This is a genomic window from Streptomyces iakyrus (genome assembly GCF_000717055.1).
Lineage (GTDB): Bacteria > Actinomycetota > Actinomycetes > Streptomycetales > Streptomycetaceae > Streptomyces > Streptomyces iakyrus.
On sequence record NZ_JNXI01000006.1, the window covers coordinates 230687 to 287939 of the forward strand.

51 protein-coding genes and 5 pseudogenes (2 of these 56 cut by a window edge) are annotated in these 57253 nt (G+C 70.7%); 20 read left to right on the forward strand and 36 right to left on the reverse strand.

Annotation, left to right across the window (positions count from 1 at the left end; all coding sequences use genetic code 11):
• On the forward strand, positions 1 to 297 hold the 3' portion of the coding sequence (locus tag OO68_RS12890; RefSeq protein WP_033308506.1) for an acyl-CoA dehydrogenase family protein. 885 nt of this gene lie to the left of the window's left edge; only the last 297 of its 1182 coding nucleotides appear in the window; its start codon lies beyond the left edge, outside the window; it ends in the stop codon at positions 295 to 297.
• Positions 294 to 692 carry a RidA family protein gene (locus tag OO68_RS12895; protein ID WP_033308432.1) on the forward strand — a complete coding sequence of 133 codons (399 nt, stop codon included), beginning with the start codon at positions 294 to 296 and terminating at the stop codon, positions 690 to 692. The genes OO68_RS12890 and OO68_RS12895 overlap by 4 nt, the downstream gene beginning before the upstream one ends.
• Before the next feature lie 34 nt (positions 693 to 726).
• Here the strand turns inward: OO68_RS12895 and OO68_RS12900 are convergent, their stop codons facing one another.
• Positions 727 to 927, reverse strand: coding sequence for a DUF5999 family protein (locus OO68_RS12900; protein WP_033308433.1), 201 nt, complete (start codon positions 925 to 927; stop codon positions 727 to 729).
• A 245-nt stretch (positions 928 to 1172) separates the two neighbouring features.
• Between OO68_RS12900 and OO68_RS12905 the strand changes: the two genes are divergently transcribed.
• From OO68_RS12905 to OO68_RS12930, 6 genes are all read left to right on the forward strand, one after another.
• Positions 1173 to 1622: a DUF6299 family protein gene (locus tag OO68_RS12905; RefSeq protein WP_033308434.1), complete on the forward strand. Its 450-nt coding sequence runs from the start codon at positions 1173 to 1175 to the stop codon at positions 1620 to 1622.
• A 100-nt stretch (positions 1623 to 1722) separates the two neighbouring features.
• Entirely contained in the window at positions 1723 to 3312 is a 1590-nt protein-coding gene (locus OO68_RS12910; RefSeq protein ID WP_033308435.1) for an ABC transporter substrate-binding protein, read from the forward strand.
• Positions 3313 to 3332: 20 nt separating this feature from the next.
• Complete coding sequence (locus OO68_RS12915) at positions 3333 to 4301, forward strand: ABC transporter permease (protein WP_033308436.1); 969 nt, start codon at positions 3333 to 3335, stop codon at positions 4299 to 4301.
• Positions 4291 to 5190 carry an ABC transporter permease gene (locus OO68_RS12920; RefSeq protein WP_033308437.1) on the forward strand — a complete coding sequence of 300 codons (900 nt, stop codon included), beginning with the start codon at positions 4291 to 4293 and terminating at the stop codon, positions 5188 to 5190. The genes OO68_RS12915 and OO68_RS12920 overlap by 11 nt, the downstream gene beginning before the upstream one ends.
• 8 nt (positions 5191 to 5198) lie before the next feature.
• Positions 5199 to 6176, forward strand: a complete 978-nt coding sequence (locus OO68_RS12925; RefSeq protein ID WP_033308438.1) for an ABC transporter ATP-binding protein — start codon at positions 5199 to 5201, stop codon at positions 6174 to 6176.
• A complete protein-coding gene (locus tag OO68_RS12930) occupies positions 6169 to 6822 on the forward strand; it encodes an ABC transporter ATP-binding protein (RefSeq protein WP_033308439.1) in 654 nt (217 codons plus the stop codon). Before OO68_RS12925 ends, OO68_RS12930 begins: the two co-directional genes overlap by 8 nt.
• Before the next feature lie 4 nt (positions 6823 to 6826).
• Here the strand turns inward: OO68_RS12930 and OO68_RS12935 are convergent, their stop codons facing one another.
• The 6 genes from OO68_RS12935 to OO68_RS12960 form a co-directional block, all read right to left on the reverse strand.
• Entirely contained in the window at positions 6827 to 7138 is a 312-nt protein-coding gene (locus OO68_RS12935) for an ArsR/SmtB family transcription factor (protein ID WP_033308440.1), read from the reverse strand.
• A 68-nt stretch (positions 7139 to 7206) separates the two neighbouring features.
• On the reverse strand, positions 7207 to 7506 hold the full coding sequence (locus OO68_RS12940; protein ID WP_033308441.1) for a hypothetical protein: 300 nt from the start codon (positions 7504 to 7506) through the stop codon (positions 7207 to 7209).
• A gap of 150 nt (positions 7507 to 7656) precedes the next feature.
• Positions 7657 to 8421 (reverse strand): class I SAM-dependent methyltransferase, encoded by a 765-nt coding sequence (locus tag OO68_RS12945; RefSeq protein ID WP_033308442.1) that lies wholly within the window; start codon positions 8419 to 8421, stop codon positions 7657 to 7659.
• Between the two features lie 90 nt (positions 8422 to 8511).
• Complete coding sequence (locus tag OO68_RS12950; protein ID WP_245236956.1) at positions 8512 to 9708, reverse strand: aminotransferase class V-fold PLP-dependent enzyme; 1197 nt, start codon at positions 9706 to 9708, stop codon at positions 8512 to 8514.
• A 5-nt stretch (positions 9709 to 9713) separates the two neighbouring features.
• The gene (locus tag OO68_RS12955; protein ID WP_033308444.1) at positions 9714 to 11033 is read right to left on the reverse strand and encodes a pyridoxal-phosphate dependent enzyme; all 1320 of its coding nucleotides are present in this window, start codon (positions 11031 to 11033) and stop codon (positions 9714 to 9716) included.
• Positions 11030 to 12496 (reverse strand): Y4yA family PLP-dependent enzyme, encoded by a 1467-nt coding sequence (locus OO68_RS12960; protein WP_033308445.1) that lies wholly within the window; start codon positions 12494 to 12496, stop codon positions 11030 to 11032. Before OO68_RS12960 ends, OO68_RS12955 begins: the two co-directional genes overlap by 4 nt.
• A 296-nt stretch (positions 12497 to 12792) precedes the next feature.
• On the opposite strand from OO68_RS12960, the gene OO68_RS12965 reads away from it, so the two are divergent.
• Both OO68_RS12965 and OO68_RS12970 read left to right on the forward strand, forming a co-directional pair.
• Positions 12793 to 13866 carry a type I phosphomannose isomerase catalytic subunit gene (locus tag OO68_RS12965; RefSeq protein ID WP_033308446.1) on the forward strand — a complete coding sequence of 358 codons (1074 nt, stop codon included), beginning with the start codon at positions 12793 to 12795 and terminating at the stop codon, positions 13864 to 13866.
• 126 nt (positions 13867 to 13992) lie between these two features.
• Entirely contained in the window at positions 13993 to 14643 is a 651-nt protein-coding gene (locus OO68_RS12970) for a hypothetical protein (protein WP_078625270.1), read from the forward strand.
• A gap of 4 nt (positions 14644 to 14647) precedes the next feature.
• Here the strand turns inward: OO68_RS12970 and OO68_RS12975 are convergent, their stop codons facing one another.
• From OO68_RS12975 to OO68_RS12985, 3 genes are all read right to left on the reverse strand, one after another.
• The gene (locus OO68_RS12975; protein WP_033308447.1) at positions 14648 to 15193 is read right to left on the reverse strand and encodes a DUF488 domain-containing protein; all 546 of its coding nucleotides are present in this window, start codon (positions 15191 to 15193) and stop codon (positions 14648 to 14650) included.
• Between the two features lie 52 nt (positions 15194 to 15245).
• Positions 15246 to 16775, reverse strand: coding sequence for a helix-turn-helix domain-containing protein (locus tag OO68_RS12980; RefSeq protein ID WP_033308448.1), 1530 nt, complete (start codon positions 16773 to 16775; stop codon positions 15246 to 15248).
• Between the two features lie 84 nt (positions 16776 to 16859).
• Complete coding sequence (locus tag OO68_RS12985) at positions 16860 to 17060, reverse strand: DUF4236 domain-containing protein (protein ID WP_033308449.1); 201 nt, start codon at positions 17058 to 17060, stop codon at positions 16860 to 16862.
• A gap of 288 nt (positions 17061 to 17348) precedes the next feature.
• On the opposite strand from OO68_RS12985, the gene acnA reads away from it, so the two are divergent.
• Entirely contained in the window at positions 17349 to 20066 is a 2718-nt protein-coding gene (gene acnA, locus OO68_RS12990) for an aconitate hydratase AcnA (protein WP_033308450.1), read from the forward strand.
• 176 nt (positions 20067 to 20242) lie between these two features.
• On the opposite strand, the pseudogene OO68_RS47565 reads toward acnA, so the two are convergent.
• Positions 20243 to 20366, reverse strand: a pseudogene (locus OO68_RS47565) (transposase); the annotation flags it as partial.
• A gap of 105 nt (positions 20367 to 20471) precedes the next feature.
• On the opposite strand from OO68_RS47565, the gene OO68_RS12995 reads away from it, so the two are divergent.
• Positions 20472 to 21452: a COX15/CtaA family protein gene (locus OO68_RS12995; RefSeq protein ID WP_245236957.1), complete on the forward strand. Its 981-nt coding sequence runs from the start codon at positions 20472 to 20474 to the stop codon at positions 21450 to 21452.
• A 254-nt stretch (positions 21453 to 21706) separates the two neighbouring features.
• Positions 21707 to 21829, forward strand: coding sequence for a lasso RiPP family leader peptide-containing protein (locus OO68_RS45405; RefSeq protein ID WP_106974329.1), 123 nt, complete (start codon positions 21707 to 21709; stop codon positions 21827 to 21829).
• 137 nt (positions 21830 to 21966) lie between these two features.
• On the opposite strand, the gene OO68_RS46250 is transcribed toward OO68_RS45405, so the two are convergent.
• Positions 21967 to 22134: a hypothetical protein gene (locus OO68_RS46250; RefSeq protein ID WP_157852707.1), complete on the reverse strand. Its 168-nt coding sequence runs from the start codon at positions 22132 to 22134 to the stop codon at positions 21967 to 21969.
• Here OO68_RS46250 and OO68_RS13000 point away from each other — a divergent pair.
• From OO68_RS13000 to OO68_RS13020, 5 genes are read left to right on the forward strand one after another with little or no spacing between them, the layout of a single operon-like run.
• Positions 22120 to 23805: an asparagine synthase-related protein gene (locus tag OO68_RS13000; protein WP_033308451.1), complete on the forward strand. Its 1686-nt coding sequence runs from the start codon at positions 22120 to 22122 to the stop codon at positions 23803 to 23805. The two genes, OO68_RS46250 and OO68_RS13000, sit on opposite strands and share 15 nt — an antisense overlap.
• On the forward strand, positions 23799 to 24050 hold the full coding sequence (locus tag OO68_RS13005; protein ID WP_078625271.1) for a lasso peptide biosynthesis PqqD family chaperone: 252 nt from the start codon (positions 23799 to 23801) through the stop codon (positions 24048 to 24050). Before OO68_RS13000 ends, OO68_RS13005 begins: the two co-directional genes overlap by 7 nt.
• Before the next feature lies 1 nt (position 24051).
• The gene (locus tag OO68_RS13010) at positions 24052 to 24510 is read left to right on the forward strand and encodes a lasso peptide biosynthesis B2 protein (RefSeq protein WP_033308453.1); all 459 of its coding nucleotides are present in this window, start codon (positions 24052 to 24054) and stop codon (positions 24508 to 24510) included.
• 2 nt (positions 24511 to 24512) lie between these two features.
• The gene (locus OO68_RS13015; protein ID WP_033308454.1) at positions 24513 to 25412 is read left to right on the forward strand and encodes a phytanoyl-CoA dioxygenase family protein; all 900 of its coding nucleotides are present in this window, start codon (positions 24513 to 24515) and stop codon (positions 25410 to 25412) included.
• Positions 25409 to 26542 carry a tryptophan dimethylallyltransferase family protein gene (locus OO68_RS13020; RefSeq protein WP_033308455.1) on the forward strand — a complete coding sequence of 378 codons (1134 nt, stop codon included), beginning with the start codon at positions 25409 to 25411 and terminating at the stop codon, positions 26540 to 26542. The genes OO68_RS13015 and OO68_RS13020 overlap by 4 nt, the downstream gene beginning before the upstream one ends.
• Positions 26543 to 26677: 135 nt before the next feature.
• Here the strand turns inward: OO68_RS13020 and OO68_RS13025 are convergent.
• The 21 genes and pseudogenes from OO68_RS13025 to OO68_RS47145 all read right to left on the reverse strand — a co-directional run.
• Positions 26678 to 26995 (reverse strand): annotated as a pseudogene (locus tag OO68_RS13025) (3-deoxy-7-phosphoheptulonate synthase); the annotation flags it as partial.
• A gap of 130 nt (positions 26996 to 27125) precedes the next feature.
• The gene (locus OO68_RS13030; protein WP_033308457.1) at positions 27126 to 28103 is read right to left on the reverse strand and encodes a 3-oxoacyl-ACP synthase III family protein; all 978 of its coding nucleotides are present in this window, start codon (positions 28101 to 28103) and stop codon (positions 27126 to 27128) included.
• A gap of 58 nt (positions 28104 to 28161) precedes the next feature.
• On the reverse strand, positions 28162 to 29337 hold the full coding sequence (locus OO68_RS13035) for a hydroxymethylglutaryl-CoA synthase (protein ID WP_033308458.1): 1176 nt from the start codon (positions 29335 to 29337) through the stop codon (positions 28162 to 28164).
• A 3-nt stretch (positions 29338 to 29340) separates the two neighbouring features.
• Entirely contained in the window at positions 29341 to 30360 is a 1020-nt protein-coding gene (locus OO68_RS13040) for a hydroxymethylglutaryl-coenzyme A reductase family protein (protein ID WP_403551838.1), read from the reverse strand.
• A 38-nt stretch (positions 30361 to 30398) separates the two neighbouring features.
• Entirely contained in the window at positions 30399 to 31490 is a 1092-nt protein-coding gene (fni, locus tag OO68_RS13045; protein ID WP_033308460.1) for a type 2 isopentenyl-diphosphate Delta-isomerase, read from the reverse strand.
• Complete coding sequence (locus OO68_RS13050; protein WP_033308461.1) at positions 31480 to 32604, reverse strand: phosphomevalonate kinase; 1125 nt, start codon at positions 32602 to 32604, stop codon at positions 31480 to 31482. Before OO68_RS13050 ends, fni begins: the two co-directional genes overlap by 11 nt.
• Complete coding sequence (gene mvaD, locus OO68_RS13055) at positions 32601 to 33644, reverse strand: diphosphomevalonate decarboxylase (RefSeq protein ID WP_033308462.1); 1044 nt, start codon at positions 33642 to 33644, stop codon at positions 32601 to 32603. The genes OO68_RS13050 and mvaD overlap by 4 nt, the downstream gene beginning before the upstream one ends.
• On the reverse strand, positions 33634 to 34800 hold the full coding sequence (mvk, locus tag OO68_RS13060) for a mevalonate kinase (protein WP_329503639.1): 1167 nt from the start codon (positions 34798 to 34800) through the stop codon (positions 33634 to 33636). The genes mvaD and mvk overlap by 11 nt, the downstream gene beginning before the upstream one ends.
• Before the next feature lie 30 nt (positions 34801 to 34830).
• Positions 34831 to 36753, reverse strand: a complete 1923-nt coding sequence (locus tag OO68_RS13065; RefSeq protein WP_078625274.1) for an anthranilate synthase family protein — start codon at positions 36751 to 36753, stop codon at positions 34831 to 34833.
• Complete coding sequence (locus tag OO68_RS13070) at positions 36750 to 37373, reverse strand: isochorismatase family protein (protein ID WP_033308464.1); 624 nt, start codon at positions 37371 to 37373, stop codon at positions 36750 to 36752. The genes OO68_RS13065 and OO68_RS13070 overlap by 4 nt, the downstream gene beginning before the upstream one ends.
• A gap of 112 nt (positions 37374 to 37485) precedes the next feature.
• The gene (locus OO68_RS13075; RefSeq protein ID WP_106974330.1) at positions 37486 to 38658 is read right to left on the reverse strand and encodes a 3-deoxy-7-phosphoheptulonate synthase; all 1173 of its coding nucleotides are present in this window, start codon (positions 38656 to 38658) and stop codon (positions 37486 to 37488) included.
• A gap of 44 nt (positions 38659 to 38702) precedes the next feature.
• On the reverse strand, positions 38703 to 39164 hold the full coding sequence (locus tag OO68_RS13080) for a PhzA/PhzB family protein (protein WP_033308465.1): 462 nt from the start codon (positions 39162 to 39164) through the stop codon (positions 38703 to 38705).
• A 369-nt stretch (positions 39165 to 39533) separates the two neighbouring features.
• The gene (locus OO68_RS13085; protein WP_033308466.1) at positions 39534 to 41645 is read right to left on the reverse strand and encodes an MMPL family transporter; all 2112 of its coding nucleotides are present in this window, start codon (positions 41643 to 41645) and stop codon (positions 39534 to 39536) included.
• 608 nt (positions 41646 to 42253) lie between these two features.
• The gene (locus OO68_RS13090; protein ID WP_033308467.1) at positions 42254 to 42763 is read right to left on the reverse strand and encodes a PhzA/PhzB family protein; all 510 of its coding nucleotides are present in this window, start codon (positions 42761 to 42763) and stop codon (positions 42254 to 42256) included.
• A gap of 182 nt (positions 42764 to 42945) precedes the next feature.
• The gene (phzG, locus tag OO68_RS13095; RefSeq protein WP_033308468.1) at positions 42946 to 43596 is read right to left on the reverse strand and encodes a phenazine biosynthesis FMN-dependent oxidase PhzG; all 651 of its coding nucleotides are present in this window, start codon (positions 43594 to 43596) and stop codon (positions 42946 to 42948) included.
• 27 nt (positions 43597 to 43623) lie between these two features.
• A complete protein-coding gene (locus tag OO68_RS13100; protein WP_033308469.1) occupies positions 43624 to 44460 on the reverse strand; it encodes a PhzF family phenazine biosynthesis protein in 837 nt (278 codons plus the stop codon).
• A gap of 211 nt (positions 44461 to 44671) precedes the next feature.
• Positions 44672 to 45895, reverse strand: a complete 1224-nt coding sequence (locus OO68_RS13105; protein ID WP_033308470.1) for an FAD-dependent monooxygenase — start codon at positions 45893 to 45895, stop codon at positions 44672 to 44674.
• A 196-nt stretch (positions 45896 to 46091) separates the two neighbouring features.
• The gene (locus OO68_RS13110; RefSeq protein WP_078625275.1) at positions 46092 to 46991 is read right to left on the reverse strand and encodes an aromatic prenyltransferase; all 900 of its coding nucleotides are present in this window, start codon (positions 46989 to 46991) and stop codon (positions 46092 to 46094) included.
• Between the two features lie 192 nt (positions 46992 to 47183).
• Positions 47184 to 49166 (reverse strand): 4-hydroxy-3-methylbut-2-enyl diphosphate reductase, encoded by a 1983-nt coding sequence (gene ispH, locus OO68_RS48290; protein ID WP_078625276.1) that lies wholly within the window; start codon positions 49164 to 49166, stop codon positions 47184 to 47186.
• A 9-nt stretch (positions 49167 to 49175) separates the two neighbouring features.
• Positions 49176 to 49697, reverse strand: a pseudogene (locus tag OO68_RS47140) (flavodoxin-dependent (E)-4-hydroxy-3-methylbut-2-enyl-diphosphate synthase); the annotation flags it as partial.
• A pseudogene (locus OO68_RS47145) lies at positions 49675 to 50034 on the reverse strand (1-deoxy-D-xylulose-5-phosphate synthase N-terminal domain-containing protein); the annotation flags it as partial. The pseudogenes OO68_RS47140 and OO68_RS47145, both read right to left, overlap by 23 nt.
• Positions 50035 to 51326: 1292 nt before the next feature.
• Between OO68_RS47145 and OO68_RS13135 the strand changes: the two are divergent.
• Positions 51327 to 52466 carry an AfsR/SARP family transcriptional regulator gene (locus OO68_RS13135; protein WP_245236958.1) on the forward strand — a complete coding sequence of 380 codons (1140 nt, stop codon included), beginning with the start codon at positions 51327 to 51329 and terminating at the stop codon, positions 52464 to 52466.
• A gap of 132 nt (positions 52467 to 52598) precedes the next feature.
• Here OO68_RS13135 and OO68_RS13140 read toward each other — a convergent pair whose 3' ends face one another.
• A complete protein-coding gene (locus tag OO68_RS13140; RefSeq protein WP_245236959.1) occupies positions 52599 to 54182 on the reverse strand; it encodes a prenyltransferase/squalene oxidase repeat-containing protein in 1584 nt (527 codons plus the stop codon).
• 838 nt (positions 54183 to 55020) lie between these two features.
• Here OO68_RS13140 and OO68_RS43965 point away from each other — a divergent pair.
• A pseudogene (locus tag OO68_RS43965) lies at positions 55021 to 55161 on the forward strand (hemerythrin domain-containing protein); the annotation flags it as partial.
• Positions 55162 to 55218: 57 nt separating this feature from the next.
• On the opposite strand, the gene OO68_RS13145 reads toward OO68_RS43965, so the two are convergent.
• Both OO68_RS13145 and OO68_RS13150 read right to left on the reverse strand, forming a co-directional pair.
• The gene (locus tag OO68_RS13145) at positions 55219 to 56574 is read right to left on the reverse strand and encodes an ABC transporter substrate-binding protein (RefSeq protein WP_033308473.1); all 1356 of its coding nucleotides are present in this window, start codon (positions 56572 to 56574) and stop codon (positions 55219 to 55221) included.
• A 94-nt stretch (positions 56575 to 56668) separates the two neighbouring features.
• Positions 56669 to 57253, reverse strand: the final stretch of a protein-coding gene (locus tag OO68_RS13150; RefSeq protein WP_033308474.1) for a sugar ABC transporter permease. The gene runs 708 nt beyond the window's last position; only the last 585 of its 1293 coding nucleotides appear in the window; the start codon falls outside the window, past its right edge; the stop codon is at positions 56669 to 56671.

Here is a 57253-nt window from a genome sequence, read left to right on the forward strand (position 1 = left end):
ATGGCCCTGCGCACCGAGGCGGCCCGGCTGATGGTCCACGCGGCGGCGTCGGCGTACGACGCGGACGACCCGGACGTGCCCCGGCGCTCCGCCATGGCGAAACTGCTCGCCACCGAAACCGCCCAGTACGTCGTCGACGCGGCCGTCCAGCTGCACGGCGCCCGGGCCCTGCAACGCGGCCATCTGCTCGAACACCTCTACCGCGAGGTGCGCGCCCCGCGCATCTACGAGGGGGCCAGCGAGGTGCAACGCGGCATCATCGCCAAGGAGTTGTACGCCCGTCGGGAGGCCCGGTGAGTACCGAGCGCGTCAACCCGCCCGAGCTGTCCCCGCCGGCCGGCTTCTCCCATGCCGTGGTGGCCTCCGGGTCGCGGGTGGTGTTCCTGGCCGGTCAGACCGCCCTCGACGCCGACGGCAAGGTGGTCGGCCGCACCGTGCCCGAGCAGTTCGAGAGGGCCCTCGCCAACCTGCTGGCCGCCCTCACCGCGGCCGGCGGCACACCGTCCGACCTGGCGCGCGTCACCGTCTACGCCACGGATGTCGAGGCGTACCGTACGCACGCCCCTGAACTCGGCCGACTGTGGCGTGCGGCGGCCGGTCGCGACTACCCCGCCATGGCGGTCGTCCAGGTCGTCCGGCTGTGGGACGCGGAGGCGATGGTGGAACTGGACGGCTTCGCGGTCCTGCCGTAGCGGGACCGTCGTGCCGCCGTGCAGCGGCCTCGGGTCAGGCCGCGACGGCCAGGCCCTGCGCCGTCACCCGGCGGGGCTGCACCACGCGCCCGTCGGGGAGCAGCTCACCGGTGTCGTCGAAGACGACCGTTCCGTCGCACAGCAGGCTCCAGCCCTGCTCGGGGCGGGCCGCCACGACGTGCGCGGCGGGGGAGGGGGAGTCGGTCGCGGGGCACTGGGGCTGGTGGGCACACATGGCGCACCTCCACGTCGGTAGGGCCATCCGAAGGGTTCGTCTGACTCGTACAGACAGACCATCCTCCCGCCTGGGACTCATCGGAACGGCCCGGCCGGAAGCGTGACACGCCCCGGACATTCCCGGGACGGTTCCACGACGGCCGGCGCGGTCGAGCCACCGAAGGGTGAGGATGACGGGCGCCGGGCCCGTGGGGCGGGTACGAGTGGAAGCCGCAATCCAACCCTTTTCGGGAGGCTTCCCTCATGCGTGTACGTCCCCTTCTCGGCACGGCGGCCGGTGCCGCGCTGCTCCTGCTCGCGGGCGCGGCGCCCGCCACCGCGTCGGCCCTCGCCCCCACCGGCTCCGTGACGGTCGACGCCGTGGGCCGGATCGCCGCCGACGGCACCGTCACCCTGTCGGGCACCTACCGCTGTGCCGGCTCCAGCGGCCCGGTCTTCGTCGGCTCCTCCGTAAGTCAGGGCGCCTCCACGATCCGTTACGGCATCGGCGGCACCCGGGCCGTGTGCGACGGCGCCGAGCACCGCTGGGTGAACTCGGGCCGTACCGGATCCAGCGCGCTGGTGGCCGGGGCTGCCCACGTCCAGGCCACCGTGGTGGAGCTGCGCAGCTTCGGCGGCCTTCCGCTGCCCGTCTTCCATGCGGTCCAGGACCAGGACGTCACGCTGACGCAGACGGCCCGAGCCCGGCGGTGAACCGTTCGGTGGGCGTTCGATTCCGGGACGCCCGCCGATCCTGTTTAATTGCGAAGTCTTTGCAACAACAGGATCAGGGCAACAAAGGGTGTGAGGTCACATGTCGACCCGTCGGATACGAGGGGCCGCCGTCACGGCGGCGCTGGCCGCGACGGTCACCGCCTGCTCGGCCCCCGGTGGCGGCGGCTCGGGCGACGGCAAGTCCGGGGGATCCGTCGTCCTCGGGGTGGCCTCCGAGCCGGACACCCTCAGCCCGCTGCTCGGCTACGGCAAGGACGGCAACTCCAAGATCTTCGACGGGCTCCTCGCCCGCGACGCCGGCCTGAAGCTGAAGCCCGCTCTGGCGGCCGCCCTGCCCGAGGTCACCGACGGCGGCCGCACGTACACCTACACCCTGCGCGACGGGGTCGAGTTCAGCGACGGCGAACCGCTGACGGCCGCCGACGTCGTCTACACGTACCGGACCGCCCTCGACCCGAAGACCAACAACACCTTCAAGAGCGAGCTGGACGCCGTCAAGGAGGTCGAGGCGCGCGGCGACGACAAGGTCGTCTTCACGCTCAAGTACCCCTACGCCCCCTTCGCCGCCCGCACCGTCCTGCCCATCGTCCCCGAGCACATCGCGGGGGAGCAGGACCCCAACACCGGCTCCTTCAACACGAAGCCGGTCGGCACCGGGCCGTACGTCCTCGCCAAGTGGAGCAAGGGCGAGAAGCTCACCTTCAAGGCCAACCCCCGCTACTGGGGCGGCGAGCCGAAGGTGAAGACCTTCACCATGGCCGTCATCGGCGACGACAACGTGCGCGCCACCCGCCTGCGCTCCGGCGACCTGGACGGCGCGGTCCTCCCGCCCAACCTCGCCGCCACGTTCAAGGGCGACGACGGCAGGCGCACCTACGAGGCCCGGTCCTACGACTTCCGGGCCGTCACCCTCCCCACCGCGAACAAGGTCACCGGCGACCGCGCGATCCGCCGGGCCCTCGACGCCGCCGTGGACCGCGAGGCCATGGTCGACAAGATCCTGGACGGCGCCGGCCGCCCGGCCTACGGACCGCTGCCCGTCGACGACCCCGCTTTCACCGAGGACATCGAGCGCACCCAGGACCTCGGCAAGGCCGGCAAGATCCTGGACGAGGCCGGCTGGAAGCCCGGCGAGAGCGGCGTCCGCACCCGGGACGGACAGCGGGCGGCCTTCACCCTGCTCTACCCCTCCGGCGACAAGGTCCGCCAGGACCACGCCCTCGCCTACGCCTCCGACGCCAAGAAGGCCGGCATCGAGGTGAAGGTGGAGAGCGCCACCTGGGAGGTCATCGAGCCCCGCATGAAGGACACCGCCGTCCTCGCGGGCTTCGGCAGCACGGGCGACCCCGACTTCGGCCTCTACACCCTGCTGCACTCCTCCCTCGCCGGCGACGGCTTCAACAACATGGCCCGCTACGACAACCCGGCCGTGGACCGCGCCCTCGACAACGGCCGCCGCAGCCAGGACCCGGCCGAGCGCACCTCCGCCTACGACAAGCTCCAGCGCGCCCTGGTGCAGGACCCCGGCTACACCTTCCTCACCCACATCGACCACCTCTACGTGCTGGCCGACCGCTGGGAGAAGCTGAACACCCAGCTGGAGCCGCACGAGCACGGCTTCGCCAGCGGACCCTGGTGGAACATCGAGGACTGGCAGCCGAAGAAGTGACCCGCCTCCCCTGGGGAGCGATGGCACGACTGGCGGGACGGCGGGCCCTGTTCGCCGTCCCCGTCCTGCTCGTCGTCACCTTCGGCGTGTTCGCCATCGCCGCCGCCTCCCCCTTCGACCCCGTCAAGGCCTACGCCGGCACCGCCGCGCTCGGCGCCGACCAGCAGACCCTGGACCGGCTGCGCGAGAACCTCGGCGTGGACCGGCCCTTCGCCGCCCGCTGGTGGCACTGGCTGACCTCCGCCCTCACCGGCGACCTCGGCCACTCCAGCGTCATGCGGCAGCCGGTCGCCCAGGTCATCGGCGAACGGCTCGTGTGGTCCGCGCTGCTCTGCGCGCTCGCCTTCGCCGCCGCCGTGCTGGTGGGCACGGTCCTCGGCGTGCTCGCCGCCCGCCGCCCCGGCTCGCTCGTCGACCGGACCGTCACCTCCCTCGCCTACACCCTGGAGGCGGCACCGGTCTTCTGGATCGCACTGCTCGCCATCTGGCTGTTCGCCCTCCAGTGGGACGTCCTCCCGGCGGGCGGCCTGACCGACACCGGCAGCGAACAGGTCACGCCGGGACAGGTCACGAGCCATGTCCTGCTCCCCGCCGGTGTCCTCGCCTTGTCCCAGCTGCCCTGGTTCACCCTGTACGTACGCCAGGGCGTCGGCGACGCCCTGGCGGAGGACCCCGTACGCGGCGCCCGCGCCCGCGGCCTGAGCGAAGGCACCGTCCTGCTCGGCCACGCCCTGCGCTCCGGGCTCCTCCCGGTGCTCACGCTCATCGGCTCCCGCGTGCCCGAACTCATCACCGGCGCGCTGCTGGTGGAGAGCGTCTTCAGCTGGCCGGGCATCGCCGCGGCCACCGTCGAGGCGGCCACCGCCGTCGACTTCCCGCTGCTCGCCGCCCTGACGACCCTGGCCACCGCGGCGGTGCTCGCCGGGAACCTGCTCGCCGACCTGCTCTACGGACTGTTCGACCCGAGGGTGAAGCTCAGTGACATGTGACGCACCCGCGCCCGCCGCCGCCCCGGAGCGGACCGAGTGGCGCTCGCACGGACCCCGGCGCCGCTCCACCCGCGCCCTGCGCGTGCGCACCTCCGCCGTGCTGGTGGCCGCGACCGTCCTCGCCGTGCTGCTCGTGCCGCCGCTGGTCCAGCTCGACCAGCAGGCCGTCGACCTCGCCGCCAAGCTGCGACCGCCCTCCTGGGCCCACCCGTTCGGCACCGACGACGTCGGCCGCGACCTGCTGCTGCGCTGCGTCTACGGACTGCGCGTCTCGCTGCTCGTCGGCGTGGCGGCGGCGCTGACCGCGACCGTCGTCGGCACGGCGGTGGGCGCCGCGGCCGGGGCGCTGGGCGGCTGGGCCGACCGGGCCCTGATGCGGGTGGTCGACACGTTCTCGTCGGTGCCGCATCTGCTGCTCGGCATCTTCATCGTCGCCATGTTCCGCCCCGGGGTGTGGCCCGTGGTCATCTCGGTCGCACTGACCCACTGGCTGTCCACGGCCCGGATCGTCCGTGCCGAGGTGCTGTCCCTGCGGTCCAGGCCCTACATCGACGCCGCCGTCTCCGGCGGGGCGTCCCGGTGGCGGGTGACCGTACGTCACCTGCTGCCCGCCGTCCTCCCGCAGGCCGCGCTCGCCGCCGTGCTGATGGTGCCGCACGCCATGTGGCACGAGTCGGCGCTGTCCTTCCTCGGGCTCGGGCTGCCCACACACACGGCGAGCCTCGGCACCCTCATCCAGACCGCCCGCGGCTCCCTCCTCGCCGGTCAGTGGTGGCCGACCCTCTTCCCGGGGCTCTTCCTCATCGTCCCCACCCTCGCCATCGCCGGACTCGCCGGAGCCTGGCGCGAGCGGATCAACCCCCGCCACCGATCGGAGCTGATGCTGTGAGCACCGGTATGGACTCCATGCCCCCCGTGCTGTCGGTGCGCGGCCTGTCCGTGCGGTTCCTCATGCCCGGTGGGCGCCGCGTCGCCGCCGTGACCGACGCGCGGTTCGACGTGGCACCCGGCGAGTGCCTGGCCCTGATCGGGGAGAGCGGCTGCGGCAAGTCCGTACTGGCCTCCGCCCTGCTCGGACTGCTCCCCGGCAACGCCCAGACCGCCGGTTCGGCCCTCCTCGGTGACCTCGACCTGCTCACGGCCGGCGAGCGGACCCTCGCCCGCACCGTACGAGGGCGGCTCATCGGCCTAGTACCGCAGAGCCCGGCCGCCCACCTCACCCCGGTCCGCACCGTCCGCTCCCAACTGGAGGAGACGGTCGCCACGTTGACCACGACCCGGGGACGAGCCGCCCTGCGGGCCGCCGCCGAGGCCGCCGCCGAACGGGCCGCGTTCCCCGCGGACCACCTCGACCGCCACCCCCACCAGCTCTCCGGCGGTCTCGCCCAGCGCGCCGCCACCGCCCTTGCCCTGGTGGGCGACGCGCCCCTGCTGCTCGCCGACGAACCCACCACCGGACTCGACCGCGACCTGGTGGACCGTACGGCCGACGAACTGCGCCGGCACGTCGATGACCCGGGCGAGGGCGGCAGGGGACGGGCCCTGCTGATGATCACCCATGATCTGGCGGCCGCCGAGCGCATCGCGGACCGGGTCGCGGTCATGTACGCCGGACGGATCGTCGAACTCGCCGACGCCGCCGCGTTCTTCGGCTCACCGGGACCCCGCCACCCCTACAGCCGCGGCCTCCTCCAGGCCCTGCCCGACCGCGCCTTCACTCCCATCCCCGGCATGCCGCCCGAACTCGGCGACCTCCCGGCCGGCTGCGCCTTCGCCGCCCGCTGCGACCGGGCCACCGACACCTGTGCCACCGAGCCGCCCCCCGGCACGGTCGCCTGCCACCACCCGCACGTGCCGGAGGACGTCCGTGCTTGAACTGCGCTCCATCACCGCCGGATACGCCAGGAACGCCCCGGTGGTCCGGGACGTGTCCCTGACCGTCGCGTCGGGCGAGTCCGTCGGCCTGCTCGGCCCGAGCGGCTGCGGCAAGTCCACCCTCGCGCGGGTCGCGGCCCTGCTGCACCGCCCCGACTCCGGCACCCTGCTCCTCGACGGCGAGCCCGTACGGCGCTGGCGCCACCGCGCCCCACGCGAGAAGCGCACCGCCTTCGGGGTCGTCTTCCAGCAGGCCAGACTCTCCGCGGACCCCCGGCTGGCGCTCACCGACCTGATCGCCGAGCCCCTGCGCGCCACCGGTCGCGGCGCGGAAGTACCGGGCAGGATCGCCGAGTTGGCCCCCACGGTCGGTCTCACCCCCGACCTGCTGACCCGGCGGCCGCACGAGGTCAGCGACGGGCAGCTGCAACGCGCCTGCCTGGCACGGGCGTTGGCGCTGCGCCCGCGCCTGCTGGTGTGCGACGAGATGACCGCCATGCTCGATGCCTCGACGGCCGCAGCCCTGGTCGCGGCCGTCGAGGACTACCGGGCCGCGACGGGCGCCGCCCTGCTGGCCGTCGGCCACGACCGCGCCCTGCTCGGGCGCTGGTGCGACCGCACCGTCCAGTGGGACAGCCTGGCCTGAGGCGCTACTCCTGTACGTGCCGGATGGCGTCCAGCACGATGTGCGCCACATGGTCGTCGGTGAGGGTGTACCGCGTCTCGCGGGCCTGACGCCGGGCGGTGACGATCCGGGAGGTGCGCAGCACCCTCAGGTGCTGGGAGACCAGCGGCTGGCTGACGCCCAGGGCGGTCACCAGTTCATGGACGTACTTTCCGCCGCCGGCCAGTTCCCGCACGATGCCCAGCCGGACGGGTGAGGCCAGGGCGCGCAGCAGCTCGCCGGCCGCCTGCAGGGTCGGATCCGGCTCGTCCGTCGGGGGAGAGGGCGTCGTTGTCATATGCATACATTAGCATATGACAACGATTCCCAGTTCGTTCTCCGCCTGGCTGGGGGCGGCTGCTGCCGTCAGTGGTCGTCCCAGTGTCCCTCGTGAGCGGCGTGCCGGTGGCCGTCGTGCACGTAGTCCGTGTGGTCGTCGTGCCGCACGGCCAGGTGGCCGCAGTCGTCGCCGTGCTCGTGGTCGTGGTTCCGGTGCACCGCGTGGCCGTCGGTCGCGCACTCGTCGGTGTGGCCGTCGTGCGTCCGGTGGATGTGGCCGTCGTGGGCGTAGTCGGTGTGGTCGCCGTGGGTGAACGCGAGGTGTCCGCAGTCCTCGCCGTGGGTGTGCGCGTGGTCCTCGTGGGTGATGTGCTGGGCGGTGGACATGGTTGAGCTCCTTGCGTGTGCTGGTGCCGGCCGTGACGGTTCGACCCGGGCCGGACATGGCGACATTAACATATAGCGATTCCTGCATGTATTGTGCGGGGACCTGCCGCGCCCCGCATCCGGGGCGGGGCGCACGGGTGAATCGCCGGTCTAGCGCACCGCCACCACCACGCAGCTGTCGCCGTACTGCCACACCGGGCCGGCCTTGGCGAAGCCGGCCTGCCGCAGGAGCTCCAGGTGGCCGGAGAGGGGGAGTTCGGCGGGGCGTGCGGTGCCGAGAGGGGCTTCGCGGCGCCGGCGCTCGGTGAGGAGGTCGGTCAGCTCCGGGTCGTCGCCGACCGCGGCCCACCAGGAGCCCCAGTCCTCGTGGGCGAACACGCGTTGCCGGTCGGCCCGGCACCGCCCGACATGGGCGGCGATCCCCGCCGGGCCCGCCTCGCCCTGGGGGAGGTGGTCGCCGTTGACGAGGACGCCGCCGGGCCGCAGCAGCCCGGCGAGCTGCCGGTAGGTGCCGAGCAGGGTGTCGCGGTCCAGGTAGTGCAGGGCCGTCGTGGACACCGCCGCGTCCAGGGGCCGGTCCAGATCCAGGGCCCGCACCCAGCCGGGCGCACCGATCTCCGCGTCGACGTAGCGAGCCGCGTCCGGGTGGTGGGTGCGGCCCAGCTCCAGCAGGACGGGATCCCGGTCCACGGCCACGATCTCGGCGTCCGGCAGCCGCCGGATCAGCCGGGCCGCCAGCGAGCCCGGCCCGCAGCCGAGGTCCACTACGAGAGGCGGGGCCGCGCGCCCCGCCGTGACGTGCTCGACGACATCGGCGATCACCGTGAACCGCTCCTCGCGGTCGACGGCGTACCGCTGCTGCTGGAGCTCCCAGCGCTCCACCCATCGCTCCGCCGTCGCCAGACTCAGCCCCATCCGGTCGATCCACCTCGTCGTCTCGCACCTGACTCGTTACGGCCCGAGCCTACAGGTGGAAACGGTTCCCATTATGCTTAGTTGCCGGTGTCACGCCAGTGAGGCGAGAACGGACAGCAGCCGGTCGACCTCCTCCACCGTGTTGTACACATGCAGGCTCACCCGCACCGAACCGGTCTTCTCGCCCGCGTCGCCCTGGCAGTGATGGTCGGAGCGGACCATGAACCCGTGGCTGAACAGGATGAACCCCAGGTCACCCGAGTCGATGGCGTGGTGCCGCAGCGTCACGATGCCCTGGCGGCGCTGCACGGCCGAGTCGGCGGCGAGACTGAGCGGGCAGCCGAGGATCTCGTAGGCGTCCAGCCGGCGCAGCCCCTCGGTCAGCCGGACCGCCAGGTCGCCCGTCCACCGCTCGATCCGGTCGACACCGGCCGCCTCCAGCCAGTCCAGGGCCGCTTCGAGCGAGGCGATGCCCACCGTGTTCGGGGTGCCGCTCCACCCGCCGGGCACGAACTCCGGCCCGCGTGCCTGCCGGGCCCAGACCGCCCCCGAACCGGGCAGAGCCAGTGCCTTGTGACCGGAGAACACCACGAAGTCGACGTCCAGCACCGCCACGGACACCGGCAGATGACCCACACTCTGGGCGGCGTCCAGGCAGATGACCGCGTCCGGGCCGATGGCCTCGCGGATGCGGTGCACGTTCATGTCGCCGCCGTAGACGTGGTGCACATGGGTGGTGGCCACGAACCGCGTGCGCGGCCCGGCCCGTTCCGCCAGCGCCCGGTGGTCGTAGTCCCCCGAGCCGCTCTGGTACGGCATCGGCACCACCCGCACGTGCACCCCCTCCCGTGCCAGCGACTGCTGCGCCTCCAGCCAGGGCACGATGTTCGCCTGGTGATCGGCGTCCGGCACGACGATCTCGTCACCGTCGTGCAGGAAGCCCGGCAGCCAGTCGCGGGCGATGGTGCGCAGCCCCTCGGTGGTGCCGCCGGTGAAGTGGACGGCGGAGCGCTCCGGCCGGTCGTCCCCGAGGAACCGGGCGACGCGCCCGCGGGTGCGCTCCACCAGCTCCGTGGTCCGGTTGGCCCAGGTGTAGGTGCCGCGCGCGGAATTGGCGTTGGAGGTGGTCAGATACGTCTGCACGGCGTCCAGGACGGCCTGCGGCTTCTGCGCCGTGGCCGCGCTGTCCAGGTACGCCAGCCCCGGATGCCCGGTGACGATGGGGAACTGGGCGCGCAGCGCCCGCTGCCACCGCTCCTGCTCCTCGCGGCCGCTCGGCGTGCTCACGCCGGTCAGTCCCGCACCAGGGGCGCGCCCGCGTCCCGCCAGGCGATGATGCCGCCGGCCAGGCTGCGCACGTCCGGATGGCCCATCCGGGTCAGCAGTGCCGCGTACCGGGCGGACTGCTCACCGACCGGGCAGGCCAGCAGCACCGGCCGGCGCCGGCTGAACGGCAGGCCGCCCCGCACGAGTTCCGCGAAGAGCTCGTCGACGATGTTGACCGAACCGTCGATGTGCAGCGCCGCGTACGCGTACGGGCTGCGCAGGTCGACCACGAGCGGCCGGTCGCCCTCGATCCAGCGCCGGGCCTCGGCCACGGTGACCGACGGCGCCCCGCCGACCTCGGCGTCGGACAGGTCGGCCGCCGAGTTCTTCCGGGGCGGGCGGCCCAGCAGATCGGGCCGCCGCTGCCGGACGTAGCTCAGATAGCTCTCCACCCGGTCGCAGACGATGAACACCGCCGTCCGCCGTTCCTCCGACTCCTCGTCCAGAGGCCGCAGATGGCGGACGGCGCCGAAGTAGGCCGCCCCTCCGGTGGGCCCGCCCAGGATGCCGCAGCGGCGGTTCAGGGTCAGCATTCCCTCGATCGCCTCGTCGGCGGTGACCGACTCCATCGTGTCGTACGTCTCCGGGTCGAACAGGCCCACCTCCTGCACCTCGTCGATGGTGCGGATCCCGGGGATGAAGTCGGACTTGGCCGCCACGAGACCGACCACCCGCACAGAGGGATCCTCCTCCCGCAGTGCGCGGGCGACGCCCGTGGAGGACCCGGCCGTGCCCACACAGGCCACGAACCAGTCCGGAACACGGCCGTCCAGGTCCTTGACGATCTCCGGGCCGGTGCCGGTGAGATGGGCCTCGGTGTTGCGCGGGTTGAAGTACTGGTCGGTGTGCAGGTAGGCGCTGCCCGAAGCGGCGAGCGTGCGGTGGAACAGGGTCAGCGGATCGTCCGTGGCGGTGGGGTCCAGGCACTCGCTCTGCCCCGGCAGCTCCTCGATCTCCGCCCCGAGCAGCAGCAGGAGGTCCTTGATCTCCGGGACCCGCATCCGGTTGGTGACGCTCTTGAAGCCCAGGCCGTGCATGCCCGCGATGACCGCGAGGGCCTTGGCCGTGTTGCCGCTGGACAACTCGACCACCTGGCTGCCGTGTTCGACCGCCTCGGCCAGCAGGGGCCCCGCCATGCTCCAGGCGGCCCGGTCCTTGACCGAGCCGAAGGGGTTGAGCATTTCGAGTTTCGCGTACAGATCGATGGTGCGCAGGCCGTGCACCGCCGGGTCTATCCGCACCAGAGGGGTGTTGCCTATCGCCTCGGTGATGCTGTCGTACCTCACTGAGCTCCCCTCGCGGGCGTGATCGGCCAGAACTGGTCGTCGAGGCACCAGCGCCAGGCGTCGCCGTCCTGCCAGGCGGCGACCTTGCCGGCGGCGGGCTGGTGCTGGGCGCGGGTGGCGTGGAAGTCCATGGCGTAGCCGGCGGTGTTGGCGAAGGCCAGCACGTCGCCGGGTTCCGGGCGGCGGGGCAGGAACACCGTGCGCCGGGTGATCAGGTCGGTCTCCAGACAGAGGCTGCCGAAGAGGTGCACGGCGACAGGCCCGTCCCCCGGCCCCGCTCCGCTCCGGGGGACGACCACGGGGTCCATGAGCACTCCGTGGTCCTCCAGCGCGATGTCGTCGGCCTTCGCGGCCAGTCGTACGAGCAGTTCCCCGCCGCCTTCCTGGGTGCGGACCTCCAGGACACGCGCGAGGGTGAGTCCGCACTGGTCGAGCAGCGCCCGGCCGGGCTCGGTGTGCAGGTCGTACAGGTGCTCCAGCAGCAGCGCGGCCAGCGGGCGCCCGCCCAGCGAGGGGGCGGGCTGGGACAGCAGCTCGTCCAGGTAGGCGGCGCCGGCCACGGGCCGGTGGGCGGGGTACAGACCGAGCGTGCCGCGCAGCGTGCCGGACTCGTTGCGCAGCCCGTAGCCGTGCCCGCCCCACGTCAGGGGCGGACGCCGGCCGAGCACGGCCGCGGTCAGCGCGGTCGTGTACGCCTCCCACTGCTCACGCTCGGCGAGATAGCCGATGCCGAAGCCGCCGCCGATGTCCACGGCCCGCGGCCGCAGCCCCCGGCTCCGGCACAACTCCAGCGCGGCCAGGCTCCCTTCGAGGGCGGTCGCCTTCTCCGCGACGCTCGTCGTGTCCAGGTGGAAGGCCACCCCCGCCGGATCGACCGCGTCGGCATGCCGCTCGACCGCCTCCAGCAGCAGCTCCAACTCCCTTACGGGCGTGCCGAAACGGCTGCGCCGGCTCAGCACCTTCACCCCCGACGTCTCGAAGCCCGACAGCCGCAGCAGCACCCGTACCGGGGCGAGCGTGTGCTTGCGCACCAGGGCGGCGAGCTGGTCCAGCTCGGCGAGCGCATCCACGCTGACCGTGACACCCGCGCGGGCCGCCAGCCACAGGAACTCGGGGTTCTTCGGCCCCGTCGCCGTGATCCGGCCGGCACCGAACCCGGCACCCAGCGCGTGCTGCAACTCGCCCAGCGACGCGACGTCCACGCCCGCGTCCGTCGCGGCGAGCCGCCGCAGCAGCGCGCTGGACCGGTTGGCCTTGTGGGCGTAGAAGACCTGGCCCGACAGGTGGTGCGAGCGGTACACCGACCGGAACCGCTCCAGGTTCTCGGCGATCTGGTCCGGCACCACGACGTGCAGGGGTGAGCCGAGGGCGTCGACGATCGAGTGCAGCGTGCCGTGCGCCGCCACGAGCGACCTCAGCCTTGGCTCCAGCCGCGGTTCGAGATACAAGGGCCGGCCGTCCATGCGCGCTCCCCCTCCTGAGGCCGCCGCACCCGTCATCCGGGCACGTCGGACACTCCCCGCGTATCGCCGTATAGCCCATATCCATTCTTCGGTCGCTTTACGCCCTGTAAGGCCAGGGCCCGGACCTTGGCCGGTGTGAAGCGGATCACGGGCCGGGCGGCGGCGCGCGCCGGGCGCGAGGCGGCGGCATCCGCGGTCCGCGGCCCGGCGCGGACACGCCCCGTGCGCCACGCATGCTCCTGACGCCCCGGGGGTACCCCGGCCGCAGACCGGCACCGACCCGTCCGAGGAGGGACGTGGACTGGCACCCGCTGCGGCTCACCACCCCCGTCAAGCAGCACGTCTTCGGCGGCCGGGCCATCGCCGAGCGGCTGGGCCGCGGCGGCCTGCCCGACGGGCCGGTCGCCGAGACATGGGAGGTCAGCGACGTCGAGGGCGATGCCTCGACCGTCCTGGACGGCCCCCTCGCCGGGCGCACCCTGCGGCAGATCACGGCCGAGCACCCGGACGAACTGCTGGGCCCCCGGCTCCCGCCCGGCCCCCGTTTCCCGCTGCTCACCAAGTTCATCGACGGCCGTGGTGCGCTCCCGGTGCATCTGCACGCCGACGACGCCACCGCCCGGCGCCTGGAGGGCGAACCCAACGGCAAGACGGAGGCCTGGCACGTCCTGGACGCCGCACCGGGCGCCACCGCCCTGGTCGGCGTACAGGACGGCGTGGACCGCGACACCCTGCACCAGGCGCTGCTGGCCCAGGACTTCGACGCGGTCATGCGCCGCCTGCCGGTCCGCGCGGGACAGACCGTCTACGTCCCCGGCGGCACCCTGCACAGCTTCGGCCCGGACACCCTCGTCTACGAGATCGAGCAGACGTCCGACATCCAGCAGCACGCCATGCGCCGCCGCATGGAGGACGGCTCGCCCGTCCCCGACGACGAGTGGCACGCCAACCTCGACCGTCTGCTCGACGAATGGCGCCCCGGCCCCCGGCCCGGGTTCCACTCCGGTCTGAGCGTTCCCTCGGACGACGGCGTCGTACGCACCGTGCTCTGCGCCGGCCCGCACTTCGCCCTCGAACGCTGGTCCGCCGGCCCGGCGACGCCGTTGTCGTACCGCTTCTCGACCGTGCGGATCCTCACCAACGTCGGCGCCCCCGTCACCGTCACCGCCGGCCCCTGGACCGGCCTGCTGGACCGCGCCCGCACCCTCCTCCTCCCCGCCGTCCTCGGCGAGCTCCGCATCCAGGGCTCCGGCGACCTGCTGATCGGCTACGTCCCCGACCTGGAGCACGACATCCGCGGCCCTCTCCTCGCCGCGGGCCACGGCCCGGCCGCCGTCGCCGCCCTCGGCGAGGGACTCGGACCGCGGTAGCGGACCGGTGACATCCGGGACGGATCCGTAGCAGGCCGGCAGGGCAACGCATGCGGCCGGTGGCGGGTCGTACAGGGGGCAAGGGCACAAGCCCGAGCACTCGACCGGGGAAACCGGGGGAAAGCAATGGGGGAGACCGTGAAGATCCGTACCCGAGGAATGCGCCAGAACCGAGGCATCCGCACCACCGTGGCCGCGCTGGCGGCCGTCGCCGGTGTGGCCGCAGCCGCCGTCCCGGCCGTCGCCGCCACCACGCCGGCTTCCGGCACACCCCGGTTCCTGGAGCCGGCCGACCTGCCGCCGCACCCGACGTCGCCCTGGTACGCCGGTCCGGTCACGGCCGGTCAGCCCGACCCGCTGCCGATCTGCGTGGGCGACGCGCTGCCGTCCATCACCACGCACCGGGACTACTGGACCGAGTACGACACGGGTGCCCAGCAGATCACGGTCGTGGAGCGCAGCGAACAGCGGGCGAAGGACTTCGCGGCACTGCTGCGCAAGGGCCTCGCCGGCTGTGCGAAGAAGCTGATGCAGCAGGACCCGGACATCACGGCGACGCAGAAGTACTACGGCCGGCTGAACGTCGAGGAGGGCGCGGACGTCTACGGCATCCACACCGCCTCCGCCTGGGGCTCCTCCGACATCGGCCTCTTCTCGGTCGGCCGCGACGGCACGACCGTGACGGTCGTCCGATGGGGCCAGATGGGCAACTTCCAGCACGCGCAGGTCGCGGACTTCAAGGCCACGACCGTCACGGCGGTGAACAAGCTGTACTGACGGCTCAGCCCCGGGGTGACTCGGCGGGGGCGTCGTACACCAGCAGCCCGTCACCGCGCAGTCGCGCGCCGGGCGTCGGGGCATGGGCGCTCAGCCGGCCGTCGTGCATGAGGTGGTGGGCCGGTACGCCGCGGGCCAGCACCGCGAAGTCGGCGATCAGCCGGCGGTGGCAGCGCCACCAGACGGCCTCGCTGCACATCACGGCCGTGCGGGCGCCCGCCGCCTCGTGCAGGAGGCGGTCCATCGCGGAGACGAACTCGGGGGAGCGGGTGTGGGCGGCGTAGCCGCGGAAGGACTCGTTGCGCCACACCACGTCCGGACTGTCCGCGGGCAGGGGGCGGAACCCGCCGAGGTCGGGTTCCCACCGGTATCCGATCCCGGCACCCGGCAGCCACTCCGCCAACCGCTCCCGCAGCAGGTCGGGATCCCGGCGGCTGCCGGGAGCGGTCCGCACGTCCACGACGGCCGTCACCCCGGCACCGCGCAGCAACGCGCCGATCCGGTCCCGGCCGGCGGTGCTGTGACCGAAGGTCAGCAGGTGCGCGTCCACAGGGGCGGACTTTCCCGTTCCGGCGGTCTCACACCTGCGGACGTGCTCCCGGTCAGATGTCCCGGAACGTCTCGATCTGCGCCCCGATGGAGTTCAGTCGCTCCGCCAGGTCCTCGTACCCCCGGTTGATGACGTACACGTTGCGCAGCACCGACGTGCCCTCGGCGGCCATCATCGCCAGCAGGACGACCACCGCGGGGCGCAGGGCCGGCGGGCACATCATCTCGGCGGCGCGCCAGCGGGTCGGGCCCTCCACCAGGACCCGGTGTGGGTCGAGGAGCTGGAGGCGGCCGCCGAGGCGGTTCAGGTCGGTCAGGTAGATCGCGCGGTTGTCGTAGACCCAGTCGTGGATGAGGGTCTGGCCCTGGGCGACCGCCGCGATGGCCGCGAAGAAGGGGACGTTGTCGATGTTCAGGCCGGGGAACGGCATGGGGTGGATCTTGTCGATCGGCGCCTCCAGCTTGGAGGGCCGGACGGTGAGGTCCACCAGCCGGGTACGGCCGTTGTCGGCGAAGTACTCGGGCGTGCGGTCGTGGTCGAGGCCCATCTCCTCCAGGACCGCGAGCTCGATCTCCAGGAACTCGATGGGCACGCGGCGGACCGTCAGCTCCGACTCGGTGACCACGGCCGCCGCGACCAGGCTCATCGCCTCGACCGGGTCCTCGGACGGGGAGTAGTCGACGTCGACGTCGATGGTCGGCACGCCGTGCACGGTGAGCGTGGTGGTGCCGATGCCGTCGACCTTGACCCCGAGCGCCTCCAGGAAGAAGCACAGGTCCTGGACCATGTAGTTGGACGAGGCGTTGCGGATGACGGTGATGCCGTCGTGCCGGGCGGCCGCGAGCAGCGCGTTCTCCGTCACCGTGTCGCCGCGCTCGGTCAGGACGATCGGGCGGTCGGGGCTGACGGCACGGTCGACCTGGGCGTGGTACTGGCCCTCGGTGGCGGCGATGTCGAGGCCGAAGCGGCGCAGCGCGATCATATGCGGCTCGACCGTGCGTGTACCGAGGTCGCAGCCGCCGGCGTACGGCAGCTTGAAGTGGTCCATGCGGTGCAGCAGCGGGCCGAGGAACATGATGATGGAGCGGGTGCGGCGGGCCGCGTCCGCGTCGATCGCCGCTAGGTCCAGCTCGGCCGACGGCACGATCTCCAGGTCGACGCCGTCGTTGATCCACCGGGTGCGTACGCCGATGGAGCTCAGCACCTCCAGAAGGCGGTACACCTCCTCGATGCGGGCGACGCGGCGCAGTACCGTGCGCCCTTCGTTGAGCAGGGAGGCGCACAGCAGTGCCACGCACGCGTTCTTGCTCGTCTTCACGTCGATGGCACCGGAAAGACGGCGCCCGCCGACCACCCGCAGATGCATCGGACCGGCGTAGCCCAGCGACACGATCTCGCTGTCGAGGGCCTCCCCGATGCGCGCGATCATCTCAAGGCTGATGTTCTGGTTGCCGCGCTCGATCCGGTTGACGGCGCTCTGGCTGGTGCCGAGAGCCTCGGCAAGCTGCGACTGCGTCCAGCCCCGGTGCTGCCGGGCGTCACGGATGAGCTTGCCGATGCGTACGAGGTAGTCGTCTGCCATGGGGTTGAGGTTATCTCAGATATGAGATGACACCCGGCCGGGGGGTCCGAACGGGTGACGGGACGTCAAGGCCGCCCGGTTCCCTCAGTGTCGGCGCGCCTTCGTGGTGCGCCGCCATCCGAAAGGTCCGGGCAGGTCCATCGATGTCGTGCGACGTCCTGTGCTGCTGCGGGTGTAGCGCGGGCCGTTCTTTCCGCCGCCGGTGGTGATGGACCAGGAGCGCTTGTTGATGTTCAGGCGCACCCCCGGAAGGATCCGGAAACTCTTGCGGAACGTGAGCGGCATGCCTGTCTCCTCCTCCGTCGTGCGGGGACATCCGGTTCGTACGTGGTTCGGATACCCGGGAAAAGGGCGCACATGACCGCGGGGCGGGTGCCGGGGCATGACCAACCGGCCCGGGTGTACTAGAGTTATCTCGACATCGAGATATCTGCCGAGAGAGCACCGCAGCCGCACGCCGCCATCGAGTCCGGCGGTAAGGGTTACCTAACTTAGCCTTACCTTAGCGGATCGGCCAAGATGCCGTGGCGGCAGGATCGTGGTGGTACGCGCACATCAATGAAGGAGACTGTCGTGTCGGCGAACAGCTTCGACGCCCGCAGCACGCTGCAGGTGGGCGACGAGTCGTACGAGATCTTCCGGCTGGACAAGGTGGAGGGCTCGGCTCGCCTGCCCTACAGCCTCAAGGTCCTGCTGGAGAACCTGCTCCGCACGGAGGACGGCGCGAACATCACCGCCGACCACATCCGTGCCCTCGGCGGATGGGACTCGCAGGCCCAGCCCAGCCAGGAGATCCAGTTCACGCCGGCCCGCGTGATCATGCAGGACTTCACCGGCGTTCCCTGTGTCGTGGACCTCGCGACCATGCGTGAGGCCGTGAAGGAGCTGGGCGGCGACCCGGCGAAGATCAACCCCCTCGCCCCGGCCGAGCTGGTCATCGACCACTCCGTCATCGCCGACAAGTTCGGCACGAACGACGCCTTCAAGCAGAACGTCGACCTGGAGTACGGCCGCAACAAGGAGCGCTACCAGTTCCTGCGCTGGGGCCAGACCGCCTTCGACGAGTTCAAGGTCGTCCCGCCCGGCACCGGCATCGTCCACCAGGTGAACATCGAGCACCTGGCCCGTGTCGTGATGGTCCGCGACGGCAAGGCCTACCCGGACACCCTGGTCGGCACCGACTCGCACACCACCATGGTCAACGGCCTCGGCGTCCTCGGCTGGGGCGTCGGCGGCATCGAGGCCGAGGCCGCCATGCTCGGCCAGCCGGTCTCCATGCTGATCCCGCGCGTCGTCGGCTTCAAGCTCACCGGCGAGCTCCAGGCGGGCACCACCGCCACGGACCTCGTGCTGACCATCACCGAGATGCTGCGCAAGCACGGCGTCGTCGGCAAGTTCGTCGAGTTCTACGGCGAGGGCGTCGCCGCCACCTCGCTGGCGAACCGCGCCACCATCGGCAACATGTCTCCGGAGTTCGGCTCCACCGCCGCGGTCTTCCCGATCGACGACGAGACGATCAACTACATGCGGCTCACCGGCCGCAGCGAGCAGCAGCTCGCCCTGGTCGAGGCCTACGCCAAGGAGCAGGGCCTCTGGCTCGACCCGGCCGCCGAGCCCGACTTCTCCGAGAAGCTGGAGCTCGACCTGGCCACGGTCGTCCCGTCCATCGCCGGCCCGAAGCGCCCGCAGGACCGCATCGTCCTCGCGAACGCCGCCGAGCAGTTCAAGCAGGACGTCCGCAACTACGTCAACGACGAGTACGAGGCCAGCAAGGAGTCCTTCCCGGGCTCCGACGCGCCCTCGACGATCCCGAACGGCGCCCCGTCCAACCCGGTCACCGTGACCGCCCCCGACGGCACCTCGTACGAGATCGACCACGGCGCGGTGACGGTCGCCGCCATCACCTCCTGCACCAACACCTCCAACCCGTACGTCATGGTCGCCGCCGCCCTGGTGGCCAAGAAGGCCGTGGAGAAGGGCCTGACCCGCAAGCCGTGGGTCAAGACCACCCTCGCCCCCGGCTCCAAGGTCGTCACCGACTACTTCGAGAAGGCGGGCCTGACCCCCTACCTCGACAAGGTCGGCTTCAACCTCGTCGGTTACGGCTGCACCACCTGCATCGGCAACTCCGGCCCGCTGCCGGAGGAGGTCTCCAAGGCCGTCAACGACCACGACCTCGCGGTCACCTCGGTCCTCTCCGGCAACCGGAACTTCGAGGGCCGCATCAACCCCGACGTCAAGATGAACTACCTGGCGTCCCCGCCCCTGGTCGTGGCCTACGCGCTCGCCGGCTCCATGAAGGTCGACATCACCCGGGACGCCCTGGGCACCGACCAGGACGGCAACCCGGTCTTCCTGAAGGACATCTGGCCCTCCGAGGCCGAGGTGAACGACGTCGTCGCCAACGCCATCGGCGAGGACATGTTCTCCAAGTCCTACAGCGACGTCTTCGCGGGCGACGCCCAGTGGCAGGCGCTGCCGATCCCGACCGGCAACACCTTCGAGTGGGACGCCGAGTCGACCTACGTCCGCAAGCCCCCGTACTTCGAGGGCATGGCCCACGAGCCGGCCCCGGTGGAGAACATCTCCGGCGCCCGGGTGCTCGCCAAGCTGGGCGACTCGGTCACCACGGACCACATCTCCCCGGCCGGCGCGATCAAGGCCGACACCCCGGCCGGCCAGTACCTCACGGAGCACGGTGTCGAGCGCCGCGACTTCAACAGCTACGGCTCGCGCCGCGGCAACCACGAGGTCATGATCCGCGGTACGTTCGCCAACATCCGCCTGCGCAACCAGATCGCGCCGGGCACCGAGGGCGGCTACACCCGCGACTTCACGCAGGACGGCGGGCCGGTCTCCTTCATCTACGACGCCTCCCGCAATTACATCGAGCAGGGCATCCCGCTGGTCGTCCTGGCGGGTAAGGAGTACGGCTCCGGCTCGTCCCGCGACTGGGCCGCCAAGGGCACCGCGCTCCTCGGCGTCAAGGCCGTCATCGCCGAGTCCTACGAGCGCATCCACCGCTCGAACCTCATCGGCATGGGCGTGCTGCCGCTGCAGTTCCCGGAGGGTCAGTCTGCGGCGTCCCTCGGCCTCACCGGCGAGGAGACCTTCGACTTCACCGGTGTCGAGGAGCTCAACAACGGCACCACCCCGCGCACGGTGAAGGTCACCACCGACACCGGCGTCGAGTTCGACGCGGTCGTGCGCATCGACACCCCCGGCGAGGCGGACTACTACCGCAACGGCGGCATCATGCAGTACGTGCTTCGCCAGCTTGTCGGTTCTTGAGCTGATCGGCTCGGATACCAGAGGATCTGGTCGCTGACTCGCCGCTCCCGGCGGTCACACCGGAGTCTCGCACAAGCGCCCCGTCAGGCTTCGGCCTGGCGGGGCGCTTGCTGTCATGCAAACGAGCGGCGTAACCAGGGTGGTTGGGGTTACTGGCGGGCTGCGGAGAGCCGGCCGCTCATGATGGCCATGTAGACGCACTTCAAGGCGGCGGTCTCGTTCGGGAAGCACCCACGGGCCTTGACCGCCCGCCGGATCCTGACGTTTCACGGACTCGATCGCGTTCGTGGTGCAGACGATGACGGCAGTGCCCGCCCGCGGCGGGACCCTGTCCGGATCGGGCCGCCCTCCCTGACCCGGCACATACGCTGGCGCCCGAAGCACCAGAGCACGGAAGGGACCGTCGTGCAGACACCACTCTCCTGGCTGGCGGGCCGGTACTCGCTCGGGCCGCGCAGCGTTCAACGGGCGGCGCTGGCCTCGGTCGTGGCCAGCATCGCCATCGTCGTCACCGGCGGCATCGTCCGCGTCACGGGCTCCGGCCTGGGCTGCCCGGAGTGGCCGACGTGCACGGGCAGCACCCTGGCACCGACGGCGGAGATGGGACTGCACGGTGTCATCGAGTTCGGCAACCGGCTGCTCACCGGTGTCCTGTGCGCCGTCGTGGGCTGGGTCATCATCACGGCCCGGCTGCAGCGCAACCCGATGCCGACGGTGCTGCGCGGCGCCTGGGCGCAGTTCTGGGTCGTCGTGCTGAACGCGGTGGTCGGAGGCATCACCGTCTGGATGCGGCTGAGCCCGTACATCGTCGCCGCCCACTTCCTCGCCGCGATGCTGCTGCTCACGACCGCGGTGATCACCTGGTACCAGGCCCGCCGCCACGGGGAGACCGGGCCACCGCCGGCCGCGTTGCCGCCGTCCTGCCGTACCGCCTCCGCCGCCCTGCTCGCCGCGAACGCCCTCCTGGTGGTCGTCGGCACCCTCGCCACCGGCTCCGGGCCGCATGCGGGCGACTCCTCCGACGTGCCCCGCATGCCCCTGGACTGGACGGTGGTGACGATCGCCCACGGGCTGCTGGCCGCCGCGGTCCTGGGGGTCACGGGCTACCTGCTGTACGCCCTGCCCAGGGACGGCTTCGCCGAGGCCCGCCGCAAGACGGTGTTCTTCCTGGCGGCCGTGCTGGCGCAGGGAGCCGTCGGGCTGGTGCAGTCACTGACCGGCCTGCCCGCACTGGCCGTCACCCTCCACCTCTTGGGATCGGCGCTCGTCTGGGCCGGGGCCCTGCAGGTGTATCTCACGGTCGCGGCGGCATCTTCCAGCCAACCAGTGCCGGGCGACCAGACCGAAACGCGGCCCCGGCACCCCAGCACGACGCCCGCTCGATGACGTCCTGACGATCATAATCGGACACGCGAGCGAATCACTCCCGTCCCACCTCAGGTGGTGACCGCCTCCAACGAGGCCGGTCACCACCTTTCTTTCATTGGCCGAAAACCGCACATGTTCGTTCCAGCCACCCCGCCTCTAAACCTGCGATTTCCGGCCCGGGAGCGAAATTCGTCCCCAAAAAAACTTCCTTGCTTCGTGCACGGAGCCGTGGTTAAGGTTCCTGTCGACTCTTCAAAGAAAGGAGTGCAAAAATGATCGAGAACGAGATCGTTGAATACGAGGCGCCCGAGATGCTGCCCGTCGGCGAGTTCTCCGAACTCACCATGTGGTACGGCTGGGCCAGCAATGACGGTGAGGGCGTAGCCATCATCTGATAACGGCACATGTTATTCGGCCAGGAAAGGGGGACGCCGTGGGTGCGTCGTGGTTCGTCGCTTTCCCAGAAAACGTCGAAGGTGCATTCCCGGGTCTCGCTGGAATAGCCGATGACACCGCAGAACTGACTTATGCATCAGGCCGGACGTGGGTCGTCGCCGACGTCTCGCATGCGCGCCTGATCGTTGCGGAAGCCGGTGCCAGACGTCTCGCGCTCTTCGGAGAGACGGACGCCGAAGCGGGGCGTCTGGCACGCCTTCTCGACCGCCACGACGACGTCGACGGCCTCATGGCCGCGGCGCACGCCCTGGCGGGCAGCTTCCACGTCCTGTACACGGACGGCCGCTCCCTGTACGTCCAGGGCAGCGCGTCCGGCCTGCGCCAGGTGTACTACGCCCAGCCGCGGGACACCGAGCCCTACGCGGTGTCCGACTCGGCGGAGATCCTGGCCCGGCTGGCCGGCAGCACCCCACGGATCGAGATGGTCGCCTGGGGCATGGTCCACCCCGGCTTCGACTACGGACTGACCGAGGGCACCTACTGGACCGGCGTGCGCCGGCTCCCCGCCGACCAGCGACTGCGCGTGACCGGCGACCGGATCGAGCGCTCCACCTGGTGGACGCCGCCGCCCTCGGACCTGCCGATCCGCGAAGGCGCTCCACGACTGAGGGCCGCGCTGGACGAGGCGGTCGCCGTCCGGGTCGCCACGGCCGACGGCCTGTCCGCGGACCTCTCCGGCGGCATGGACTCGACATCGCTCTGCTTCCTCATGGCCGAACAGGGCGCGCCCTTCCAGTCCTTCGTCGAGCAGACCATCGACCCGAACCACGACGACGCCCACTGGGCGGCCATCGCCGCCCGGGAGATCGGCCGTGACCTGACGGTCCTGCGGCCCGAGGACGTCCCCGGCCCGTACGACGGCATCTGGGACCCCGCCGAAGGACTGGTCCAGTCGGTGCCCTACGGGCTCGGCGAGCCGTACACCCTGATCCGCAACCGCACCCGGAAGATCGCCATGTCGCGGATCTTCGCGGACACCGGGGCCACCGTGCACATCGGCGGCTTCGGCGGCGACGAACTGTTCACGGTGGCGCCCTCCTACTTCAGCGACCTGTACGCGACATCCCCCCTCAAGGCCGTCCGCGGCATACGCGACCTGGCCCGGCTGCGCCGCTGGACCCTGCCGTCCGTGCTGCGCGCGCTGGCACGGCAGCAGTCGTACACCGGCTGGTTCGAGGAGCAGCTGCGCAGCCTGCACCTGCCCCGCCCGGACACCACCGGCCCGACCGTCGACTGGGGGCCGCGGCTGCGGGTGACCCCCTGGTCCACGGGCGCGGGCGCCGAGGCGATCCGCTCGCTCGCCCACGCCGGGGACTCGGGCCGCACCCCACAGGCCCCCACCCGCTCGGTGCACACCTGCGTCGCCGGTCACCGCATCGGCGGCCAGCGGCTCGGCCCGCTGCGCGCGCTCATGCAGCACCAGGGCATCCTGCTGTCGCTTCCGTACATGGACGACAAGGTGCTCGAAGCCGCGCTGGCGATCTCCCGTGCGGAGGCGCAGCCGGGCCAAGGCTTCAAGCCCGCGCTCAAGGCCGCGATGCGGGTGGACGCATCCAAGACCGCGCTCTCCCGCTCCACCAAGGGCGAGTTCAGCATGTCGGTCCACCGCGGGCTGGCCCGCAACCGCAAGGCCCTCCTCGGCCTGTTCGAGGACTCGCTCCTCGCCGAGCACGGCTTGGTGGACATCGACCGGCTGCGGTCGACGATCCGGGACACCATGCGCCCGGAGTACGAGACGAACGCCTTGGAACTGACCGTCGCCGCGGAGGCCTGGATGCGGGCCGTCGCCGAACACATCACGGCCCCGCGGCCGGTGACGGCCGGGGCGCCGGACGCCCGGCCGGACGGGCCCCTCGCGGACGGGCCCCTCGCGAACGGACGACTCACGAACGGACGACTGGCTTTCCCATGCTGACAATCTCTCCCCACGTGGTCCTCACCAAGGACGAGGACGCGGCCGTGCTGCTGGACAAGAAGTCCGGCACGTACTTCCGGCTCAACCCGATGGCCGTCACGGTCTTCGAGATGCTCTCCGCCGGGCAGTCCACGGCGGCCGTCGTGAGCGCGCTCCAGGCCCGGTACCCGAAGGCGGCGGACCGGATCCCGGACGACGTCCAGAAGCTGATCACCACCATGCGGACTACGGGAGTACTGGTCTGACATGACACTGCCCATGACGCTGGAGCCGCGGACCCCGCTGCCCCTGCACAGAAGGCCGCTCCCACTGCTGGCGGTCGCGGCCGGCCGCCTCCTCATCACCCTGAGCCCGGCGAGGATGGAGTGGGCACTGCGGCGGCTGAGCCGCGGCGCCCGGCCCGCCACCCAGGCCGAGGCCCTGCGCGCACGCAGCGACGTCGTCTCGGTCAGCCGCCGGGCCGCCGGCCAGTACTGCCTGGAACGGTCGGTCGCGGCGGCGGTCCTGGCCCGCCTGCGAGGCAGCTGGCCGGACTGGGTTTCCGGCGTCAGCCTCATGCCCTTCGCGGCGCACGCCTGGATCGAGGTCGACGGGCGGCCGGTCGGCGAGTCACTGCGGCTCGACGCCTTCCAGAAGAACATCGTCATCTCCTGCCCCCACACAAGGCGGAGCCGAGCGAACCACCCCACCGGGAGGGGAAAGTGACCATGGACCCCAAGAGCATCGCGGCAGAGCTGGCGACCAGGGGATACGCACTCGTCCCCGACTTCCTGACGGGCGATGCCCTGACCGAGGCCGTCGCGGCGATCGAGACGTACTTCCCCGACCCCGAGGCCGACGACAGCACCGCGGACGACGTGGCCGCCCTCAAGCACGCGGTCCCGTTCCCCTTCACCAGCAACGCCCTCAACCGGCACCCCCTCGATCTCCGCGTGATCAGCGTCGTCGAGGAACTGCTGGGCACCACCGACCTGCGCATGACGAGCTCGTTCATCCAGGCCAAGTACGGGACGGCGTACGGCGAGAGCAAGGACCAGAGGCTGCACAACGATGCCTGGGCGGCGAGCAGCCTGGTGCACCCCCGCGCCGACGGCGTCTACCAGCGCGTGTACGGCATCCTCTACCTGACCGACGTGACGGAGGACACCGCTCCGACCTACGTCGTCGACCGCGCCGCGCACCTCGGCGTTCCGCTGCTCACCCCCGAGGGCACCGGCGCCTACAGCAAGGAGGCGTACCCCGAGCTCTACGAGCGGGAGCGTCCCGTCGTGGCCGGCAAGGGTTCCCTGCTGCTGTTCGTGGGGGACATCGTCCACCGGGGCTCCGCCTACCACGAACACCTCGGCCGCCGACTCGCCCTGTTCTTCAACATCCACGGCGCGCAGGCCCGTTGGACGGACAAGCACCTGTGGTCGCTGCGCCCGGCGCACCCCGACTGGGGCACCTTCCGCGACCTGATGATCGAGCTGGAGCCGCGCCAGCGTCATCTGCTGGGCTTCCCGCCTCCCGGCGACGATTACTGGACCGAAGAGACCATCAAGCACCTGTCGGAGATGTACCCGGGGATCGACGTCGAGCCCTACCTGCCGGCGCGCGTGGCCTCATGACCCCGGCTGCCAGGGCCCTGCCCGGCTACGCCGAGCAGGCGGTCGGCGGCCTCCGACACCTCGGGCAGGTCTTCGAACTGGGCCCAGCCTTCGACGCGTCCGCCGAGGAGACCGTGTCGGTGCTCTTCGGCGGCTGGGGCCACCGCTCCACGCGCGGCCCCGCCGAGCCTGGGCAGCCCGGCGCGCCCGCCCCGTTCGAGTACTCGCTGGTGCTCAGCGGCGACCGCGTCGACGTCCGGCTCTTCTACCGGCCGCTGGCCGAGGCGGGTACGACGACCGCGGAGGCGAGCTGGGACGCGGGCCGGCACACCCTCGCGGAACTCGAACGGCGAGGCCTCGCCCACCTGCACCGGGCCCGGGATCTCGGCGACCACTTCCGGCCCCGCAGCGGGCAGGCGTCGTTCGGCATGTGCCTGGCGGCGTCCACAGCGGCGCAGGGGATCGACCGTGTCAAGGTCTACTTCGACACCTTCGCGGCCGGCACCGGACAGCACCAGGAGCTGATCGGTCAGGCCCTCCACCGGCTCGGCCACGGCCCCGCGTGGGACTGGGTGCGACGGCACGACCCGGCGGGCGTCGCCGCCCTCATGCCGGCGGTCTTCGCGCTCGACCTCCAGGAGTCCGCCGACGCCCGGGTCAAGTTCTACACCACGGTGCACGAGCGCTCCGCCGCCGAACTCGCCGCGCGGACATCGGCGTTGTCGGACGCGGCGGGCCGTGCCGCGGCGGACTTCGTGGAGCACATGGCCGTCGACGGATCGGCGGCGCTCGCGGGGGCCGGGCTGCGGCCGACCCTGTGCTGGAGCATGACCTCGCGCCGGCCCGACCGCCCTGACGACGCCACGGTGTACCTCCCCAGCAACCACTACGCCCCGCGCCGTGAGGACATCACCGACCGTCTGCGCACCGCCCTCGCACCGGGCCTGTTCCGGCAGGTGGAGCGCCTGGTCGCCCAGTGCGCAGAGACCGCGCCTGCGGGCGGCCCGGAGAACCCCTTCCACTGGGTGGGGACGAAACTCCTGCGGAAGGAGCAGACGTTCACTCTCTACATCTCGGCAGCCGCCGTGGAAGCCGCCCGCTCGGCCTTCCCCACACCGCTCGCCGCAGCGCCACATGCGAGGCCACGCTGAGGCGCTACCCGTCAGCACGGTGGCCGGCTGCGATCACTGGTTCCGAGTAGCCGACGTCCCGACGGCCCCGCACCCGGACCTCCTGTCACGTCGGCGGGTTCACGCGAACCCGCGAGGTGCTCCACCCCGCCGACGTCACACGGCGGTTCGTCGCGCTGTACGGCGGAGACCGACCTCCCGCCGGTCCGGCTCCACGACCTCCGCCCACGGTGCCGCGCCCCTCAACGCTGCGGCAGGGCCCGACCTGAGCTCGGCGTTCAGGTGCGGGTCACAGGGCGAGCGGTACAGGTTCAGGGCAGCCGTCCGGACGTCGGCGGAGCGCGCGACGCATTCGGTGACGGATTCCGGGGTCATCTCCAGGTGGAGTCCTCCCGGCCATGCCCCGTGGGCGCGCACTATCCGGACGAACGCGGTCGGTTCGTCGAGGACTGCCTGCACGGACCTGGACCTCGTTCGCCGTCGGGTGTGTTCTCGCGTCCGACGACCTCGGCCAGGCGTACTGGCCCGCCATGCACCCCATGGCCACCACGGGGAGGCCCGGTCGTCCCCGCAACGTCCCGGGGCGCATGGCGAGTCTTGCGCGTCACCAGCCGACCAGCGCGAGGCCGGCTGCCATGCCGCCGCCGAAGCCGGCCATGAGGATCAGGTCACCGGGGCGGATGCTGCCCGCGCGGGCAGCCGCGTCCAGGGTGAGGGGTATGGAGGCGGCTCCGGTGTTGCCGTAGTGCGTCAGCGTCCGGTGCAAGGTCGCCCCGGGCAGGCCGAGTTCGGCCATGACCTCGTCGAGCAGAACACCATTGGCCTGATGCGGGACGAAGTGGGCGATGTCGGCGGGCACGACGCCGGTCTCGTGGAGGAACTGCTTGACCAGCTGGGGCAAGTGCTCCTCGACGAATCGGCGTACCCCACGCCCGTCCATCGTGAAGTAGTGGAGACCGGAGTCGTGTGCCCGGGGGTCGCAGGAAAGACGGCTGCCGCCCGCGGGTACCCGGATCAGGTCCGAGAGCTCACCGAACGTGTGCAGGGCGATCTTCCGGATGCCGACGCCCTGACGTACCGGTCCCACGACCAGCGCACCGGCGCCGTCGCCGAACAGGACCACCGTTCGGCGGTCAGCCGGGTTGAGGATGCGCGAGTAGAGGTCGGCGCCGATGACCAGCGCGTGCCCTCCCGTTCTGGCCACCATGGCCTCGGCCGTGGAGAGGGCGAACACGGCGCCGGAACAGACGGCGTTGACGTCGAACGCCGCGGCGTGGGCCGCACCGAGGTTCTGCTGGACGTAGGCGGCTGTGGGCGGCTGCGGCCGGTCCGGCGTGGAGGTGGCGACCACGATCAGCGACAGCTGGCCGGCGGTGATGCCGGCCGACTTCAGTGCGCGCCGCGCCGCCGCGGTGGCCAGGTCCGAGGTGGCCTGGTCCGCGGCGGCCCAGCGACGCCGGCGGATAGCGGTCTTACGGGTGATCCAGGCGTCGTCGACACCGGCAGCCGCGCCGACTTCGTCGTTGGAGACGATCCGGTCCGGCACGTACGAACCGGTGCCCAGTATTCCGACGGCAGTCATGCGACTGTCCTCTCTTCGGAGTGGATGTGGATTCCGGGCCCGGGCAGGCCCTCTGCGCTCAGCGCACCTCGTAGATCCGCTTGTGGCGGGACAGCGCTGCCAGCCGGTAGGGTCCGCTGGTCTCCCGCGGCACGGGATGGTCGCCGCCGTCGGCCGGGAAGGACCGCTCGTGCAGTTCCCCGTAGCGCGCGTAGTCGACCGGCTTTCGCCGCGCGACTGCCTCCTGGTGCTCGGCGGTCCGCAGGTGCTCCCGGTAACCGGGCACAACAGTCCCCGCGAAGAACTCGGCGACGCTGCCGGATCCGTAGCTGATGAAGCCGATGGCCTTGTCCGTCAGGTCTTCCCCGTGGTCGAGCAGGGAGGCCAGGGCGAGGTACATCGACGCGGTGTAGCTGTTGCCCACGACCGTGTTGTAGGCCGTCGTGTGCCCGATGGCGCGGGTGATCTCAGCGGCGTCGGTGTCATGGCCGCAGACGTGCAGCAGGTGACGGTGGGCCTTGTAGGCCATCTTCGTGAAGGGCTGGTGGTAGCAGAACGCGCTGAACTCGCCCAGAGCGCGGCCGCCCTGCTCGATGTAGTCCTTCCAGCTGCCTTCCAGGGCCTGCAGATAGGCGTTGATGGACTCGTGCCCGTCGACCAGCGCGGTGTCACGGTAGTTCGGCCGCCAGAAGTCCATGACGTCGGCGGTGTAGAGGCCCGAGGGGTCCTCTATGCGCACGAGTGCCGGGTCGGCGGCGATCAGCATGGCTACCGCGGCCGCGCCCTGGGTCGGCTCACCGGGACTGCCCAGGTCGTACTTCGAGACGTCACTCGCGATCACGAGGACGCGCTGCGAGGGGTCGCGGCGGACGAGGCCCAGGGCGAACTGCAGCGCCGCCGTCCCGGCATAGCAGGCCTGCTTGATCTCGACGACGCGTGCGGAGGAGGGCAATCCGAGCAGTGAGTGAACGTACACACCAGCCGCCTTCGACTGGTCGATCGAGGTCTCCGTCGCGAAGACCACCGTCCTGATCTGATCGGTGCCGTGCCGGGCCGTGATGGGGGCGGCCGCGGCCGCCCCCATGGTGACGATGTCCTCGTCGGCCGCGGGCACGCTCATCGACTGTTGGCCGATCCCCACGTGGTACTTGCCGATGTCGGTGCCGTCGTGGGCCGCCAGGGCCTGGTGCGTCAGGACGAACTCAGTCGTCGCGAACGATAGATCGTGTATTCCTATGGCAGCGTCTTGCGTCATGACTCATACCCCGATCTGTTGCGTCTCGTTCTTGCGTTCCATCAGGACGTGCGCCCGCATGAGTTCGCCGGGATTCGTCTGTGCCGCCAGCAGCGACAGTTCGCCGCAGAGCACCGTGGCGGCGCAGATGGCGGCGAGCCGACGTGCGTTGCCGCCGGGCTCGCGCTCGTCCCGGCAGCCGAGCCGCGTCAGATTGGCCTCGACGAATCCGAGCCCCTTGCCGTTGCCGACGGTGCCGACGATCAGGTTGGGCAGCGTGCAGGAGAAGTAGAGGTCCCCGTCGCGGTCCTCCGCCACGGTCACACCCTGCGAGCCCTCGACGATGTTGGCCGCGTCCTGACCGGTCGCCAGGTAGAAGCCGAGCAGCATGTTCGCGTAATGCGCGTTTGCCGAACGGATGCCGCCGGCCAGGAGCGTCCCCAGCATGTTCTTGCGCACATTGAGCTCGGCGATCTTGGCGGCCGTGGTGTGCAGCATGTCCGTGACCACGGCGCGTGGCACCAGTAGTTCGGTGACGACGTTCTTGCCGCGGCCCAGAATGCCGTTGATCGCGGTCGCCTTCTTGTCGGTGCAGTAGTTTCCCGAAATCGACCCGTACGAGATCCCCGGGATCGTCTGCAGGATGTGCGACAGCAGCGCGTCGGCGGCGAGCGTGGCCATGTTGTGCCCCGACGCGTCGCCGGTGCCGAACTCGAAGCGGATGAACAACAGGTTGCCCGTGATCTCGTGCCGGATACCGATCAGCTGGGCGAACCTGCTGCAGGTGCGCACGATCTTGTCGAACTCGTCGAACCGCTCGTCGAGCTGCCGGGTGGCCGCGTACGCGGTCTGCGCGTCCTCGGCCTCGACGAGGACCGAACGAGTCATCCGTTCGTCGACGAGCGTGGCGACGATGCCCTGCTCGGTCTGCCGGGAGATCTTCGCTCCGCGCCCCACGGAGGGCCACAGCGGCGACTCATAGGTGGCGAGCGGCACCTCGGTCTCGGTGGTGGCGACGTTCCCCGAAATCCTCAATGGCCCCACCCACGCCATCGGGACCCCTGCGATTTCCTGTGTGTTGTTCACCGTATGCTTCCGATCGTCCGATGAATGGTGTCGGGGGAGCCCGAACGCGTGGCCAGCCGGCCCGTCGCCACCCCCCGGTCCTCGCAGAACGAGCGCAGCGCGCCGTGGACCAGCACATCTTTGCTGGCCATCTCGGCCGGAGTCCGCGCCCCCAGCGCCGTCATCAGCGCCGCTATCTGGTCGAGCCACGTCGTCAGCTGCGCGACCAGCGCCTCGACGCCGTCGTCGACCACGGTCCGCAGGAACCGCCCGGATGCCCCGGCGGCGACCGCGCCGAGCGCCAGGGAACGAACGACGTCGAGCGGGTCGCGCACACCGCCGGAGGCGAGCAGCGGGATCCCCGCGCCGCCCGCGTCGAGCAGACAGGCGGGAGTGGACTGTCCCCAGCCGTCGAGGAACGCGTAGTCGGCGAGCTCGCGCCTGCCGTTCTCGATACGCGCGAAGTTCGTGCCTCCGCTGCCGCCGACATCGGCCACGGCCACGCCGGACTTCTCCAGCAGCGCGACGGTTTCGCGGCTCAGACCGAATCCGACCTCCTTCACCACCACCGGAACGCCGACAGCCGCCACGATCTCCTCGATCCGCCGCCCCCAGGAGGCAAACGATCGGTCGCCCTCCGGCATCACTGTTTCCTGGATGGTGTTGACGTGGATCTGCAGGGCGTCGGCCCGCACCAGGTCGATGGCCCGCCGCGCGTTGTCGACCGAGGTCGTGGCGTTGATGTTCGCCATGATGAACCCATCCGGGTTCTCCCTGCGCATCACACTGAACGTCTCCGCCGTGTCCGGGTTCTTGAAGTACGGGCTCACGGACCCCGTCGCGATGGGCACGCCCGTCTCGCGGGCGGCGATGGCCAGGTTCCGGTTGATGGCTCCGGTCATCTCACTGCCGCCGGTCATGGCGTTGATGTACAGCGGTACCTGCCATTCGATGCCGGCGAAGCTCGTGGCCAGCGACACATCGGAGCGATCGACGCCCGCCAGGGCGTGGTGGACGAAGGACACGTCGTCGAACTGGTTGTGTCCGCTGTGCCCGTGTTGCTGCTTCACAGCGAGCCGGACGTGGTCGTCCTTGCGTTCAGCGCTCATCGCTCATGTTCCTTTCGTCGGCGGGGGCAAGCTCCAGGGGCACCACGTCGGCAGCGGCCCACCGCGCCCGCATCTGTGAGATGTCCTTCTGCGCACCGGCGTCCAGCAGCGCGATGCCGCAGTCGCCCCCTCCGGCGCCGGAAGGCTTGGCCGCACCGCCGACGGCTTCGGCGGCGTCGCACAGCACCGTCAGCTTGTCCGTGAAGATGCCGAGTCCGGTCTCGTCGTCCAGCCGGGTCAGCACTTGCCGGGCGCACCTGATCTGGTGGAGCAGCTCCCGGTGATCCGCTCGCTCAAGCGCCTGGACGCAAGCGCGCACAACGGCGGTGGAGCGGGTCAGGAAGTCCCGGTACCCCGCGCCGTCCGCCCCGCCGCCGGTGTCCAGGCGCGACACCAGCGATCCGGTGGAGACCGGCTCCCCGGTCCAGCCGACCTCCAGGGTGAGCCCGCGGGGCGGGGGCAGACGGCGCAGTCCGAAGCCCGGCCACGGCGCGCGCAGCACCTCCTCGATGCCGCGCCGCCGGGCCAGTTCGAGCACGGCGAGGCGGTCGGGTGCCTGGTAGGCGATCCAGCCGCCCCAGGTGCTGGCGGCGAGATCACCGCCGGAGGACTTGGCGTCGAGCCTCGCTGTCGCCAGCATGGCCAGCCGGAAGCGTGCCTCGGGGGTGAGGTCCAGGCCGCAGTAGTCGGTGACGGCGGCGATCGTCGCCACCGTCACCGCACCGCTCGATCCCAGACCGTACTTCGTTCCCCCGGTGTGAAGGCCGCTGCTGACCGAGATGCGCAGGGCGGGGGGAGTCAGCCCGCGCTCGGTCAGCAGACCGTCCATCACGTCGATCGCCGACACCACGTGGGCAAGGCTGGTGCGCGCGCGTTGCTCGTCGTCCGCATCGAACGCGGTGAGCCCGTCCCGGGTGCGGCGCAGGCGCGCCCCTTGCGGGCACAGGTCGGAGGTGACGGTGACGTCGCCCGAACCGGCACCGGCCACGGTGACACCGACCTGCCGGTCGACCGCCACCAGGATGGCCGGGGTGCCCGGTTGCACCACCGCGTACTCACCGGCGACGAACAGCTTGCCCGGTGCGTGCCGCACGACCGGTCCACGGTGCGTCATCGGCCGTCCTCGGTCCGCAGGCAGGCGCCGGGTCCGCGCCGGGCGATGTACGTCCGCGACGCCACGGAGCGGAGTGTCCGCGCCACCCGGTCCGCGTCCGCGCCTGCGCAGAGGACCTTGACGTTCGGGCCGGCGTCCATGGTCGCGTAGGCGGCGACACCGTCCTGTCTGAGCCGGAGAACGCTGTCGAGCACGGCGAGGGTGGCCGGTGCCATGTAACGCACCGCCGGACGGGCCGCCAGCATCGTGGCGTGCATGCCCAGCGCGTTCCGCTCGGCGATCTCCCCCACCGCCTCCAGGTCGCCCCGGAGCAGCGCCGCCCTCATCTCGGTGAGGTCGGCCCTGCTCGACTCGACCCAGGGCCGGTAGAGCGGTGAGGTCTCGACGGTCCGCCGCATACCCACCCGGCTGGACACGGCTTTGGGGCCCGCGTCGACGATCGCGATCACCAGCGCGGCGTCGAGATCCCCGACGGGGAGCGGCTCGGCGTACGAGCTCAGGTCCGCGTCAGCTCCCGTTCCCCGGCCGGCGTGCCAGAGGGCGAAGCCGCCGAAGATCGAGCGCGAGGCCGACCCCGAGCCCCGACGGGCCAGGCGTGAGAGCTCGGTGGCGTCGAGCCGCAGGCCGTACGCGGCCGTAGCGGCGACGGCCAGAGCGGCGAATCCGCTGGCCGAGGATGCGAGACCCGCTCCGGTGGGGACGGTGTTGCGGGTGTCCACTACGGCCCGTTCGGCCCGGCGGGCCCGCTCTCGTACCAGGTCCAGGAAAGCGGTGACCCGCCGGTACGGCTCGTCGGCCGCCGGGGTGTCGTTGAGGGTCACCTGGTCCGCCGCGGCCTCGGGTGCCAGCCGGACGGTGGTGGTGGTGGAGAAGACGTCCAGGGTCATCGACAGGCTGTCGGACGCGGGCAGGATGAGGTGGTCGTCACGCTTGCCCCAGTACTTGATCAGCGCGATGTTCGGATGGGCGACCGCGGTGGCGTGCCCTGCGGCAGGCCGCTCGTGCGGACTGTTCGGGGCGGCCGGGTGGTCAAGGCGCATGGCTGGCGAACCTTCCGAGTGGCACGGCCCAGGTCTGCGACGCTCCTGCCGCGTGCAGCCGTCGTGTGATCTCTCGCCCCTGCTCCGGCTCGCGGGCCAGGGCGATCATGCAGCCCCCCAGGCCGCCGCCAGTGATCTTGGCCCCGGGGCTGCCCGCCGCGAGCGCGGCGTCTACCAAGGCGTCGATCCGGCCGGTGCTGAGGCCCGCGGTGCTGAGCAGCTCGTGGTAGTCCGTCAGCCGCTTGCCGAAGTCGTCCACGCGGCCGTCCGCGAGGTCACCTACGGCTGTGCGGGTCAGCTTCGAGGCACGGCGTACAAACGTCTCCTGCGAACCGGGAACGCGCTGGAACCCGCCGCGCAGCAATTCGACCGCGTCCTTCGTGCTGCCGAACTCGCCGCTGTCCGCGATGATGACGAAGCCCTCGCCGACGGCTCCCATCCGCAGTTCCCGCACGGTTTCCGCGGTGAACTGGAGCGGGAAGGACGCGCCGGTGGCGACCACGTCGACACCGCTCGCCTTGCCGTGAGCGACGTTCTCGGCGGTCTGCACCAGGTCGAACACCGCGTCCGCGTCGAGTTCGCGGCCGAAGAGCTGGGCGACAGCCAGGATGACCGCCCGCCCGCACGCCGCGCTGGAACCGAGTCCGCGGCCGGACGGGATCGCGCAGTCGACGATCACATCGAGATGAGGGCACTCGGCGACGTCCGTTGTCTTCTTGAACTCGGTCACGAGCCGCTGAAGGCCGTCGGCGGCCTGTGTCACCACGGGTCCCGACGCGGATCCGGTCATCGTGAAGGAGACGTCACCCGCGTCGGCGGGGGCGTGCGACGACCACCCGGCACTCGCCGTGACAGCCAGCTGCGGAACGGGCAGAGCCAGTGCCGGTGCCCCGTAGAGGACCGCGTGCTCGCCCAGCAGAATGGCCTTCCCGTGGGCACGCCCAATACCGACTGAGCGGCTTCGGCGGTTGTCCGGCACTCCCTCTGCCGAAGTCGGTAGAGTCAACGCGCTCAACTCCCATTGTCGTTTTCCTGTGTGGGTGCATCGCCCCCCGACTGGGACGACGACACCCGCGTCACACCGCTGGAGCGGGTCGGGTTCGGTGACTGCGAGGTGCGCAGGGGCAGCGGCGAGAAGCACCGGATGATCGGGCACAAGAAGGAGCCATCCGGCGATCGCGGAGCCTCACCGGTCGAGCACCGCCCTCAAGGCTTCGGTGAACAGCCGGGGCCCGTCGACGGTCAGCACCGATTCGGCGTGGAACTGGAACGACGCGAAGTGCGGGCCGCGCAGCATGTCCACCTCCCCGCTGGCCGGATCCCGGCTGACCCGGACCCGACCCACCCCGGGCACGTCGCGGTGGTCGCTGCGGCTGACGGCTGCGAAGGTGTTGTAGTACCCGACCCGCTCGCGCCGGCCGAAGAGGTCGATGTCGCGCTGCACGCCCTGGTTGGGCTCGGTTCGCCGCACCAGGCCGAAGCCGAGTCTGAGGCTGAGCACCTGGTGGCTCAGGCAGACCGCGAGGAAACGGATCCGTTCGTCCAGCAGCCTCGCCATCGCCGCGTTCAGCGCCGCGATCTTCGGATCGTCGCCGGCGAGGGGATCACCCGGGCCGGGCCCCATGACGACGAGGTCGTACCCGTCGAGGGCGTACGGCTCGTCGTAGCGCAGCACCTCCGCGGTGAGCCCGAGCGCTTCCAGTTGCTGCACGATCATCGCGGTGAAGGTGTCCTCGGCGTCGACCACCAGGACCTTCAGCCCCTCCAGCGCGGCAACGGTCAGCGACCGGGCGGCCGTTGACGCCAGCCAGAAGTCGGCGATGCCGGTGTTGCGGCTGCGCAGGGCGTCGCGCACCACAGGATGGTCTGCGAACCGAGGGGCGGCCGGTGCCGGGATGCCGCTGGGCCCCGGTGCCGGCCCCGTGCCGGGATCCGCGCCCAGCGCGTCGAGCAGTCCGGCCGCCTTGGCCCGGGTCTCGGCCGCTTCCGCTTCCGGGGACGAATGGCGCACCAGGGTCGCCCCGACGGCGATGGCCAGGCGTCCGTCCGGCGCGATGTCGGCGGTGCGGATCAGGATGGCCGAGTCCAACGACCGGCTGCCCGACGGCTCGCGGCTGATGAGCGCGGCGACTCCGCTGTAGTAGCCGCGCCCCTGGGGCTCGTGCCGTGCGATGACCCGGGCCGCGCTCTCCACCGGGCTGCCCATGACGGTCGGCGCGAACAGGCTCTCGCTCAGGACCTTCCGTACGTCCCGGCGGGTACGGCCCTCGATGAAGTACTCGGTGTGGGCGAGCCGCGCCATCTCCTTGAGGAAGGGGCCGGTGACCCGGCCGCCGTCCTCGCAGATGCGGGACATCGTCTTGAGCTCCTCGTCGAGCACCATGTACAGCTCGTCGGTCTCCTTGCGGTCCCTCAGGAAGGCGGTGAGGCCGTCCAGGGTCGGGCCGCCGGGCGGGTAGCGGTAGGTGCCGCTGATGGGGTTCATCACGGTGTGGCCCTCATGCACCGAGATGTGGCGCTCCGGGGTGGCTCCGACGAACGCCCGGCCGTTCACGTGGACGACGAACGTCCAGTAGGCACTCGGCTCCAGCGCGATCAGCCGCCGGAAGACGGCCAGCGCGGCGTGCGCCGACTCGCCGGCGACGTCCGCCAGCAGGGTGCGCTTGATGACGAAGTTGGCCCCCTCGCCGCTGCCGATCTCGTCCGCCACGACGTGCCGCACCACGTCGGCGTACTCCTCGTCGGACAGGTCGAAATGGTGCCCGGACAGGGCGACCGGGGTGTCGGGCAGCCGGGAGAGGACGTCCGGCATCGGCAGGACGGCCTGCTCCCGGACGGTGAGGGCGATCAGAGGCGCCCCGTCGTCCGGAACGGCGAGGCCCCGCTCGGCGAGTTGCCGGTAGGGCACCAGAATCAGTGCGTCATGGGTCGTGGCGTCCGGCGGACCCTCCGGATCGGGCAGGGGCAGGCCGGCCAGCGAGGTGGGGTGCGAGACATCACCCAGCAGGACGTCGACCGTACCCGGGGTGTTCGTCTCCGGCCGGTGCAGCAGCGCGAAGTCGGGTGGTGCGGGCATGGCCAGCAGCCGGTCGAGCAGATCGGCGGTCATTCGAACACCTCTGCGCTCAGGGTGACCATTCCGCATCGGCCGGCCACGTAGTCCAGCGTGAGTCGATGCTGCTCGGCGGAGAAGTCGGCGACGGCGTCGGCGGCCAGGAACACCTGGATGTCGTTGCTGAACGCGTCGATCGCCGTGGCCAGTACACCGATGTGGGCGTAGACCCCGCACAACACGAGCTGGTCGCGCCCCTCGGCCCGCATCCTCTCCAGCAGACCGGACCGGAAGAATGCGCTGTAGCGCCGTTTGGTCAGCACCCAGTCGTCCTCGGTGGGGGCCAGCTCCGGCACGACTTCCCGGTCCTCGGGAGAGGTGCGCATGCCCGGGCCCCAGAAGTCCCGCAGCAGCCCGCGGTCCTGCTGCGTCATCCCGCCGGGCTGCGCCGAGTAGACGACCGGGGCTCCGAGGCTCGCGGCCCGCTTGCGCAACAGCGCGGCGTTATGGGTGAGCTGGGAGCGGAGCAGGTCGGGCACCGGACGCAGGAAGAAGCGCTGCATGTCGTGAACCATCAGAGCCGCGCGACCGGGGTCCGGTGTCCAGTCGGCCACATTGGCCGGCAGGCTGTCCGCCGTCGGCATGGCGTACGGGGCGATGGCAGGTATGCCAACCACGAGTCGGCTCCTTTTCAAAAGACGGTGGGGACGAGGTCCGGAGAGGGGAACGGGCCCGCGGCGCCACCCGGGTGCGCTGACGTGCCCGGCACCGCGTCGGCGTCGGAATCGCTCACAGAGTCCTGGCCCACGCCATGACGAGACGCAGGGCCTGTCCCGGATTGAGCCGGGGGTCGCAGAACGTGGTGTGCCGGTCGCCCACCATGCCGAGTTCGGAGACGTCGGCGGCGCACTCGGTGACGTCGTCCGGGGTCGTCTCCAGGTGCAGCCCGCCGTTGACGCCGTCGACCGCGGCCATGACGTCACTGAAGCCTTCGACCTCGGCGATCATCGCGTCCAGCAGCCGGGTCTTGTGCCCGTCGGGACTGGTGATGGTGTTGCCGTGCATGGGGTCGCAGAGCCAGATCGCGGGGTGCCCGGCCGCGCGTACCGCCTCCACCAGCGGGGGCAGTCGGCGCGAGACGAATCCGGAGCCCATCCGGGCGATCAGGACGAGACGACCGGGCACCCGTGCCGGATCGAGCCGGGCGGCCTGGGCGGTGATGTCCTCGATCGTGGCGCCCGGGCCGACCTTGCAGGCGACCGGGTTGACGATGCCGGCGAGCATCCGGGCGTGGGCGCCGTCCGGTTGACGCGTCCGCTCTCCGATCCACGGCAGGTGCGCGGAGCCGAGGAACATCTGGTCGGCTCCCGCCGGCCTGAGCATCGGTAATTCGAAGTCGAACAGCAGCGCCTCGTGGCTGGTCCACACCCGCTCGGCGTCCTGACGGCCCGCGTTGACCGCGGCGAGTTCGCGTACGACGTCCTGGGCGGCCCGGTAACAGGTGAGGATGCGTTCCGGGTCCGGGCGCCGGACGGCGGGGTCGGGTTCCGGTCCGTTGACCATGTGACCGCGGTAGACGGGGAGGGTGATGTCACCGATCTGTTCCACCGGCTTGGAGCGGGGTTTGGCGAACTGCCCGGCAAGGCGCCCGATCCGGATGACGGGTGCGTCGGTGACCGTGGCCACGGCGTCGGCAAGGCCGTCCAGCAGCGCCGTCTTGCGCCGGACGTGATGGGGCGTCGACTCCGCCGGGTCCTCGGCGCAGTCGCCGGCCTGGAGGACGTGTGCCGCGCCCGCGGCCACGTCGGCGAGCAGCCGCCGTAGTCGTGCCACTCCGTCGGCGGTGACCAGCGGTGGAGAGGCGCTGAGGGTGTCCCGTACTCGCTCTACCGGGCCGGGGTCCCCCCACTGGGGCTGCTGAAGAGCCGTTGACGCGTGGATGTCCTGGACTGTCGTACGCACGGTCTCCCCTGTGGGCTCGAGGATCGACGGTCGGGCGGAGGGCGTCAGGTCGGGATACCCTCCCGGCGGACCGTGGGGACCTCCATGCCCAGTGCGCGGAACTGCTGGCAGGGGTTCATGAACTCGCGCTGCTGCTTGATCTTGCCGTTCTCGAACAGGAACGAGTGCAGGAAGTGGTTGCTGTAGTGCCCCGGCGGATAGCCCGGGAAGAGGATCTTGCCCTCGCCGTCGCACTCGACCCAGAACCGGTTGGGGTCCTGGGTGTCGAAGATCTCGACGTTGATCCACGCCCAGTCCGGGAAGCACTTCAGCGACCAGACGGCGTGCTCGCCGAGCCGGTCCCGGCCACTGATGACGATGGGTTCGCCGGTCTCGGTGGTCCACAGGCCGCCGGTGCCGTCCTCGGTGAACAACAGGTGCCGCTCAAGGCGGTCCTGGCCACGGGTGTTCATATACCGCGCGACGACAGCACGGTTGTGGTCGCGTACCTCATTGTCGTCGGACATGGGCGGCCTCACTTTCCACTGCTCGGGTGGTCGGAGCTGCATGCTGATCGTGCGCGCGTTTTTGTCGACCACCGCGCCGCCGTGGGTCTGCCGGGGAATGCCCGGGCGGAAACCGGCGTAGGCCGTGGTCGAAGGTGGGGCACAACTGCGTACCACTGTGGGACAACGGACTTGTGAAGCTCTTGGCAGGCGGACGGGCCGCTCCGGCCGGCGGTGCCCGGACAGCCCTTGCGGAGCGGTCACATGGGCGGAATCGAGAACGGCACGAAAAGGAGCGGGCGATCGCCCCGGACGCTGTCCGGGGCGATCGCCCGCATCAGTTCCCCGGGCCTCCCGGCCGACGTCGGAAGGCCCGTGCTGGATCGGTCGTCAGGTGCCCCTGAGAGCGGGTTCGAGGTCGGGCCCGCCCGCGGGCGACCCGGGAGTGTTGCGGTGCCTGAACAGCTTGCTGGGCCACCACATCCAGCGGTCCACGTCGAGGGTCAGTGCGGTGACCAGAACCGAGCGGACGATCATGGTGTCCAGCAGGACGCCGAACGCCACCGTGAATCCGAGCTCGGCCGCGAAGACCAGCGGCAGGGAGGCCATCGCGGCGAAGGTGCCGGCCAGTACCAGACCCGCCGAGGTGATCACGCCGCCCGTTGTCGACAGACCCGTCAGCGCACCGCGTCGGGTGCCGTGCAGCAGCGCCTCTTCGCGGACCCGGGTGACGAGGAAGATGTTGTAGTCGATGCCGAGGGCGACCAGGAACACGAACGTCAGCAGCGGGAAGGAGGCGTCCGCTCCGGCGAAGCCGAACACGTGGTTGAACATCAGGCTGCTCACGCCGAGGGCCGCACCGAACGACAGCACCACCGTCGCCATGAGCAGCAGGGGTGCGACGATCGCCCTCAGCAGTGCCGCGAGGATCAGGAACACCACGACCAGCACGATGGGGATGATCACCTTGGAGTCGCGGGAAGCCGCTTCCCGGGTGTCGAGCATGATCGCCGTGTTGCCGCCGACCTGGGCATCCGCGCCCGCGACGGCGTGGACCGCGGTCCTGGCCTTCTCGACGGTGCCCAGCGCGGCCGTGCTGCTGGGAGCGTCCTCGAGTTCCCCGAGGATGAGGGCCTGGCCGTCCTTGACCGTCGGCGGTGAGACGTTGGCGATCCCTGGGACACCGGACAGCGCGGTGCTCACCTGCCTGGCCGATGAGGCCTTGGCCACGACGTAGACGGGGTCGCCCGATCCGGCCGGGAAGTGCTCGGCCTGGATCTCCTCGCCGACGGCCATCTGCGGCTTGTTGGTGAACTGGTCCTTGTTGGAGAGCCCGTCCGCCTTGAGCCCGAATGCCCCGATCGCCATGACGGTGAGGAGGAGCGTGGTGCCGATCCACACGATCCGCGGCCGGTGGGAGACGGCGGTGCCGACCCGGTCCCAGACGCTCTTCTTGGTCGCCGCGACCGATCCGTACGACGGCCTCACGGGCCAGAAGATCCATCGGCCGCAGATGACCAGCAGGGCCGGCATCAACGTGACCGTGGCGAGCAGTCCGACGAGGATGCCCACGGCGCAGGCCGGTCCGAGCCCCTGGGTCGAGTTGAGGCTGGCGAGCATCAGCAGCATCAGACTGACTGCCACGGTCGCCGCGCTGGCGACGATGGCGGGCCCGGAGCGGTGCAGGGCCACGGCCATCGCCTCGTGCCGGTCCTCGTGCCGTCGCAGTTCCTCCCGGTACCGCGAGGTGAGCAGGAGTGCGTAGTCGGTGGCGGCGCCGAACACCAGGACGGTCAGGATGAAGTTGGTCTGCGTGTTGGCGACGAGCCCGGCGTGCTTCGCCAGCAGATAGATCACCGCCTGCGCGGTGACCAGGGCGCTGCCCGCGGTCAGCAGGGGCAGCAGGGGCAGCACCGGACTGCGGTAGGTGAGCAGGAGGATCACGACCACGACCAGGGCCGTGATCGCTGTCAGGGCACCTTCGCCACTGAAGGCCGTGATCGAGTCGGACGCGTAGCCGGCCGGCCCGGTGACGTGGAACCCGAGACCGTCGGCGTTCTCCTCGCCGACCTCGGTCATCTCGCCGACGACCTGGTGGATCCCCTCCCAGCCGCTGTCGCCGTTGCGGACCTGGACCACGGTCTGAATGGCCTTGCCGTCCTGGGACTTCAAGGGGCCCTGTGGCTGCCCCACCACCATGTCGACGCCCTTGAAGGCTTCGGCGTCGGCCCGGGCCTTGGCCATGTCGGCAGCGGTGACGCCCTCGGGGCGGTCGTAGACGACGATCGCCGGCACGGTGTCGGCGGGCTGGAACTTCATGGCTCGCTCGACGACCGCGGTCGACTCCGCGTCACCGGGCAGCCAGGCCGCGCTGTCGTTCTCCTGAACGTCACCGAGCTTGCCGGCCAGCATGAGGGCCGGGATCAGCAGGGCTACCCAGAGGGCGAGGATGACCCATTTGGCCACCTTGCCACTGGGTAAGGACGTCAGTTTTCGCATCATGTGAATTTCCTCAGCGATGGGTCGGCATGAGAGTGCTGGCCGGGATGGGCGACGGTGTGGATCGCGCACAGGTGGCCGCAGTGACACCAGGGCCGGCGCTGTCGACGTCATTCGCCCCGAACGAGCGGGGCGGCGGCGACCAGGCGGGCGACCTCTTCCCGGCCGTGGAGCGGCCCTGGGCCCCAGCCACCGGAGTCGAGGGCACCGCGGAGGGCTGCGGCCGGGAACGCTCCTGTGGAGCCTCGGGGAGGGAGCCGGCCGGCGGTTCAGTCAGCCATGGGCCCCGCGGGGTCGACGGCGACAGCCGACGGCGGCCCGCCGGTGAAGGCCGGATTCACCGCGGGCCGCACGAGAAGGGCGTTGTCGATCCGCCCCGGGCTCGGCGCCTGGTTCCTGGTCGTTGGATGGGACACTGTGCGGCCTCCCGTCGAGGACGTCTTCCGAACTGGGGGCGGGCCCAGGCACTGGGAGTGAGACATCCGCTCCAGACGTCATCTATATCACTTGAGGAGACGGCGGCGCCGCGTCGGCAGAACGTGAACGATCAGGGGCAACTGATCCGGCCAGACGGGCTGTTGGGGGCTTCTGGCGGCCCGGCCGGGCTCCGGTCAGGAGGAGGGGATCCAGTCCCGCTCGATGTGCGGTGTCTCGATGCTGAGGGCACGCATATGCTCGATCGGGTTGGTGTATTCGCGACTGGAGACGATCCGTCCGTCGCGCAGCGTGAAACCGTGGATGAAGTGGTTGCGGTAGCGGCCTTCCGGATAGCCGGGGAACCGGATCGTTCCTTCGCCGTCGCATTCGACCCAGATGACCGCCGGATCCTGCGTCTCGTAGATGTGCACGTCGATCCACTGCCAGTCCGGCAGCACCTGGAGGGAGAGCTCGCCGTGCCGCTTCAGCTTCTCCCTGCCCTCCACGAGGATGGGCCGGCCGATGTCGGTGTTGAAGAGACACGCGGAACCGTCTTCGGTGTAGAGCGTGTACCTGCGCAGCCGGGCTTCCGCGCCGGTCTCCATGTACTGCTCCACGGCACGCCGGTTGCGGGCCCGCAGGTCGTGGTGGTCGGTGAACACCGCTGCGGCTGTGCCGGTCTGGCCGTGCCGTGACGACGTCATGGTGTCTCCTCGCGGGGTCGGTGGGGGCCGCTGCGGCCTTCTCGAGGTCGCGGCCGGTCACGGGGGACGGAGAGGAAAATGGCGTGTTAGAGCTGCCTTTCTCCGCCCGGACCCCACCTCACCGGCGCCGGGTGACCGGCGCCGGTGAGACTCCGGGAGTCCGGGAAAGCCGGGGCCCTGGCTCAGGGCTGCAGCCGGGTCGCCTTCCAGCCCTCGGCGTCGCGTTCGTAACTCAACCGCTGGTGCAGCCGGTCGTGGCGCGCGTACCAGAACTCGATCCGGGCAGCGGCGACGTGGTAGCCGCGGTACCGCTCGGGGCGCGGCAGCGGCCCGGGCTCGTCGTGCAGCCGCTCGGCCTCGGCCAGCATGGCCACCGCGTCATCGAGCGGCTGGCTCTGGTGTGACAGCGTCGTCATCGGGTGGGCGGCCGGCGGACGCGCGTACCAGAGTGCGTCGGACTCGGCTTCGGACAACTGCAGGGCGGGTCCGCTGATGGTGATCTGCTGGCTGGTCTCCCGCCAGTAGAGCACCCCGGACGCCCACCCCGTCTCCGCCAGCTCACGCCCCTTGCGGCTGGTGGCGTGCGTTTCGAAGACGAAGCCGTCGTCCGTCACCCGGTTGAGCACGACGATCCGGGTCGAGGCCCGGCCCGCCGCGTCCGCGGTGGCGAGGGCCATCGCCTTCGGCTCCCTGACGTCCTTCTCCTGCGCGTACGCCAGCCAGTCGCGCAGCAGCGGAATCGGATCGGCCGGCGGGTCGTCGTATTCCTTGAAGACGAAGTCCAGCGACCCCGTGATGGACTCGGTTTTGCTGGCACTCCCGATCGCGCTCATCCAGGCACCTCCGGTACGTCATGCGGGTCACACGTAGATCGTTCCTTGGGCGATGGTCACGCCGTTGCCGCCCACATCGACCGAGGACACCTCCTCACCCTCGCGCCGGACCACCGCCTTCATCAGCGAGGGCCGGCCCAGTTCCACACCCTGGAGGATCTCGATCGTCTGCCCGTGGCCGGCCAGGCCGTGCCGTGCCAGATGCAGCGCGAGGGGACCGGCCGCCGAACCGGTGGCCGCGTCCTCGACGACGCCGTAAGCGGGCGAGAACATCCGGCTGCGCCACTGAAGCCCAGAGCCGGCGAAGCAGTTGGTCGCCATGTCGGGAAACGTGGCCAGCCGGCGGTGGTCCGGAGAGATCCGGGACAGCGCGGCCACGCTCTCCACGCCCACGAAGACATGTCGGGGGCCGTTGCGGTAGATCTCCACGGGCAGCGTCGAGGACTCGATGCCGAGGGCGGCGAGCAGCTCGTCGGCGCGGTCGAACGGCTCCCAGGTGGGGACCGGCTGACGCATCCACGCGGCGACGGCCTCTCCGTCGCGGCGTTCGAGCGTGAAGGGGATGGCACCCATAGCGGTTTCCAACGACAGTTCGTCGCTCTTGGCGGCCGTGCCCAGAGCGATGGCGGTGCCCAGGAGCGGGTGACCGGCGAACGGCAGCTCGTTGACCGGGGTGAAGATGCGGATGTGGGCGTCGCCGCCCGCCTTCGCACGCAGCACGAAGGTGCACTCCGAGAGGTGCATCTCCATGGCGATGCGCTGCATGGTGTCGGCGGAGAGGTCGTCCGCGTCGAAGAAGACCGCCACGGGGTTGCCCTCCAGCGGCGTGGTCGTGAAGGCGTCCACCACCGTGTACGCGTGCATGGTGATCCTCTCTGGTGGGGTGAACGGGGATGGTTCGTACGGGCGGGACGGCCTGTCCGGACCGCGCCGGTTCCGCGCGGGGAGCGCATCGAGACGGCGGGGGCGCACGGCGGGTGGGCCGGGCACGCAGGCCGGAGCCACGGGCGGGCGCGACCGGAACTCGCCGGCACGCCCGTCCGCGGCTTTGGCGGAGCGTCGAGCAGGCGCGGCTCTACGACCGCCCGGGCGGCGTCAGTGACGGACGGGCGTTGAGTTCGGTGACTTCGCCGTCGGCCTTCTGCCGGTACATCTCGGTGATGAAGGTGAGCTGCTCGCGATTGAGCAGCATGCCCCCGGCGCGCTCCATCATGCGGCCCGCCTGGACGACCTCCGAGGACGCGGGCAGGCGAGTGCGCTCGTAGGCGGCGAGTGCCGACACCGTGTCGCCGTCCGCCTGCGCCAGCTCGTAGGCGAGAACCCGCGCGTCGAGCACGGCCTGGGACGCGCCGTTGGCGCCGGCGGGATACATGGGGTGCGCCGCGTCGCCGAGCAGCGTCACCCTGCCTCGGCCCCAAGCGGCAAGCGGTTCGCGGTCGACCATGGGGTATTCCAGGATGCGGTCGCTGCGCTCCAGCAGCTCCGGCACGTCGAGCCAGCCGAGCGACCAGCCCTCGTAGTGGGCCAGCACCTCCTTCAGCTGGCCGGCGCGGTGGTCGTCGACCGCGTCCACCGTGCCGTCCTCGGGAAGGGGGCCCGGTTCGCCGACGCGCACCAGGCAGACCCAGTTGGTCCGGTCCCGGCCGATCGGGTACGCGACCAGCGACGCCGTGCCGTCATGGGCGATCACCATGGAACGGCCGGTCAGGAAGGGCGGTACCCCTTCCGTCACTCCACGCCACATCCGCTGGCCCGACCAGGACAGCGGCCCCTCATCCGGGTGGAGCTGAGCCCGGACGGTCGAGTGCAGTCCGTCCGCGCCGATCAGCGCCTCGGCGTCGAGCGTCTCGACGGCGTCGGTCGCACGGTCCGTCACCCGGACACGGACGGAGTCGGGTCCGTCGGCGAAGTCCAGCAACCGGGTACCCGTGCGCACGGCGTCGGGACCGAGCCGTTCACGGACGCGCTCCAGGAGCATCAGGTGCAGCTCACCGCGGTGGACGGAGTACTGCGGCCAGCGGTAGCCCTGGGCCAGGCCACGCGGCTCGGTGAAGAGCTCGTCGCCGGCACTGTCGCAGAACATGTGCTCGCCCGTGGCCACGCCGATGTCGGCGAGGTCATCACCGAGGCCGAGCTCCATCAGCTCGCGGACCCCGTGGGGGAGAAGGTTCATCCCGACGCCGAGCGGCTCGATACGGCGGGCGCTCTCCACCACGACCGCGTCGATGCCCGCGGCGTGCAGGCTCAGCGCGGCCGTGAGCCCGCCGATCCCGCCACCGGCTATGAGTACGGGTGTCATCGCCGGACCCCCCCGACGTTTTCAGCCCCGGTGGCTTCCCGCAGGTCTGCGATCCGCGGCGCGACGGGCAGTCGCGGACTCTCGGTTGTGGCGGCGCCTTCGTCTGCCTCGGTCATCCTCTGTCCCTTGTCCTCACTGGTTACCTCGCTGGCGGGCCCGGGGCCCTCCGACGGATCTCCGCGGCGACTCGTGTAGGTCACGTCGCAGGTCGGACCCGGTCGGACAGCTTGGATGTCTTCTGATAGAACGTCGCGAGTTTGTAGAACTCCTCGCTCGGCGACAAAGCGCCGGCGTAGGTGAGTACACGCTCGCCGGGGTACGTGTACGGCGCGCTCTTCGCGAACTTCTCGATCTGCGGCTCGAACTGAGCGGGGAGTGCCATCGGGTCCGAGCTCCGGGCGGAGAAACAGATCCGCTCGGCCTTCGTGGAATCCCAGCCGAAGGTGGTGTACATCGCGAACGATGTCCGGATGAACTCCATCAGCCGCTCACTCGGTTCCGGCAGTCCGAACCTCTGGAGCACCGACCGGAGGGTCTGCGGTTCCTTGACTTCGGCGGGAATCCCGCTGAAGTACACATTCCACGTCCTGTGCGCGTAGTCGATCGCGATGGCCGACACTTTGTCGTCCAGGCCGTGGCTCGCGAAGAAATCGGCGTGCTCGGCCAGAGCCCGCGGCATGGACGGGACGTCGACAAGTGTTGACAGCCCCTGCAGATCGCCCAGAGGGAACGACACGTAGGTCTTCTTGAAGCCGCCGACGAGCCCGTAGTCCACCCCGTAACTATCGACGGGGCACCGCTCCTGGATGTCCGAGAACAGGCTGCGGATGGGGTGATCCGTCTCATCGACGAGGCCGTTCGCCAGCGCGATGGCATAGGGGTCACCGGCAGCGGTGGGCACCGTGAAGTCGAAGGCGAGCTCACCCTTGTAGCGCTCGCCGGTCGCCATGCTGAACACGATATGGGCGTCCGTGAGCCCGTCTCCGAAGGCGGCCAGGGCCGGCTGGACCTTGTCACGTGAGCAGGGCACATCCAGCAGCTGAGCCGTTTCCTCGATGGCCGAATATATGTCTGCCAGCTCAGAGACTTCGGACATTTCCCCCTCCAAAGGTCAACCTAGTGCTACTCGGATGTACGTCGGGATCGTCGCGTCCCCCGCTTGCCATCAGATTGGCGCCGACTTGGCGGCCGAGGCGAGGGTGAGCAGGGGCCGGTCGACGGCGGCGCACGCGCTCGTACCCTCCGGTGCCGTCCGGCGCGTGCCCCTGCCGTCGTTCGCGTGGTGGCGTCAGCGGTCTCGGTAGGCCACCTGCTCCGCCATCTTGCCCAGGCGCTGCTGCCAGTCGTCCGCCAGCGGCGCCGTGTCGAGTGCTGCGCGGGCGGTCGCGACGAGCTGGTCGATCTGCTGCTCGACGTCCCGGCGTACGCCGGAGGCGAGCAGCGCCGCGCGCAGCTCGGCCGCGTCCCAGTGGCCCTTCTTGCCGTCCGCCACCAGGCGAGCCACCCGGGAGTCCTTGGCGGCCGCCAGAGCGAGCAGCAAGGTCATCTTGTGTTCACTGACGTCCAGACCGGCCGGCTTGCCGGTCGCGGCGGAATCACCGAACGCGTCGAGCAGGTCGTCGCGCAACTGGAACGCCTCGCCGGCCGCGACGCCGTACTCCTCGAAGGGCGCCTGCAGTCCGGGCCGCCCGGCGATGGACGCGCCGAGGGCCAGGGGGCGGTGGATGGTGTAGCGGCCGGACTTGCAGACCGCGACCCACCGGGCCAGGTCCGGGTCCGGCGACAGCTCGGCGGCCAGAGCGATGTCCAGCTGCTGGCCGATGATCATTTCGGTGACCAGTTCCGTCCAGATCTCCATCGCCGGGGCGGGCAGCCCGCTGGTGAGGCGGCCGGCGTAGCTGAGTGCCAGGTCACCGGCCAGGAGGGCGACGCCCTCCCCGTACCGGCGGGCCTCGCCGACCCAGCCGCGCTCCGCATGCACGCGGGCGTGGTGGGCGTGCACGGTCGGGACTCCGCGCCGGGTGGGCGAGTTGTCCATGATGTCGTCGTGGATCAGGGCGAAGACGTGCAGCAGTTCCAGTGCGGCTGCCGCCGCGACGACCGTGTCGTCGTCCGCCGAGCCGCCGGCCGCCAGATAGCCGCTGATGCAGAACGTGGGACGCAGCAGCTTGCCGCCCGCCCCGACGAGTTCCGCGATCGCCTCGACCGGCACCGCCACGCGGGCATCGACGGCCGCCCAGCGTGACATCTCGGCGCTCAGCAGGTCCTGGATGCGGGCGTCGACCCGGGCGAGCAACTCGGCGCAGGCATCGTCGCCGGTTGCCGCGGGCCCCGGCCGCTCCAGCTCCGGCGGCATCCTGAACACGACGTTCTCGACGGCCGTCACCTCGGTTTCGATGTCGCGGAACCCGAGGGTCGCGAGCCGTTCGAGGACCTGCTCCACCAGCACCTCGGGCACGCTCGCCCCGGCGCTCAGCCCCAGGGTGCGGACGTCCTTCAGCCAGTCGGAGTCCAGGTGGTCCACGTCGGGCAGCAGCCGGGCCTGTGCTCCGGCGGCCTGGGCGACCTCCACCATCCGGACCGAGTTGCTGGAGTCGGGCGACCCGACGATGAGCACCAGGTCGCTGCGTCCGGCGATCGCCTTCACCGCGTTCTGCCGGTTCTGGCTGGCGTAGCAGATGTCCTCGCTGCCCGGACCGGTTATCCCGGGGAACCGCTCGGTGAGGATGGACACGATCTCGGCCGTGTCGTCCACCGACAGCGTCGTCTGGGTGAGATACGCGGCGGACGTTCCCGGCGGCAGGTCGAGCCGCCTGGCGTCCTCCGCGTTCTCCACGATGACCGTACGGTCCGGCGCCTCCCCGTAGGTGCCCTCGACCTCCTCGTGATCGGCGTGTCCGATGAGGATCAGCGTCTGCTTGTCGCGGGCGAACCGGCGGGCCTCCTGATGCACCTTGGCGACGAGCGGGCAGGTCGCGTCGATGACCTTGAGGCCGCGCTGCTCGGCGTTGCTGCGTACCTGCGGTGACACGCCGTGCGCGGAGAAGACGCACACCGCCCCGTTCGGCACGTCGGTCTCCGAGTCGACGAACCTGGCACCCATCGTCTCGAGGTGGCGCACCACGTGTTCGTTGTGCACGATCTGCTTGCGTACGTAGACGGGCGCGCCGTGCATCTCGAGCGCGCGTTCCACGATGTCGATGGCCCTGTGCACACCGGCACAGGAGCCACGCGGCTCGGCGAGCAGGATTCGGCGTGGGGTGGACGGCATGTTTTCCCCTCAGGTCGCTTTGGACGGAATGTCATCGCTGCCGAGGGGGTCGATCCCCATCTCCCCGGCGATTCGCATGGCCTCTTCGATCAGCGTTTCGGCGATCTTCGATTCCGGTACGGTCTTGACGACCTTCCCCCGGACGAAGATCTGGCCCTTGCCGTTGCCCGACGCCACACCCAGGTCCGCCTCACGGGCCTCCCCGGGCCCGTTGACGACGCACCCCATGACCGCCACGCGCAGCGGCGCGGGAAAGCCGGACAGTGCCGCGTTGACCTCGTCGGCCAGTTTGTAGACGTCGACCTGGGCGCGGCCGCAGGAGGGGCAGGAGACGATCTCCGGCCCCCGTTTTCGCAGATCGAGCGACTCCAGGATCTGGAGGCCGACCTTCACCTCCTCCGCGGGCGGGGCGGAGAGCGAGACCCGGATGGTGTCGCCGATGCCCTCGCTCAGCAGGGCGCCGAAGGCGACGGCGGACTTGATGGTGCCCTGGAAGGCCGGGCCGGCCTCGGTGACGCCGAGGCGCAGCGGCGTTCAGCGCTTCCCACGCCATGCCGCCGGTCAGCGCGCCGTCCCCGACGACGGCCACCACGCACCCGTCGAGGTCGAGCAGCCGGCGGGCCTTCGCGAGCTTGTGCACGTTCGTCTGATGACCCGTGTCGAAGAGAAGCCGGTCCCGAGGGGACTCGAAAACTCGATGGAGCGCGATGGTCAGCTCGACGACTCCCAGGTTCGGGCCGATGTGTCCGCCGGTCTTGGAGACTGCGCTCACCAAAAAGTCACGGATTTCGGCTGCCAGGACCGGCAACTGCGAGGGCGCCAGCGACCGTAGGTCTTCCGGACTATGGATCTTCTCTAGCAATTCCATGCGGATGCGGCTCTTCCGTGAGGACTTCCCGAGCTACGGCGACCACCATCTGCTGAAGGGCTTGCCCGGGACTGATGAGCGGGTTGGTGCTGACTTGGCGTTGAGCCGGCAGTAACCCGGCGGTCCGTCCCGCCGAGCCATTCCGTTTGAAAGTGCGTGCACTTGCCGTACCCGGGGTTTTTGAAGCACAAGTTCATTCCGCTTGTGCTCTTGGCGCCGACCGGTGCGGTCAAGGCGTGCGGAGGGAGTTCGCCGTGTGACACCGGCCCGCCCACTCACCCGTGCCACAGCAGCCCGACGAAGAACCCCCTTGACTAGTGCCGCCCATCTCGGTGAACCTCTCCTTTGGGTGGGTTCGACGTTCCGCACACGGGGGAAACGGCGGATCCACTCCAAAAGGGGGAATCGTGCTCATGGGCCAGGTAGGCCGAGCTGCGCCATGCCGAAAAGTAAGAGGTGGACGGGCGGGAGAGTGGCCGGGAGAAGCTAGCTGCGGGCAACTATTATGCGCAGTCTGCCGCATGGGCCGAGGGGGGCGTGCCGAATCTGCCCACGCCGCTCTCCGACTGCGACAGCGGTGCCGACCCGGGGGATCGCGCGTGATATGGATTCACGTGCCCCCGGACACCCCCGCGCTCACTCGAGTCCCGCCCCGGAATGCCCAAAGACCGACCTGCCGTCCTGCCACAGGCGGAAGAGCGGACGAGGCCCGGCGCCTGGTGATCCGCATGCGCTGTCATGGCGAGCTCCTTCCTCGGCGAAGTCGAGAACCCGGTGACGGCACTGCCACCTACGGTCGGCCGCATCAGGACGAGGAGACTCCGCGGCAGACGTGACCATCTGGGGTGAGACGAAAGACGCCCGCGTGGCTGTCTCTCTCCTGCCGCCCAACCAGGCTCGCTGCAGGGCGACTTCGTGTCCTTCGTGGGCGGGGCTGCATCTTCTCGCGCTGCTTCACCAGCTCCCGCTCCCACGGTGCCCCGAACGCCGTCGAGTTCCTGGAGGGCGCTCTCGCGCGAGCCGTCGGTGCCCGGCGTCTCGCGCGGATCACCGCGCTGTCCGGCACCCGCGCCCCTCGCCGGTGCCCCGGGCCGTCAGGTCCGCGTTCGCCGGAGCCTCTTCCGCTTACCCGCGCCGTTCCTTTGACAACAGAAATACCGCTTCTGTACTCCGGTAGTTCCGCTGCCTCGCAGCGTGTACGACCCCAATGTCGCGCACCCGGCCTCTTCGGTCCAGGTGTCGACTTGCGTTTTTCCCTGAATAAGGAAAAGAAAATGCAGAGGAGTTCAGTCATGACGAACGAGCAAGCCAACTGCGACACGATGGTCGCCGATCCGGTGGTCGGCGACGGTTGCCGGAGGTACGTCCTTCCCCGGCAACGGCCGGGCGACAGTACCGGTGATGCTCCGCGCGTCGCCGAACTGAAGTGCAAAGTGGCCGAACTGGAGAGCCAATTACGGGATCTCCGGCGAACGAATGACACGTTGAAGATGCACGTTGCGAAGGCGCTCGGACTCCAGCTCGATTCGCCGATCCCCGGTGCCGGCTTCGAGACGACCCGCGGCGGGAAAGCCGCGAACGCTGTCGCGGTCTCCCGGCGAACCGCACCGGGCGCAGTTCGCGGAGTCGAAACACAGGTCCCGAAACCGACGGAGACGCCGACCGGGGTGGAGTTCCGGGTGCTCGGCCCGGTGGAGGCGGCCGTCGCCGGCCGTCGGATCGATCTGGGAGCGCCGAAACAGCGCGCGGTGCTCGCGCTGCTGGTCAGCCAGGTGGGTCAACCGGTGTCGGTGGATGTGCTGCTGGAGGAGTTGTGGGACGGGAGCCCGCCGCCGTCGGCGATTACCTCACTGCATGCGTACGTGGCCAACTTACGGAGGGCGTTGGAGCCCAACCGGGCGCCACGGAAGCCGGCGAGTGTGTTGCGCACACGAGGCCGCGCCTATCTGCTGGACAGCCGCATGGTCCAGGTGGACGTCCATCGCTTCGGCGACCGCGCCATGGCCGGCTGGCAGGCACTGGACCGAGGCGATCCGCAGCGGGCCCTGCGTGAGTTCGATGCGGGGCTGGCACTGTGGCGAGGGCAGGCGTACGCGGAGGTGGCCGACACGACTCATGTGGCGCCGGAGGTCGTGCGGCTGGAGGAGTTGCGCCTGTGGGCGATCGAGGGGCGTTGCGCGACCCTGATCGCCATGGGGGCGCACGAGATAGCGGTGTCCGAACTGGCGGCCTTCACACAGGCCCATCCGCTCCGTGAATACGGCTGCGAGCTGTTCAGCCTGGCGCTGTACCGGGCAGGGCGGCAGGCCGACGCCTTGGCCATGCTGCGAGCCCATCAGAAGCGGATGGCGGAGGAGCTGGGGATCGACCCCAGCCCGGCGCTTCAGCACCTGGAGCGGGAGATACTGCATCAGGCCCCGAGCTTGGGGTGAAACCGCCCGCGGTTGGCCGCGAACATCTCCTCGCCCGCTTTCCTCAGCCGGTGGACTTCGCTTGCTGCCTGTGGTGACGCGGCCTCATGGCCGGTCGCCGCAGGCAGCGCGAAGTCGCGGGTCCGGTTTACCTCACACCGCTTCCCGGAGTTGAGACGCCGTGCGCTGAACTCGGGAGCGGACGTGGCCGAACGCGAGGAGCACTGAGATGTCGGTCAGGACGGGCAAGTGGTACGGGAACGGACGAGGGCCGACCATGTCGGGCGGGCCACCGTACCCTCCGTCCGCGTTCTGGCGCGCGAGCAGCCAGGACATGGCGCGCCCGACCGGCCGGACCTCGGCCCCGTAGCACAGCGTGATCAGCGCGTAGGCGGTGCTGATCTCGTCGCTGGGGTCGCCGGGCTGCATTCCCCAGCCGCCGTCGGGGTTCTGCGTCTCGTACACGGAGCGCTCGATCCGCTCGGCCATACCGGCCGTACGACGGTCGTGCGGGTCGGCGGTGCATGCGGCCAGACGGGCGCGGAACATCGTGTGCAGGCGACTGCGGCTCCACCCCGGCTCGAAACCGCCGTCGGGCAGCTGGCTGTCGGCGAGGAACGCCAAGGCGCGTTCCCTCGCGGGTGCCGTGGCGGGATGCGGCGCCAGCCCGTTGACGGCGGCAGCCGTCATGCACGGCTCGGAGGGGGCGCCGGCGACGTAGGTGGGGAACCCGCCGTCGGTGCCCTGCACGGCCAGCAGCGCGTCCACCCCGCGCCGCACGGTGCCACCGTAGGAGACCGGATCGGTCTCCTGCAGGAACTCCAGGACGCAGGAGGTGCAGTCGACATCGTTCTGCGCCACGCCGGGGCCGATGGACCAGCCGCCGGTGAGCGCCGCTCCGCGGGACAGCGAAAGGGAAAGGGAGCGCAGTGAGTCGTCGACCCGGTGGGCGGCGAGCTTCCCCGCGATCGTCTGCAGCAGAGCCGGTGGGGCGCCGGCGGCGGCGAAGGCTATCGCGGCAGTCGACGTGCACCAGTTCTGCATCTCCAGCACGAACGGAAAGCCGCCGTCGTCGCGCTGATGCCGCAACAGTGTCTCCAGGCCGCTGCGCACGGTCGCTTCCTGCCCGGGAACACCGGCGAGCCCGTGCAGCGACAGCAGATGCAGCAGCACATAGCCCTCCCACACCGTCGTCGCCGGACGCGTGGCGTTCAGCGTGTTCAGCGCGGCGGCGGTGGCCTCGTTGCTGACCCCTGCGGCGGAGGCGAGGATCAGCGTCACGGCGGCCTGCTGGACGGCGGCCCATGAGTGCATGGGGTCGGTGGGGGCCTCTTCATCGGCCGCCGGCACGATGCCGGGCGGCAGCGGGCACCCGAGCACCGACAACACGGCGTACAGCATCCGGCGGCGGCGGGCGGAGATGAACTCCGGTGCCGCGCCGAGCAGGGCATCGGTCAGCTTGTCGATGAGGTCGGTGTCATCAGCGGGTGACCGGTCGGCGGCCCGACCCACTGCGAGCGTGGCCAGGACACGGTCGAACTCCCGCGGGGTGTCGAGGTGACCTTGAAGGAAGGCGAGCACGCCGTCCCGAGCGGGCGAGGCCATACCGATGCGCGTCATCAGCGTCAGCGCGAGCGCCGATTCCAGCACTCGGCTCTGACATTCCTCACGAATCGCGCCGTCGGGGTCGACCCTGCTGCCGACATGTGCGACCAGCGCGGATGTGGCCTTGCGCACCTGCCCCGGGCTGACTTCCGAGGGCCACGGCAACGGGGCCGAATGCGGTGAATTCGGTGGCCTCATGTCATGCTCCTATCTGGTGCCTGGGATTCGTGATGGGCCCGGGGACGGCACTGCGTGACCGCCGAACGCCGAGGGGCCGGAATTTCGGCACACCGTGGCGCGCCGTGACCGTCTGCTTTCGGTTGGAATAGCAAGAAACCAATGTCAGTGCCGTAACAGGTCAAGCAGTTCGACATGGTCGGCGCATACGGATCGGCGCTCGCGCCGAAACCTCCGGGCCGGGCCCAGCCGCCCTGCTCGTCGTGGTGTCCTCGTCGTGGCGCTCCATAGAGCCAAGGTTGTGACAGAGAGCTTGGCCGGTACTGTTCCGCGACTTGGCGCCGGCTTGGCAACAGGCTGCTGTCGAAGATCAACGGCATCGGCACCTGGCAGGCGGAGGAATTCCCTCCCCTTTGTTCCGCTTGGGATAAGGGGAATTGTCTTCCGGCGCCGGGCGAATACAGCGAGCGGTGTGAGAGGGCCCGAGGAGGATCCGGCGTTCACGCGGCTCTCACCGACGATCAGTCCGGCCGCCAGCCGCCGGCTGTGGGCCGGGAGGGCCCGTCCCGTACCTGGAAGCGCACCACGCGCCGGACACGGCGCAAGACGATTGATCACAGGTGAACGGGTGAGCCTTCGGGGCCATCGACCGGAATCCCGTCGGCCACCGGAGTGAAGTGGTGGACCGGCGTGAGGTCGTCGGTGCGCGCGTGGCAGGTATCCCCCTGCTGGGCGGCCAGCCGGTGGAGCGCCGGCCGGCGCCGGTCGGCTTCCGCACTCGGAACGAAACGTCATCCAGGAACTGACCACGGACCACCGCGAGGTGGACGACCTCTTCGCGCAGATCGAAGCGCTGCCCGGAGCCGACCCTCAGTCACGCCGATTGGCGGACCGGCTCACCATGGAGCTGATCCGGCACTCGGTGGCCGAGGAGGAGTGACCGGGGGCGCGGCCCGCGCCGTTGCCGGGGCGAGGGCGCGGCGTCGGCGGATCACTCGCCGCGGTACTTCGCCGCCGCGGCCTGCGCGAGGTCCTGCGACTTGTCCAGGGCCGTGTCCACCGACTGCCGCCCGGCGATGGCCGCGGCGATCTGCTCGGAGACCGCCGTACCCAGCACGGCGAACTCGGGGATGCTCAGGAAGCCGATGCCGTCGTAGGGGCGGGGACCGACGCCGGGGTCCTTCGGGTCGGCGGAGTCCGTCGCCGCCGTGTACTCCTGCCGGTACCAGGCGCCGGCCGCCTGCTGGTACTCCGGGTTCTCGTAGAGCGACTTGCGGTTCCCGGCGGGGGCCGAGGTCCAGCCCACCTCCTGGCCGACCAGCTCCTGGAACTCCTTGGAGGAGGCCCAGGAGATGAACTCCCAGGCGGCGTCCTTGTTCTCGGCCGCCTGCTGGATGCCCCAGGCCCAGGTCCACAGCCAGCCGGCCTTCTCGGTCCTCTCGTGCGGGGCCGGGACGTAGCCGACCTTGCCCTTGACCGCGGAACTGTCGGCCTCGATCGACGAGGCCAGCGACGTGGCGTCGTACATCATGGCGCACTTGCCCTGGACGAAACGGTCCAGGATCTCCAGCACACCCATCCGCTCGGCGCCGGGCTGGCCGTGGGAGCGGAGCAGGTCGACGTAGAAGCCGACGGCCTTCTTGAACTCCGGTGAGGTCAGGCGGGCGTTCCAGTCCATGTCGTACCAGTGGCCGCCGAAGGTGTTGACGACCGTGTTGATCGGGGCGAGGTTCTGGCCCCAGCCGGGCAGGCCGCGCAGGCAGATGCCGCTCGCGCCGTCGGTTCCGTCGACCCGGGCGGCGAGGTCGGCGACCTGCTGCCAGGTCGGGTTCGGCGGCATCGTCAGCCCGTCCTTGCGGAACAGGTCCTTGCGGTACATCAGGAAGGAGCCCTCGCCGTAGAAGGGCTCGGCGTAGAGCTTGCCGTCCTCCCCGGTCAGCGAGGACGCCAGGTTCGGGAAGACGTCGTCCTGGTCGAAGTCCTCGTCGGCCTTCACAAAGGAGTCCAGCGGGGCGAGCCAGCCGTTGCCCGCGTAGATCGGCACCTCGTAGGCGCTGACGCTCGCCACGTCGTAGCGGCCGGCCTGGGTCGCGAACTCGCGGTTCATCTCCTCCCGCGCCTCGTTCTCCGGGAGCACGGTGTAGTCGACGGTGATGCCGGTCTCCGCCGTGAAGTGCTTCTTGGTGAGCTTCTTCAGGGTCTGGATCTGCGGCACGTCCGTCGCGAGCACGCTGAGGTCGGCCTGCTCCTCGCCGCCGGGCAGATCGGTGTCACCGCATCCGGCGAGGACCAGACCGGCGGCGACCGCGCCGGCCACGGCCGCCCGGGTGAGGCGGCTCTGTTTCATGACAGTCCGGCCCCTACCCACCTTTGCCACTTATTAGGCATTTCTTGGGAAATGCACTGCTGGCTTTCGGGGCCGGCTTCGGGGCGCCGGGCGGTCACGGCCGGCCGCGTCTCGCCTGGGCGCGTCTGGACAGCGCGTCGGCCGCCACGGCGGCCAGCAGCACCCCACCTGTGATCATGAACTGCACGGCGTCCTGGACCCCGAGCAGCCCCATGCCCGAGGCGATCGACTGGATCACCACCACACCGAGCAGCACCGACCAGGGCGAGCCCCGCCCGCCGAACAGACTCGTCCCGCCGATGACGGCCGCCGCGATGGCGTTGATCAGCAGCATCCCGGAACCGGCGGCACGCGCCGTCGTGGGGCTCGCCGAGGTCAGCCCCGACGCCACGAACAGCCCGCCGACCGCGGCCAGCGTCCCCGACACCATGAACATCGCCACCCGCACCCGCTCCACCCCGATGCCGGCCCGGCGCGCCGCCTCCACCCCGCCGCCGAGCGCGAACACCCGCCGCCCGTAACGGGTGCGGCGCAGCACGTAGTCCGAGACGACCAGGACCACCAGGAAGATCAGCAGGGCGAGCGGCAGCCCCTGGAACCGGTTGAGGGTGACGGCCGCCGCGAAGGCCACCACCGCGAGGAGCCCCGTGCGCAGCCAGATCTCGCCCTCGGAGCGGAA

Coding starts and splice junctions, on each gene's coding strand:
- OO68_RS13145 (WP_033308473.1), bottom strand. CDS start 56,574: ATGAAACAGAGCCGCCTCACCCGGGCGGCCGTGGCCGGCGCGGTCGCC.
- OO68_RS13085 (WP_033308466.1), bottom strand. CDS start 41,645: ATGATGCGAAAACTGACGTCCTTACCCAGTGGCAAGGTGGCCAAATGG.
- OO68_RS12960 (WP_033308445.1), bottom strand. CDS start 12,496: ATGGACGGCCGGCCCTTGTATCTCGAACCGCGGCTGGAGCCAAGGCTG.
- OO68_RS13035 (WP_033308458.1), bottom strand. CDS start 29,337: ATGACGCAAGACGCTGCCATAGGAATACACGATCTATCGTTCGCGACG.
- OO68_RS12925 (WP_033308438.1), top strand. CDS start 5,199: ATGGACTCCATGCCCCCCGTGCTGTCGGTGCGCGGCCTGTCCGTGCGG.
- OO68_RS13015 (WP_033308454.1), top strand. CDS start 24,513: ATGGACCCCAAGAGCATCGCGGCAGAGCTGGCGACCAGGGGATACGCA.
- OO68_RS13065 (WP_078625274.1), bottom strand. CDS start 36,753: ATGACCGCCGATCTGCTCGACCGGCTGCTGGCCATGCCCGCACCACCC.
- OO68_RS12935 (WP_033308440.1), bottom strand. CDS start 7,138: ATGACAACGACGCCCTCTCCCCCGACGGACGAGCCGGATCCGACCCTG.
- OO68_RS13135 (WP_245236958.1), top strand. CDS start 51,327: ATGACGAACGAGCAAGCCAACTGCGACACGATGGTCGCCGATCCGGTG.
- OO68_RS13100 (WP_033308469.1), bottom strand. CDS start 44,460: ATGCACGCGTACACGGTGGTGGACGCCTTCACGACCACGCCGCTGGAG.
- OO68_RS12905 (WP_033308434.1), top strand. CDS start 1,173: ATGCGTGTACGTCCCCTTCTCGGCACGGCGGCCGGTGCCGCGCTGCTC.
- OO68_RS12900 (WP_033308433.1), bottom strand. CDS start 927: ATGTGTGCCCACCAGCCCCAGTGCCCCGCGACCGACTCCCCCTCCCCC.
- OO68_RS12910 (WP_033308435.1), top strand. CDS start 1,723: ATGTCGACCCGTCGGATACGAGGGGCCGCCGTCACGGCGGCGCTGGCC.
- OO68_RS13080 (WP_033308465.1), bottom strand. CDS start 39,164: ATGTCCGACGACAATGAGGTACGCGACCACAACCGTGCTGTCGTCGCG.
- fni (WP_033308460.1), bottom strand. CDS start 31,490: ATGAGCGCTGAACGCAAGGACGACCACGTCCGGCTCGCTGTGAAGCAG.
- OO68_RS13010 (WP_033308453.1), top strand. CDS start 24,052: ATGACACTGCCCATGACGCTGGAGCCGCGGACCCCGCTGCCCCTGCAC.
- mvaD (WP_033308462.1), bottom strand. CDS start 33,644: ATGCGCCTTGACCACCCGGCCGCCCCGAACAGTCCGCACGAGCGGCCT.
- OO68_RS13000 (WP_033308451.1), top strand. CDS start 22,120: ATGGCCGCGGCGCACGCCCTGGCGGGCAGCTTCCACGTCCTGTACACG.
- OO68_RS45405 (WP_106974329.1), top strand. CDS start 21,707: ATGATCGAGAACGAGATCGTTGAATACGAGGCGCCCGAGATGCTGCCC.
- OO68_RS13110 (WP_078625275.1), bottom strand. CDS start 46,991: ATGTCCGAAGTCTCTGAGCTGGCAGACATATATTCGGCCATCGAGGAA.
- OO68_RS13105 (WP_033308470.1), bottom strand. CDS start 45,895: ATGACACCCGTACTCATAGCCGGTGGCGGGATCGGCGGGCTCACGGCC.
- OO68_RS13030 (WP_033308457.1), bottom strand. CDS start 28,103: ATGACTGCCGTCGGAATACTGGGCACCGGTTCGTACGTGCCGGACCGG.
- OO68_RS13050 (WP_033308461.1), bottom strand. CDS start 32,604: ATGACGCACCGTGGACCGGTCGTGCGGCACGCACCGGGCAAGCTGTTC.
- OO68_RS13005 (WP_078625271.1), top strand. CDS start 23,799: ATGCTGACAATCTCTCCCCACGTGGTCCTCACCAAGGACGAGGACGCG.
- phzG (WP_033308468.1), bottom strand. CDS start 43,596: ATGAGCGCGATCGGGAGTGCCAGCAAAACCGAGTCCATCACGGGGTCG.
- ispH (WP_078625276.1), bottom strand. CDS start 49,166: ATGCCGTCCACCCCACGCCGAATCCTGCTCGCCGAGCCGCGTGGCTCC.
- OO68_RS12915 (WP_033308436.1), top strand. CDS start 3,333: ATGGCACGACTGGCGGGACGGCGGGCCCTGTTCGCCGTCCCCGTCCTG.
- OO68_RS12985 (WP_033308449.1), bottom strand. CDS start 17,060: ATGCCGCTCACGTTCCGCAAGAGTTTCCGGATCCTTCCGGGGGTGCGC.
- OO68_RS13020 (WP_033308455.1), top strand. CDS start 25,409: ATGACCCCGGCTGCCAGGGCCCTGCCCGGCTACGCCGAGCAGGCGGTC.
- OO68_RS12980 (WP_033308448.1), bottom strand. CDS start 16,775: ATGGCAGACGACTACCTCGTACGCATCGGCAAGCTCATCCGTGACGCC.
- OO68_RS12940 (WP_033308441.1), bottom strand. CDS start 7,506: ATGTCCACCGCCCAGCACATCACCCACGAGGACCACGCGCACACCCAC.
- OO68_RS12970 (WP_078625270.1), top strand. CDS start 13,993: ATGGGGGAGACCGTGAAGATCCGTACCCGAGGAATGCGCCAGAACCGA.
- OO68_RS12945 (WP_033308442.1), bottom strand. CDS start 8,421: ATGGGGCTGAGTCTGGCGACGGCGGAGCGATGGGTGGAGCGCTGGGAG.
- OO68_RS13090 (WP_033308467.1), bottom strand. CDS start 42,763: ATGACGTCGTCACGGCACGGCCAGACCGGCACAGCCGCAGCGGTGTTC.